Raw genomic sequence first — 57671 nt, 5'->3', positions numbered from 1 at the left:
TTTCAACTTATTAAAGATACAGCAATCCTGCCAGCTACTCGACACTACTGATATGAAAATTAATCAGATATGCTATAAAATAGGTATAGAAGATACCTATTATTTCTCCCGGTTATTCAGCAAAATCATGGGGATGTCTCCACGTGAGTATCGTAAATCGAAAAAAGGATAACAAAGATTGAAAAAATAGCACACAACTATATAAATAAAAAGAGACTATGTTTTCTACAACATTGTCTCTTTTATTATTTTTCTAAATTTTAAATTAACCTCCTTATCTTTGTTCCATAAAGAAATAGACAAAGCAAAATTCTTATTTCAAAACGCCATAAATCACCAATAATCAATTTATATGAAATCCCAGTTCCGGACGTTCCTTTAAATATGTTATTAAATCCCGCCCCACCGAAAGCTTAATCGGACGGGAAATCAAATCAATTGACATGTGGCTTACATCGGCATCATCCGTCACTTTAAAATACAATTCCGTATTTCCCGGATGTTCCTTAGTCAGAGTGGCAAGTTCAGTAACCAAAGCCGAGTTCAAGACCGACAGAGGAATGATAATCGTGATCTTCTGCACCAGTTCTTCTTTCACATCGGGAAGAAGCTCCATAGAGGTGATTTTCACTTCCAATTCATCCTGCCGCCATTGTTTGGCTTGACAGCGAGCCTTGATATACAAGAACGTTCCTTCATTGAGATATCCCTGATAAGTCACCCAGTCGTTTCCCCAGAATGGAATCTCGGTAGAACCGGAATAGTCCTCAATCTTGGCAATACCATACGGATTTCCGTTCTTGCTAACTCCACGACGAACACTGGTCACAATTCCTCCCATCGTTATTTCACGACCAACAAGTGCAGCTTTATCTTCCAAATCCGCCATCCGTGTATTGCAGACATGTTCCAATACGATAGAAAATTCATCCAACGGATGAGCAGAAAGATAGATACCGACCAAATCACGCTCACGATTCAGACGATCAAGATCACTCCAACGTTCTACACCTTGAGGAATTTCAGGAGTTGCAACATCAATAACGTTTTCACCACCGAACAAAGAATTGACAGCAGCTGCCTTATCTGCCTGATAGCGGTTACCATAACGCATCAATGTCTCCAGGAACACTTCCCCTTTAGAGTTTACAGCAAAATATTGTTCCCGTTTCAGTTCCGGGAAACTATCAAATCCTCCGGCCAATGCCAGACATTCCATATTCTTCTTGTTGCAGGCATTCAGGTTGACACGTTGCACAAAGTCGAATATACCGAGGAAAGGACCATTTTTACGCCGTTCCTCCATTATGCTTTGTACAGCAGCTTCACCTACACCTTTGACAGCACCAAGTCCGAAACGAATATCACCGTCATGGTTTACGGTAAACTTCAGGTTACTTTCATTCACATCCGGTCCCAGCGTCTGAATACCCATTGCTTTACATTCGTCCATCAGTTTCGTGATATCGGTAATGTTCGACAAACTTCGGCTCATGACAGCTGCCATATATTCAGGAGGGTAATTGGCTTTCAGATAGGCTGTTTGGTAAGCTACCCACGAATAACAAGTAGCATGTGATTTATTGAAAGCGTATGACGCAAACTTTTCCCAGTCGGTCCAAATCTTTTCAAGCACTCTCGGGTCGTGTCCGTTCTTACGCCCACCTTCAATAAATTTAGGTTTCATGTGATCCAACTTGTCACGCAACTTCTTACCCATGGCCTTACGGAGTGCATCAGACTCACCACGAGTAAAGTCTGCCAATAAACGTGACAGAAGCATCACCTGTTCCTGATAGACCGTAATCCCATACGTATCCTTCAAGTACTTTTCCATTACAGGAATATCATACTCAATCGGCTTGCGTCCATGTTTACGATCAATAAAATCAGGGATATAATCCATCGGTCCCGGACGATAAAGGGCATTCATGGCAATCAAATCTTCGAATGTAGAAGGCTGCAATTCGCGCAGGTACTTCTGCATACCGGCAGATTCAAACTGGAATGTACCAATCGTACGTCCGTCACTATATAATTTATAAGTAGCCGGATCAGAAATATCTATCGCATCGACATCCACTTCAACATTACGACTTAAACGGATATTTTCAACAGCTTCTTTGATAATAGACAAAGTTTTCAGACCGAGGAAGTCCATCTTAATCAACCCAGTATCTTCAATCACCGAGCCTTCATACTGGGTAACAAGCATCTTTTCGCCCGTTTCCTTATCATCAGCAGTGCTGACAGGTACCCAGTCAGTAATATCATCACGGCAGATAATCGTACCGCAAGCATGTACACCTGTACCACGCACGTTGCCTTCAAGCATTTTGGCATACTTGATCGTATCCCGCAACAGTGGATCAGATGACGCTTCCGCTGCTTGCAATTCGGGAACATAAGCAATAGCATTCGGCAAATTAAGTTTCTTGTCAGGAATCTTGTCAGGAACCAGTTTACACAAACGATCGGATTCTGACAAAGGTAGCTTTTGTACACGCGCGACATCCTTGATAGCCATCTTTGTCGCCATAGTACCATACGTAATAATATGAGCAACTTTTTCCTGACCATATTTATTTGTCACCCAACGAAGTACCTCACCACGACCGTCATCATCAAAGTCCACATCAATATCGGGCAAGGAAATACGGTCTGGATTCAAGAAACGTTCAAACAGCAAATCATATTGGATAGGGTCTATCTTCGTAATACCCAAACAATAAGCCACTGCTGAACCTGCTGCCGAACCACGTCCCGGGCCTACCGACACACCCAGCTCCTTACGTGCCGCATTGATAAAATCCTGTACAATCAAGAAGTATCCGGGGAAACCCATCGTTTTCATGATGTACAATTCGAAGTTCATTCGTTCTTTGACTTCTTCCGTTAGAGGTTCACCATAAATTTTTTTAGCTCCGTCAAAAGCCAGTTTTGCCAGATAATCTCCTTCAAGTTTAATACGATAAAGTTTATCATAACCACCCAAGCGTTTAATTTTTGCTTTCGCATCCTCTTCACTTAATACCACATTACCATGTTCATCTTGAGTAAACTCGTCGAACAAGTCTTTTTCTGTAAACTTCTCCCGATACCCCTCCTCTGTTCCGAAATCTTCGGGAATGGCGAAAGTCGGCATAATAGGCGCATGGTCGATGGAGTAGTATTCTACCTTATCAAGAATCTCCAGTGTATTGCTCAATGCTTCGGGCACGTCGGCAAAGAGTTCGTTCATCTCTTCGCGTGTCTTCATCCATTCTTGTTTGGTGTAAAGCATACGGGTAGGATCATCCAAATCCTTACCGGTACTCAAACAGATCAAACGGTCGTGCGCTTCCGCATTCTCTTCATCTACAAAGTGAACATCATTCGTACAAATCAGTTTGACATTGAATTTCTTAGCATATTCTATCAAATGTTTGTTCACATTCACCTGTAACGGGTAGCATTCGTGATTGGCACGGGGAACAGTCGCTTTATGGCGTTGCAACTCCAGATAGTAGTCATCGCCAAACAAGTTCTTATACCATTGTATTGCTTCCTCCGCTTCGGCAAATTGCCCGGCAGTAATCCGTTTCGGCACCTCACCACCGAGACAGGCTGAACAAATAATAAGTCCTTCGTGATATTTTTCCAGTTCGCTACGGTCAGTACGCGGACGCATATAATAACCGCGCGTCCACGCGTGCGATACTAATTTAATAAGGTTGTGATAACCTGTTTCATTCTTAGCCAATACGATCAGGTGATAACCACTCTGGTCGGGCTTGCCTTCTTTCAGGTCCATAGTACGGCGTGCCACATACATTTCACAACCGATGATCGGTTTGAATAGTTTGTTTTCCGCTTCCACGATCTTAGCTTTGCAAGCAGCAATCTCCGCCTCTTTATCCTCGCACTCTATCGTGCCGGCCTCAATTCCTGCAATTCGCTTCTTCAGGTCCTTGACTTCACCTTTCGGACCGCTGTTCTTCTTATTGACGTAGTTCGTAAATTCCTTGATACCGAACATATTTCCATGATCGGTCACGGCAATACCCTTCATCCCATTCTTCATGGCTTTATCGACCAGACGAGCTACGCTAGCCTGACCATCCAACAAAGAATATTGCGTATGGACATGTAAATGAACGAAATCCTGCATAATGATAAGTAGTTAATTTGAAGGCATAAAATTACGACCTCCTGGGTTATAAACAAAAATAATCCTCAAAAAGTTATCAACATTCGCATTTCTATGCTCATTTACTTGCTGAATTTTTAAATTAAGTATATTTTTGCAGACAATATCATTAAACAGCATTCATGGGCCGACTAAAGAAATTGAAGAAAATACGTATTCACCGCGAAGGAACACATATATTATGGGCTAGCTTCTTGCTATTGCTATTAATTAATGCGGCTCTTTATTGGGGGATCGATTGCAAAATACCATTTTATGTGGTAGCGGTAGCGAGTATAGCAGTCTATCTGCTGATGGTGAATTTCTTTCGATGTCCGATCCGTCTCTTCGGACAAGACACCGAAAAGATTGTCGTAGCACCCGCCGATGGAAAAATCGTCGTTATCGAAGAAGTCGATGAAAACGAATATTTCCATGACCGCCGGTTAATGATATCCATCTTCATGAGCATTGTGAATGTACATGCCAACTGGTATCCGGTAGATGGTACTATTAAAAAGGTAGCGCATCATAATGGCAATTTTATGAAAGCATGGCTGCCGAAAGCCAGCACAGAAAACGAACGTTCTACGGTAGTGATCGAAACTCCGGAAGGAGTGGAAATACTCACCCGGCAAATCGCCGGAGCAGTGGCACGCCGTATTGTCACCTACGCTGAAGTAGGAGAAGAATGTTATATTGACGAACACATGGGATTTATCAAATTCGGTTCCCGCGTGGATGTGTATTTACCCATTGGCACGGAGATTTGTGTCAAAATGGGACAATTAACGACCGGTAACCAAACGGTTATCGCCAAACTTAAATAATTCTGTCACAATGACAAACGTTATTAAAAATAGTATTCCGAATACCGTAACCTGCCTGAACCTTTTCTCCGGTTGTATTGCTTGCGTCATGGCTTTTGAAGCAAAATATGAACTGGCCCTACTTTTCATCGCTTTAAGTTCTATTTTTGATTTCTTTGACGGATTGTTGGCTCGTGCACTCAATGCACATTCCATTATCGGAAAAGACCTGGATTCATTGGCAGATGATGTCAGCTTCGGAGTTGCTCCCTCACTGATCGTATTCTCCTTGTTCAAAGAAATGTACTATCCGGCAAATATGGAGTTCATCGCTCCTTATCTACCCTATTTGGCATTCTTGATTTCTGTTTTTTCTGCCTTGCGCCTGGCTAAATTCAACAATGACACACGGCAGACCAGCTCTTTTGTCGGACTCCCAGTACCAGCCAATGCTCTGTTTTGGGGTTCATTAGTGGCAGGGGCACATGACTTCCTGATATCAGACAACTGCCATCCTGTCTACCTTCTTATACTTGTCTGTCTGTTTTCCGGACTACTGGTATCAGAAATACCGATGTTTTCTTTGAAATTTAAAAACCTGTCATGGAATGACAACAAAATCAGTTTTATATTCCTGATTATCTGCATTCCTCTTCTTCTATTTCTTGGAATTAGCAGTTTTGCCGCCATTATTGTATGGTATATTTTACTTTCACTTTTTACAAGAAAAAGTAAATAAACAATCTCTTGGCACGTTTGTTGTACTATGAGTTTTATCAAAGTAACAACATAAAAATCATAGTCCGATGCATATACTTTTATTCATACTCATTTTTATCATTGCCATTTTCGTATTTGGCCTTTCTATTGTCGGCTTCATACTAAGAACGATTTTCGGATTAGGACGTAGTTCTTCTTCATCCCGCCCGAAACAGACGGAATCAGGACGTACAAGCCAACAAAGCTATAACCAAACGAATCGCCGTTCAAATGATGATGAAGAAGAAATATATTCCGAGAATGTTCCGGAGAAAAGACATAAAAAAATATTCACCCAGGATGATGGCGAATATGTAGATTTTGAGGAAATCAAATAGCCATTACACTGCTTTCATTTCCGTTTCGCTGCAAAGAACTCTTTCATTAGTGCAGCGCATTCGTCAGCCATTATCCCTTTTACAACCACTGTTTTAGGATGTAGAGCCGAACCGGCATATTTCTGATAGCCGCGTTTTTCATCTTCGGCACCAAACACAAGCTTGCCTGTTTGTGCCCAAGCAATAGCCCCTACGCACATCACGCAAGGCTCAACGGTGACATACAGGGTACATTCGTTCAAATACTTACCACCAAGCACGTTGGCAGCAGCTGTAATAGCCTGCATCTCGGCATGAGCCGTTACATCATTCAATGTTTCTGTGAGATTATGGGCACGCGCAATAATCCGCTCTTTACAAACCACGACAGCTCCAACGGGAACTTCTCCCCGCTCGGCAGCCTTACCTGCCTCTATCAAGGCTTGTTTCATGAAGTAAATATCGTCCAGCATTCCCCTCTTTAATTTTTAATTTTCAACTATCGCCTCATATCATGTTCACCAAAAAGGGTGGGATAATCTTCTTCCATATTCTTATGGATAAACATGAGAATTGTTTCACGAAGCCAACGTGACTTGTTCGTTATCTTATATTTCTCAAGATAACGATCTACAATCTGCTGCTCTTCGTCGCTCAATAAAATGCTCATCCGTCGTTCCCTTTTGGTACACTCGACATGCATTTTCAGGCACTTCTTACTCCTTTTTCTCATATCTTCTGCAAAATTACTTTTACTTCTGTAAAAACAAAGAATAAAAGCAGTAAATTTGCAAAAAAAGATGGCTGAACATAATGATTTAGGAAAATCCGGAGAAAATGCCGCCGTAGCTTATCTTGAGCAGAAAGGTTATCTTATTCGTGACCGGAATTGGAGAAGAGGACATTTCGAACTGGACATTGTAGCTGCAAAAGACAATGAACTGATTGTAGTAGAAGTGAAGACGCGCAGTGACACTCTGTTTGCAGCCCCGGAAGATGCTGTAGATTTACCCAAAATAAAACGTACAGTACGTGCAGCAGATGCCTATATCAGATTGTTTCAAATTGACACTCCTGTACGCTTCGATATCATCACTGTAGTAGGCAACGACGGGAATTTCAAAGTTGAACACATAGAGGAAGCGTTTTATCCTCCTTTATATTAAAGAATGCTGTGGCTTTACATATTCATCATTATAAAAGCCGTGAAATTCGTGCAATCTGCGCTTTAATTTATGATATAACCAATTATGAAAACATACTATAATTATTAATTCATTATGAATGTAGAAACTGTCAGAGAATACTGCTTGAACAAGAAAGGAGTCACCGAATCTTTTCCTTTCGATGATGTATCACTGGTTGTAAAGGTAATGAACAAGATGTTTGCTCTCATTGACCTGGAAGAAGCTAATCACATCGCACTAAAATGTGATCCGGAAAAAGCAATCGAATTGCGTGAACATTATTCGGGAATTGAAGGGGCTTATCATTTTAATAAAAAGTACTGGAATAGTGTCCGCTTTGACAGTGACGTAGATGATAAATTGATAAAAGAGCTTATTGACCACTCTTATGATGAGGTAATCAAAAAATTTACTAAAAAGTTACGCGCAGAATATGATGCCCTCCCCTGATACATTCCCGGTTCCATTGATTCATATCAACGAGACGAACTCGACCAACAATTATCTGCAATCTCTCTGTTCTGAACAGAAAGTGGAGGAACTAACTGTCGTTGTCGCCGATTTTCAAACTTCCGGTCGGGGACAGCGTGGAAATTCGTGGGAATCAGATCCTGGCAAGAATCTTCTTTTCAGCACCGTTATCTTCCCCGAGTTTTTGGAAGCACGACGTCAGTTTCTTATTTCACAGATTATATCTTTAGCTATTAAAGAAGAATTGGATACTTATACCTCCGATATTTCGATCAAATGGCCGAATGATATTTATTGGAAAGAAAAGAAAATATGTGGGATGTTGATAGAAAACGATCTGATGGGGCGAAACATCAGTCAGAGCATTGTAGGAATCGGAATCAATATTAACCAGGAAGCATTTCACGGCGCAGCTCCCAATCCTGTTTCGATTTATCAAATCACAGGAAAGCAATATGATATTTTTGAGATACTGAAAAATATCATGCTACGCATCCAGTCTTATTATTGCCAGCTTAAACAGGATGATACAACATCAATCGTTACCCGATATACAGAATCGCTTTTCAGAAAGGACGGAATGCATCGATACAAAGATGCTGACGGAGAGTTCCTTGCACAGATTGTATGTGTAGAGCCCGAAGGAAGATTAATTTTGGAAGATGAGATACAGACAAAAAGAGGCTATATGTTTAAAGAAGTGGAATATTTATTGAAATAAGTAATCTACAAACTGATTAAAACATTATCTTTGAAGCCGATGTTCTATATAAAAACTCTCTCATTTATGAAAACTAGATTAATATTCCTGTTTCCATTACTATGGATGCTAATAGGTTGTAGTGATTCAAATTCTGATTCAGCAACTCTAGAAATTTCCCAATCTACATTTGATAATATTAATTCGGAAGGAAGTATTATAAAAGTATCTGTTACATGCAATTCTACTTGGAGGACGATCAGTAATCAAAGTTGGTGTATTCCAAACCTGCAAAATGGTAGTAATGACGGAGAACTTGTTTTGACCATACATGCCAATACCACTTCCGAAGAAAGAAGTGCGACTGTTACCATTATAGCAAAAAAAACAAATAAAACTATTAAAATAACCCAATCTCCTTCTACAAGTACAACTGGCGAACATCATTACAGACTACCCGTTATATTCCACGTCCTTTATGAAGACCCTGATAATAGAAAGCAATACGTAGATGAAGGTCGCCTTGCTCAAATCATTAACGCTTGTAATTTGCGATATAAAAATAAAATGTATCAAAACGCAAGCCATAATATTAGTCAGGATATGAATCTTGAATTTGTTATGGCAACAGAAAAGCCGGATGGAACTACTTTAGAGGAAGCTGGTGTTGAACGAATAAAATGGGAAACAACCCTTCCTATGTCTTGCGAACAATTTATGGATGGAGAAGATAAAAGTCAAGCTAAGAAATATGCGAAAATGCTATGGAATCCTAAAGTATATATCAATATCTTTGTATACCCATTTAGCGAAAAAAATATTTTAGGAATTGCACATTTACCTTATTATTTATCATCATATCCGTTAGACGGCTTAAACAAAGGAGATTATTTCTTAAGCCATGAGGTGGAATATCCTCACTGCGTCTCTATTAATAGTAATTATATTTATGTAAACAGTAATAATGAATACTACTACACGACCGATGTTTACAATACTCTCGCACATGAATTAGGACATTATCTTGGACTACATCATGCTTTCTCTGAGGATGGAGATAATACAGATTTGTGTGAAGATACTGATTATTGTACAGATACTCCGACTTACAACATTACTAAATATACAAAGTGGATTAATGGCATAGATAATCCAGATAAGTATTCCTTTGATGAGTTATGTACAAGAACAAACTGTGAAGGCAGTACCTTTATTTCTCACAATATCATGGACTATGCTTTTTGTTATTCAGACCAATTTACATTCCAGCAACGCAAGCGTATCCGCCACGTATTATCTTACAGTCCTCTTATTCCCGGAGTAAAAAAATACACATCAACAGATACCCGCTCATTAAGCTGTGATGAACAACCACCTATACAATTTAGATATTAGTATTTGAATAAGCTAAAAGAGGTGAACCGCTTAGCGATTCACCTCTTTTTCTATCCTCAATATCTTATCCAATGTCTTTTGAGCTTCTGTTGATGGGAAACGCAGAATCACTTTCTGCAAAGAGTTACGCGCTTTCTCATACCGGGTAGTAAATAACTTCGATAATCCATCTCGGTAGCGGGCATACTGCATTTTAGTGGGAGAAGAAAGTTTTTTATAATCCGTCTCTAACTTTTTTTTCTCCTGTTCTGCTGTCAAATAATAATAGTTTCCTAAAAAGATATTAGCCGCCAGATTATCCGCCTCAAGTTGCAATATTTTTTCGTACATACGCAAAGCATCTTTCTCCTGCCCGCGACATACCTGCATTTCTGCGCAAGCTTCCAAACAATCTACATTATTAGGAGTCTTTTGCAGTAATTCCTTGTAAAATAAATAGGCTTTGTCGTAATTCCGATTCTTTTTATAGGCAAGCGCTAATTCTGTAGCCAGTTTGGAGCTAATTTCACTGTTCTTGTCTACATTCGTCCAATAATACATTTCCGTACGGTCTATATTCAGAGCGATTGTCTGCCGGAAATAGCTCACAGCCTGCCCATTCTGCCCTGCCTCAATGGCAGCAGACACTTTTTGTAACATCTCATCAACCGACTGCGCATTCAGCACCAGCGGCAATGAAAATAAAGAGATAAGAAAAATAGTTAAGGTCCTCATAATCCATCTGATTGCTATTTAGTTCGTGACACACAAAGATACAATAAAAAAATAAAAAATGTACCTTTGTTCGCGAAAAGAACAATCAAATTGATAAAAGTGTTTTTATACAATGACAGATATAAAAAAATCCTCCGTAAACAGACGAATATTACAGATAGCCATCCCATCGATTATATCGAATATTACCGTTCCGCTACTGGGACTTATCGATGTCACTATCGTAGGTCACCTCGGTTCTCCGGCTTATATCGGAGCCATTGCCGTAGGGGGAATGTTGTTCAATATTATCTACTGGATTTTTGGATTCCTGCGCATGGGAACAAGCGGAATGACTTCACAAGCGTACGGTCAGCATGATTTAAACGAAATCACCCGATTACTACTACGTTCTGTTGGAGTAGGATTATTTATAGCACTTTGCCTGTTGATACTCCAATACCCTATCCTGAAACTGGCATTTACACTAATACAAACCACACCGGAGGTCAAGCAACTGGCAACAACCTATTTCTACATCTGCATTTGGGGAGCTCCTGCCACATTAGGGCTTTATGGATTCGCCGGTTGGTTTATCGGGATGCAGAATTCACGCTTTCCCATGTATATCGCTATCACTCAAAATATTGTCAACATTGTAGCCAGTCTATGTTTTGTCTACTTATTGGACATGAAAGTAGCAGGAGTGGCAACAGGGACTTTAATTGCCCAATATGCAGGTTTCTTCATGGCAATTTTGTTATATATGCATTACTATAGTGCGCTTAAAAAACGAATCGTATGGAAAGAAATCATACAGAAACAAGCCATGTACCGTTTCTTTCAAGTCAACCGGGATATATTCTTCCGTACCCTCTGCCTTGTTATAGTCACTATGTTTTTTACCTCTGCAGGGGCCGCCCAAGGAGAAATCGTATTAGCCGTGAACACCTTGCTCATGCAATTATTTACCTTGTTTTCGTACATTATGGACGGATTTGCTTATGCCGGTGAAGCATTGGCCGGCCGTTACATTGGTGCCAAAAACCAAACAGGCTTACGTAACACAGTACATCACCTTTTCTATTGGGGATTCGGTCTTTCACTGGTATTCACGATTCTCTATGCAGCTGGCGGAAAAGAATTCCTGGGATTACTAACCAATGACACTTCAGTAATCAGCGCTTCAGACACTTATTTTTACTGGGCACTGATTATTCCGTTAGCCGGTTTCTCCGCTTTCTTATGGGATGGCATTTTCATCGGTGCCACTGCTACCCGGCAGATGCTTTACTCCATGTTAGTTGCCTCTACCAGCTTCTTTGGAATCTATTACGTTTTCCATCCCCTTTTAGGAAATCATGCCCTGTGGCTGGCTTTTCTCGTTTATCTTTCATTGCGGGGAATTGTACAAACCCTTTTGGGAAGACAAATAATAAAAAAAGTAATCGTATCCCGGTGAGGCTATCCGATAAATTATCTCTATATTTGCGGCAAACAATAAAAAGCAAAAGGTATGGCAAAGTATAAAAGAATCTTACTAAAGCTTAGTGGAGAGAGCTTAATGGGCGAAAAGCAATATGGCATTGATGAAAAAAGACTAGCAGAATATGCTGAACAAATCAAAGAAATCCACCAGCAAGGAGTACAGATTGGTATCGTTATCGGAGGAGGCAATATATTTCGCGGACTAAGCGGAGCCAATAAAGGTTTTGATCGTGTGAAAGGAGACCAAATGGGAATGTTGGCTACTGTAATCAACAGTCTCGCTCTAAGTTCTGCTCTTGTGGCTACCGGTATAAAGGCACGTGTGTTGACAGCAGTCCGGATGGAACCTATCGGTGAATTCTATAGTAAATGGAAAGCTATCGAATGTATGGAGAACGGCGAAGTAGTCATTATGTCCGCTGGAACGGGAAATCCTTTCTTTACTACTGACACCGGTTCTTCACTTAGAGGTATAGAAATCGAAGCAGACGTTATGCTGAAAGGTACTCGTGTAGATGGCATTTACACAGCTGATCCCGAAAAAGATCCTACCGCTACCAAATTCGACGATATTACATATGATGAGGTACTGAAACGCGGTCTGAAAGTCATGGATTTGACAGCGACTTGTATGTGTAAAGAAAACAATCTGCCAATCGTCGTATTTGATATGGACACAGTAGGCAACTTAAAGAAGGTTATCAGTGGAGAAGAGATAGGTACGTTAGTACATAACTAATATTTCACTACCGATATTCATTTGTCTATCAGATGATACTCTACTCTGATAAGACATTGATTATTCATTTAGAAATAAGAAGTGCGAATTTTGCAGTATAGCTTTAACCAAAACTAATCCTGTAAAATTCGCACTTTGTTTTTCCTCTCAAATATTATATAGAAACAAACACCTATTTATCAAAATACTGAATCAAATCATACGCATTAAAATTCAATTCGCGGGCAAAGAAAGATAAATAAGGAAAGAGTTGATAAGAATTATCATAAAGACCTTTATTAGCAGGTTTCGACGAATTATCCGTACCATCATCATCCTGGTATTTGAACCAATGCCATCCGATACAATTCTTAGCTTCAAGCAATCCTAATGTAAAATGCTGATAAGCATAAGCTCTCTCGTTTTGTGTAGGGACAGAATATCCGGCTCCCGACTGGTTATTCAGATCAGAGTCCTCCACCCCTTTCGTATAAAACTCACTTACAAGAAACGGTTTGTCCGCCCAATTAGCCCAATCAGCAATCGCTGTTGTCAGTTCAGGACTCCAACGACTATAATAATTGATAGAAATAACATCACAATATTTTCCGGCAGCTCTCACTACTCCTTCCATGTATTTAGGAGTTCCATGTAATCTAGTTCCCAGATAAAGCAACTTATCATCTACTTTCTTCACTGCCTCTTTCACTGCTTTATAATATTTCTCTGCTACAATCCCGGCAAACTCATTATTCAAGTCATCCGTCACACTTTGCGTACCTTTAGAATCCATAAAAGCTTTCGCCGCAACATAAGCCGGATCACTTGAGTTACTGATAGCCAGAAAACGATCCAAAATCCGGGAACTGTTTGAAGAGAAGTTTATCTCATTATCTGAAAAGAAACCTAACACATTAGGATCCCGCAAATAATCTGCGAAAGCACTACCTGCCAAATATGATTCACACCATTCAGCCCATCCATTATAAAACACAAGACCTGCCGCGTTATCATCGCTTCCTCCGGGATAATTATAAGACTTCGCACTCTTGAACTGGCTTAAAAAAGCAAATGAAGGCGCCAAAGTTAACGGACTGCTCGGATTGGAAGCATTATGAGTCTGAATCAGTGAATAAGTTCCTGTGCAGAAAGCACCTGTACCGTGAAAGCCGATCTCACTCAATTCACGTTGAGTAGTAGATAACCATTTCTCATCAGCTCCAAACCTGCTATTCCAGGCCGTTTTATTACGACTAGAAGTTCCCTTACGCAAAGAAGTCGCACTACGCTCCAGATGCAGACAACCTTCCGGATCAACCAACCACCAACGTCCGTCTATTTTCTTCGTATAAAATCTTCCCGTAGCCGCCTGTTTCGGAAGCGTAGTCGAACTTCCGTATTTATTAACCGACTCCTGATACGCTTTCAACGTTTTAATAGCCGGTTTATACCCGTCCATATACGCAATAATACGTGTATTCTCTGTTTTCCAACTGGATATAGGCGGATAAGCACTGGAATACTTAACACTGATAGGGCGATACATATTGGCATTTAATGACGGAGTATACATCACAGAAGCTCCGGGAGCAGGCAAATCTTCCGGATATTCCGACTCTACATCTCCCCCTCCCATCACTATGTCAGGAGGCATAAAATTAGGATCTTTATCATCATCATCCGTACAAGACACCATAGGAATAGAACTTATAAACAGAAAAGTTCCCAATATAAATAGTTTTTTCATGGTATGTATTTTATTTATTATTAGTTGATTGTTGGTCGAACCAGTCAGCCAAACGATAAGCGTTGATATTCAATTCTTTCATAGCATCAGCCAACGGTTTATAAAGATTGTATTCATTATCTACCAGTCCCTTGTTAGAGTCCAGATTCGAAGGATCTACCCCTTTTGCCGTCGGATCATTATCCTGATAACGGAACCAATGCCATCCGACACAATTCCCACTTTCCAATAATCCTAAAACAAAATGCTGATAGGCATATCCACGTTCCTGCTGGGTTTGAACGGTGAAACCTGCCCCTGTTGTGTTTGCCAACCCTGAATCCATTCCTTTCGTATAAAATTCCGTGATGATGAAAGGTTTTTGAGCCCATTCGCCCCAATGCTTCATGGTCTTCTCATTCGGTGTCCATGCACCATAGTAGTTAATAGCAACGACATCACAATACCTGCCTGCCGCTTCCACAATCTGGCGGACAAACTTAGGTTTTCCATGTAGACGACTACCTAAATAAAGGTGATTGGGATCATACTTCCGAATCGCTTCCGACACCACTTTGTAGTATCGTTCCGCTACTACCCCCGCAAACTCTTCCCGATGTTCGTCCGTAATTTGCTGCAAAGTAATACCCTGCTGTTTCAACCAGGATTCTGCATACAATCTTCCCGGATCATTGGGATTCTTCAAAGTCAGATACCCCTCCAGATTCTTCGGCCCGAACGGCAGTTCATTATCCGAAAAATAGCCGATGATATTTTTATCCGTTTTATTTGCGACCAGTTTTTGTGCCATCTCATCGCAATAGGTTTCGAACTCCGGGTCAAAAACGAAAATACACTGATTAGGATATCCCGTATTACCAGGTAACTGATAAGTTCCTCCTCGTTTCTTCCCATATCCACTCATCAGGTTCAGAATGATTGAGCGAGTCAGTACCTCCTTATGAGAGGCATTGTAAGAGGCAATAGCTTCTTCATTACTCCAGGAGCCGGCCCCGGAAAAGCCCAGCGAATGAATCATCCGTGCCGTTCCTTCGATCCATTTTTCCTCCGTACCGAATTTGTCCAGCATTGCTTGTTTATTGCGTTCGGAAGTACCTAAACGTACTCCTACCACCACTTTCTGCAAATGCCGATACCCATCGGGATCAATCATCCACCATCGATCTCCGATACGTTCCACCCTGAAAAATCCTGTAGCCCGATGCCTGGAAGCATCCAAATCACTTCCATACTTATTCACACGTACTTTACCAGTAGGTTTGAACCCATCCAATTGAGCAATAGTACGGGTATCATACTCTTTCCAGGGAAGATTTTTCTGTCCTTTCACCCACGGACGGGCAGTGACCTTAAATGTATGCCCCTGGGCATAACCAAACTGGGATAACAGCAGTAAAAACAATATAACTATACTATTTTTCATCATCTAATATTCTTTTACGATTCGTATTGCATTTAAAATGGGCACAGACTCCACCGCTCCAAAACGAACAACAAGCCCCTTTCCTTGTGAAACCGGAACAATATATTTCTTAATAACCGCACGTTCGGAACCGTATTCTTCTGCAATATTAAGTTGCTTGGCAACAGATACTCCATTTATATCCACAGAAAATACCCGGTTAATATAGTCCTCCCTCACCACATCATTTCCCAAATTATACACCAAAGCCTCTCTTTTATTTTCAGAAGTAAGTTCTGTCCAATATAAATATACAGCATAAACACCATCCGGTACATCTGCCTTAAAAGCTTCAATACCTACTCGCTGTGTCTGGAAGACAGGATCCTGATCCGTCCCCAGTATATCTGTATCGCTGGCCGGCAAAGAACCGTAACGAGTTTTGTTCGGAGCCACTTCCCCACCAATATATCCCCATGAACCTTCTGCATAAGCCTGTTCGGGTATCCAGCACATCTCTGCTATCCGGTCCTCAAAATAGCGTCGAGCACCCAGTAGTACATTGATTTCCGTAAAGCCATTCTTCACATTGACACATTTAAAATCACAAACATACTGGTCACGATATTCACGTCCCTCCTTTTCAATCACAGCATCCACCACATTCTTTCCGTTTACAAAAGGAATGTCCACGGAAACCACCTTATCTGCTACCGGATATACTCCCAAACTTTTTCCATTCAAAAAGACCTCCACCTTATCCGCGTTAGTATAAACTTTCAGCGGTTGCGTACAACTCTTTCCATCCCGACTGGCTCCTGCCCTATTCTTCCAAGATTTAGAAGCAATATGCAGGACAGGTGACTCTTTCAGATAAGCCTGATAAAGATAATATCCGTCCTTACGTTCTCTATCCGTACTTACCAACCCTTTATTGTTCACATGAGGCATGGCATTTCTTCTGGCTTCGGAATAAAAATCATTCAAATTCCAGACCATAGCCCCCACTATATAATTCCTTTTTAGAATTTCAGGCAAATAATGTTCATGATAGACAGAGCCGAACTCACAACTAAAATCAAACCGCACCGGCGAAAAAGAGTGAATACGAGTATCTACATCCGCCCCATATTCGGTAATAAGCAACGGTTTATGAGGAAACTCCTTGTGAAGTTCTTCCAGTTTCTCTTCAAATCCGCCCAAATTACCACCATACCATCCATTATAAAGATTAAATCCCAATAACATCGGCAATTCAGTGATCCCTGCTTCCTGATAGATTTGGGAAGCAGAATGACAAGGCAACATGGTATAGCGTTCCGAGTCCAGACTTCTGATCTGCGCCTCAACAGCCGAAGCTATTTGATGAAGAGACTTCATATATTCCGCCCGTTCTTTCTTGTTGTCTGGATTAAAGGGAGGACGCAAAAGCACTTCATTCATGTAAGCCCAAATGATGACAGACGGATAATTATAGTTCTGATAAACCATTTCCGTAGCCTGCTCCACACAGTTATCCATAAACGCCTTACTTTGAGTAATAGCATTTACAATCGGAATTTCAACCGAAGTCAACAGCCCCAATTTATCACACATCTGCATCACAACCGGATCTTGCGGATAATGAGCCACTCGCAGGAAATTACTTCCCATATCCTTACTCAACTGTATATCCCGGATATGCATTTCATCCCGCAAGGCATTCCCCATTCCTTTGTAATCCTGATGCCGGCTGGTACCAATCAATTTCCGATATTTCCCGTTCAGGAAAAAACCTTTCTCCGCATCAAAATGATATTCACGGATTCCCAGCGGATTAACAACGCAATCGAGAACTTCTCCCTTTTTATTCTTCAAACGGCTATACACCTTATATAAATAAGGAGAATCAACATCCCACCGTTTGGGTTGCGCAATAGTCATCAACGCTTCAAAGGCTACATTCTTCTCTCCTGCCTTCACATTCACTTTCTTTGCGGAAAGTGCCACTCTATTACCGTCTGCATCCAAAATCTCCGTTTCAAGAATCAATGCCTGATTACTTTTCAAAGCATTAGATAAGAATGTTTTTGCACACACTTCCGCTTGAGCATCTGTTATCCCAACAGTTTTGAGATATACTCCACTGGAAGCATAATGGGTGGTAGACAGTTGCACGGGCGAAGTATACACCAGATAAACATCCCGATAAAGTCCGCCGAAGAAAGTGAAGTCTGCCGAAAGAGGAGCAATATCCGGATTATAAGAGTTGTCAACACTCACTGCCACCAAATTGCGTCCGATATGAACATAGTCAGTCACATCAAACGTAAAAGCAGAATAACCACCTTTATGATTCCCTACCAACTTTCCATTCACAAATACATTAGTCTCCTGATTGGCTCCTTCAAAACAAAGATAAACTCTTTGACCTGCAATCAGTTCCTCCACTGTCACGGCTTTCCTGTACCAGCCTTTTCCCCGGAAATAACCGGGGATTTCATCTTCTGCATCTTTTGCATTCCAAGTATGAGGAATGGAAACGTCAGTCCAACCGGACACATCAAAGTCAACAATGGACGCGTCTCCCTCAAAGAGGGAGAACTTCCAACCATCGTTGATCGTTTGCGTCACACGCTGACCGCAGACCGTGCCGGCAACAATCAATAACAAGCAGGCTAAGATTATTTTTCTATATACCTTATACATACCTAATACCATTATTTCGAGATTGAACGGACTGCACGAATATATCTTGCCCCAGTCTTTTTCCCATTTGCTTTATCCCAAGCAAGCGGTTTTCCAAAACGTACATAAAATGCATTTGTACCACTTGACGTTTCACGACTAGCCCAATAAGAATCTCCGGTAGAAGAAGCCGCTGCCGTATTCATAGCAGTTCCTCCTACATTAGTAACTATCAGATCCCATGCCGCACGATTTGCTTTCTCAAAATCAGTAATCGCATTCGGATTATCCTCCGTCGCATCTGCTACTTTAGTCCCATTATAGGTTTCAAACATCTGTTCCAGATCCGATCTTGTAGGCCAATACCATCCGGAACCTTTATCCATACAATATTTAAGAGCAGGCATTTCCGCTGCATTCGGCAATGCTGCCAAGGCAGTAGTATTTGCCAAACCGTTATCATTAGATAAAGTCACTCCGGTAGAAGCCGGAGAGTCTGCTGTAGACCATGCCAAATTCTCTCTGTCCAACGACATAATCTTAGCCTTACCACGATTAGTTCCATCTACCCAGAAAACAATGCCACCTTTCAACGATCCATTATCTGTAATTACCTGTCCCACCGCAAACTCGGAACTTAAAAGTCCTCTCTGTGTAATCGTAACCTCTTGTTTAGGCGCATTCGCTCCGCTTCCGGCTGTTACCGTAGCAGTCGTTACCCGGCTAGAACTATTCAGATTGGGAGATAAAGTCCAAAAATAAAGAGTTTTACTTGTTACATCAACATACGCTTTCACCCAAGATTCATCAGTGATATTTATTGCAAATTCTGTCTCATCAGAAATCATTGTAATTACCTCTGATTTTGCTACCGCATCAGGAGTAATAGTCACCGCATTGGTACTCAATTCGAGGGAAGCGTCTCCCTCGGCAGCTACATTTTGATTCACCGTTACCTCCACTGCTTTTGCGGCTGCGCCAGTACCGGCTGTTATTGTAGCAATTGTCGTACGAATATTACCAGTGGTATTTTTTGATTTTGCCTTGAACGTAACTGTAGTACCTGAAATAGTATATGAAAGCCAGGAATCATCTGCCAACACTACGCTGAATACACTCTTATTGGATGTCAACGTAACATTTGCTTCCGCTTCGTTAGCACCTTCCAATGTCACAGGATTGGGAGCAACCGTCAGAGTTGCCGGCTCTTCAGGATAAGTATAATCACCAACTGTGCGCATACATCTCACAAAACGGTTGGTAGCTGTTTTATTTCCTGCATCAGCACCAGACTTTCCGAAACGTACCCAATAAGCCTTATCCCCTGCTGCATTTTCCGTACTCGACCAATAGCTTTCCCCATTGCCCGAACCGGCAGCCTCGTTTATCACATCACCCTGCAAATCAGTCAACATCTTATCAAATGCCGCACGTGCCGCTTTTTCAACTTCCGTCAACTTATCAGGTACAACCGAAGCAAAATCCGGATCAGCATGTCCAATACCGTTGTAAACATCAAACAACTCCCATAACTCATCACGTGCAGGCAGATACCATCCCTCACCCAACGACTGACAGTATGCCACTGCATCATTTGCAGCAGGAGCAGTAAACAAAGCCGTATTGGCATATCCATTCACTGTAGAAAGCGCATTATGAGACATCACAGAGGACTCAAAAGGATTTCCTCCCTGACGTTTTACAGATACAGCTTTTCCTACCATCTTGTCCGAAGGATCCACCCAGAAAATCATACCAATACCATCATCTACACTTTGTCCTACCTTCAAAGAAAGATCCGGTTCTTTGGAATCCTGTGTAACCGTTACTTCCACTGTATATGAACCGCAAGTCAGTTTCACGACAGTACTCCTTGCATCCTCACCGTCATTCTGCGTCAAGGCAGTGTATATTACACTTTTAGCGTTTACATCTACAGAAAGCCACTCCGCTTGATATTGAGCAACAACTTGACCGACATTAGTATATAATAGCGATGTGACGGAAGAACCCGCCGCTTTTGCCAGGTTTACTTTTGTATCTTTACAATTAAATTCAGGCATCACACGTACCGACGCATCATCGACACAGGAAAGCAGCCCCAGATTTAAAATCAATAACAGATATATTATTCTTTTCATACTCATTCATGTTTTTCAGATAATCAATCGCTTAATACCAATTCTCATTCTGTGGAAAATTCTCTTTCCCCATCAAGTCAATCTGCTCCTGTGGAATAGGCCAACATTCGTGCTTTCCAACTACAAAACTGGTACGACATTCCGCATAATCTTTATCTAAATAAGGATTTTCAGCTTTTGTCTCGCCATAATGCGCTTTCACCCTTTCACCCAAAAGACCCAAACGTTTTAGTAAAGGCCAACGGACTCCCTCGAAGTTCAGTTCACGGGCATATTCATCCAAAAGAATATCTTGCGTCAGAGGTCCCGCAAATTTGTCATTCCCGGCACGTTCCCATGTTTTATTGTAGCAGCGCAGAGCATCCGTGCTCATTCCTCCGTCACGGCGCATATACGCTTCTGCCGCCATTAAGTAAGTTTCAGCCAGTCGATAGACAATCAAATCCTTGAATCCCGTTGTCCGGTCCGGATTATCGGCCATAGTCCACTGGTCAAAGTATTTTTTCGACATGAAATGCAACGTCTCACAATAACTGGAACTTTTCGCAAGGGGAATCAATTCGCCATATTTAGGAGAAGTAGGATCATTGTATTTGAAACGGTGTACAAACAATTCATTGTATCGTGTATCTTTAGCCTGATCATACAAACTCAATAAATAGGTATTCGGATAAATACGTCCCCAACCATATCCACCCTGATCGGCCGTATTGATACAACCTGCAATTTTATTGATTCGGGTAGTGGTCTGAATAGAGATACGATGTCCGGCAACCGGAGTTCCGGAACCTCCTCCACCCAAGTTTTGTGAATATTGGAAACTCCACAACACTTCCGGGGATTTCAAATCTGCGCTATTAAATACATTCTCGGCCTTCTTTTCCATTGAGTAAATGCCCTCCTGTTTAAAGATGTCTTCACATTCCTCAATGGCTGTATCCCAATCCGATTCCCACATGGCAACCTGTGCACGGACATGTTTGGCAGTCGCTTTCGTTACCCGTCCATACAATACATTTCCGTTATTTTGAGGAAGTGACCAGTCCAGACCTTTCATCGCATCATCCAAGTCAGTTGTCATCAGTGTCATCAGTTCTTCATGAGAAGCCGGTTTATACTCCCGTTTCAGATTATCGACAGTGGTTGGAGTGATGTTCAGATAAAGGCGGTCAAAGCGTTTCCAAAGTTCAAAATAGCTCCGTCCTCTGAAGAATTTCGCTTCACTCCATGCGTGCAATACATCGCTGTCATCCAGTCCCAAGGCTTCTGCCGCTACAATAATTTCATTTGCTTTTCCGATAATCCCATAGTGATGTTTCCAGAACTTATTGACATCTCCAGTACTTGGAGTAAAACTTGTATTCAAACGTCCGATTGAGGTAGAAACACCTGCTCTAAGTATGGCAATATCCGTATTAAAGTCACACATGGTAACGATGTACAAATTAGATTCGTTATTATCCGCTCCACCCGGCAATTCACGTGCCAGGGAATACAATCCTGTAACGGCAGTATTCAACCCTTCGGGAGTAGTGAACAGATAATTATTCGTCACGTCTGTTTTTGATTCCAGATTTAATAAATCCGAGCAGGAAGCGGTCAACATTCCGCAAATGACAAAGGCTGTATATATTAACTTTTTCATAAGGATTCTTTATTTTAGAATGAAACATTGACACCAAACACATATTGTCTGGACTCCGGATAAGACCCTGGAGTCAGTTCGGGACTATAAGATTTAAACTCCGTAAATGTCAGCAAGTTAGTAGCAGTTGCATACAATCGTAATTTATGAATCGGAGTATTCTTCAATAGTCGGGTGGGGAAAGTATATCCCAGTTGTAAGGTGCGTAAACGGATATAAGAAGCATCCTGAATGGCAATGGCACTCAAATATGCAGGGTCCGCACTATAAGAAGGACGTGGGAATTTGTTCGAAGGATTGAACGGAGTCCAATAATCCACCTTCACCCCATTCAATTTTCCACGTAAAGAACCACCGGAATTATACTCGTACAAATAACCGTTCTTAATCTTTCTGCCGGAAACTCCATACCAGTCCATGAACAGGTCAAATCCTTTCCAGTTCCATGTAGAAGAAAGGGAGAGTGTAAACTTCGGATCTTTACGGATAGGTACCCTGTCATCAGCTGTAATCTTTCCATCCCCGTTGTTATCACTCACCTTGACCATTCCCGGTTCAATAGCGCCACCGTAATTAATCGGACTGTCGGCCACACCGTCATTATCACTGTCATAAGTATTTTTCGGTGTATAGACCAGATTTCCCGTACCATCACGAGTGATATCAAAATCATCATACTGAAAAATTCCATCTATCAGATAATCATAGTATACATTGATCGGTTCTCCGATAATCCATCCCTGGGCTACCTGACTTGCCGGTTTCCCGTTCTCATCGAGAGTATCGTCAATACGGACAATTTCATTCTTATACATGCTGAAATTAGTTCCGAGTGTCCAGGTAAATTCTTTCATACGTACCACATCACCATTTAAAGAAAGATCGATACCGCTGGATTTTGTCTTTCCCAGATTATCTAGCATGGTAGTATATCCGAGTGACGCATTCAGGGAACGTTTTACCAACAAATCCTTCGTATGAGTATTATAATACTCGACCGTACCATTCAGACGCCCATTGAAGAAACTAAAATCAAGACCAAAGTTAGCTGTTGCAGACTGTTCCCATTTCAAGTTTGGATTAGAAAGTTCCTTGCCCGGCAAATATCCCATTTGAAAAACATCTCCAAACTCATATCCTTTATTATCAGCCAGTCCCAAAGTAGTATAATTACCGATACCATTCTGATTACCTACAATACCATAACTCACACGCAGTTTCAGGTTATCAATCCACGACACATCTCTTAGGAAACTCTCCTGATTGACACGCCAGGCAAAAGCTGCCGACGGGAAAGTTCCCCATTTATTTTCTTTTCCGAAACGGCTGGAACCGTCACGGCGGACAGCCACGTTCAACAAATAACGATCTAAAAGTGAATATTGCGCCCGGGCCATGAACGACACCAGGTTATTTTCATTAAACTGACGACGGGGCTTGCCTGTAAACTCACCTTGAGAAATGAAGTTCCAGTCTTTATCCACCGGAAGATTCTCAACCGAGTACCCGATAGACTTCGAACCATTATGGTCGACAGACTGAACGCCGGTCAATGTCAACTGGTGTTTCTTGTTCCGGATAGGCACTTTATAGGTCACAATATTCTCAACCAGCCAGTTCTGTGTACGCGATTCGTCAAGAACGGCCGTTCCTCCGCCTCCCGGATATTGGGAATCTTTATAAGAACCGTCTTCAGACGTCTGATTATAAACAGAAGTATTCAGACGATAATTGAATCCCTTGAAAGGTTTCACATCCATAAAAAAGTTCAGGCGGTAATTATCACGAGTTACTTCACGTCCATAATGTTCGGCACGGTACAAAGGATTATAATTTCCTTCCGAGTTGATATATTTTGTATACTTGCCATCCGCATCATATATCTCCGCCAATGGAGAACTGGTAATAAAATCATTAAAGTTACCATCCTCACGGTCTTGTTTTGTCATCGCATAAGAAGAATTGATACCGAAACTAATCCATTTGGCTATTTCAAAGTCCAGATTCAGTCTTAAAGAAAACTTCTGATACCCCGATCCGGTAACCACCATTCCTTGTTGGTCAAAGTAGTTGGCACCTGCCGATACTTTGATTTTTTCTGTTCCTCCACGTACACTGACGTCGTGATTATGATAGATTGCATTTCTAAACATTTCTTTTTCCCAGTCGATAAACTTTCCGCTGGCCCATACCCGTTGCATCACCTCGTCTTCCAACGCTTCGGCTATAGAAATCTCACGCGCATCAATTATTCCTTTATCATGCGCCTTTGCTTCACGACGAAGCTGCATATATTCTTCGGGAGAGTAGAAATCAAAATTTCTCCAGAGAGATTGAATACCCAGATAGCCATTATAGTTGACTTCCACTTTTCCGGCTTTACCACGTTTGGTAGTCACCAGTACCACACCGTCACTGGCGCGTGCACCATAAATAGCCTGTGACGCAGCATCTTTCAGGATTTCAACCGATTCAATATCATCCGCACTCAACGTACTGAACTCTGTTGCACTGGAAGGAGAACCATCTATAATATATAAAGGTGCATTGTCCGCACTGATAGAACGGGAACCACGAATGGTAATCGAAGGAGTCGATCCCGGCCGTCCGGAACTACTCGTTACATTCACACCTGCGGCACGTCCACGTAACATATCAGCCACATTGCCGGCGGGAAATGTTTTCATTTCATCCGCTTTGACCGAAGCTACCGAAGTGGCTACATCACTCTTACGCTGAACTCCATAACCGACAACCACCAATTCATCGAGCATTTTCGACTCTTCCACCATATTCACATTCAGCACCGTTTTCGTACCGACACGTATTTTTTGTTCCTTATATCCTATACAAGAAAAAACAAGGGTAGATTTAGCCGATACACTGATTGAATATTTTCCATTTACATCCGTCACTGTACCGTTAGTAGTCCCCTCCTCCATGATATTAGCTCCGGGGATCGGTCCAAGTGCGTCTGTCACCACTCCAGAAACTCTGACGTTTTGAGCACTAACCTCTAAAGAGATAAGAAAGGCTGTCAGGAACACAGCCCATTTAATTACGATGTTTTTCATACTATGTAATAATTTGAATGATTACAGTGCAAAAATCCCAATTATTAATGATTTCGAATAATAGAATCGTCCGTATAAAAGTTCAAATAGTACAAATCTCGTCAGGCAGAAAGTATATAAAACACTATAAATTAAGAGTTTGTATATTTCCGTCTATAAGCAGCCGGAGTAATTTCATAAGCATTTTTAAAGCACCGGATAAAATAACTTGGATTAGAAAAACCGTAATCAAATGCTATATCAGCAATCAGGGCATTGGGGTCATTCCGCAATTTTTCTGTTGCTTTTTTCAGTCTCAAAGATAAAATAAAGTCATTCGGGGTCTGTCCGGTCAATGCTTTCAATTTAGTGAAAAGCAACGTTCTGCTCATACACATTTCTCGTGCAAAAGTAGCTACGTCAAAGTCTGGGTTATCAATATAAGATTCCACAATCGCCGTAGCATCCATCAACATCTTTTTATCGATCGGATTGAACGGAAGGTCTTCCACTTTAGGTTCGTCGTTTCGAACAAACCGCTGTTGAAGTAGTTTACGAGTCTGGATGATATTGTTACACCGGGCTACCAATATCTTGATATTAAAAGGTTTGGAGATATAATCATCCGCACCTGTCTGCAAGCCTTCCAAGGTGTGTTCTTCCCGGTTACGGGCTGTCAGCAAGACAACAGGTATATGGCTGGTCTGCAAATTACTTTTCAACTTCTCGCACATTTCCAGTCCGGACATGACAGGCATCATGATGTCACTTACAATCATCTGCGGTTGGAGCGAAGAAGCCCGTTCCAATCCTTCCTGCCCGTCAGCAGCCGTATATACCTCATATATCTGTTCAAAAATCTGCGTCAATACCTTACGCATTTCCGGGTTATCTTCTACAATCAGTATTTTCACCGTTTTATCCGGCTTCACCATTTCCGAGATTTCTTGAGGCTCTATTATATAATGTTCGGCAACGTGCTCGTCTGCGGAGGAAGAGACTTCCATATTCATATTCGCATCCCGGTGGAGAGTAACGGTAAAAGAGGTAACTCCATTCAGTTCGCTTTCCACTCCGATGGTTCCCTGATGCAACTCTACAATTCCTTTCGCCATCGCCAATCCAATGCCCGATCCTTTGACAGTTCGTGTGGTTGTTGCCGAATCATCCTGCCAAAACCGTTCAAATACATGTTTGATCTTGGATTTATCAATGCCTACCCCCAGGTTGTTGACTGAAATCACAATGTCATTATCTCCTTCCGCTGACAGCTCAACAGAAATCCAGTCACCAGGCTTCGTATACTTAAAAGCGTTGGACAATAAATTATAGAAAACTTTCTCTATCTGTGTTTTGTCAATATACAAATCAGCTTCTTTCAGAGTGGAAGAAAAGCGGAGATCTATCTTATTCAGTTGAGCATAACTATAGAAAGAGCCACAAATTTCCTCTATCACCGCCACAATATTCTCTTTAGAAATCTTTAGTTTCAAGTATCCCTGCTCCTGCTTGCGGATATCAATGACTTCATCCACGAGGTTATTCATCCGGCGGGAATTTTTATAAATATCCAGAATCTTATTATATACTTCAGGAATAATGTCCTTATGCATCAGGAGCATTTCGAGCTGGCTGGATATAAGTGTTAACGGAGTACGGAATTCATGCGATACATTGGTAAAGAAACGCAGTTTGGACTGGTTCACACTTTCGATATACTCTTTTTCCCGTTTCTCGGCCAATAAAGAGTGCCGCAAGGTTTTTCGTATCCAGAACATACGGATAATATAGCCGGCAATGAGGATAGCTGCCAGCACCATCAGCAAAATAAACCATGCCCGCTGATAAACCGGAGCCTCCACTATCAGCTCAAAACTAACGGAAGGTGCTTCCTGACCGTGAACGCCCACCTGGTCGCCACGGACATGGAAAGTATAATGCCCCGGATGAAGATTGGTATAGGTAATCATCGTATTATCGCCCGCCTTCATATATTCGTTGTCAAAGCCTTCAAGTTTATATTCCAGGCCGATATTAGAAATATTATTCAGGGTGTTACTTGCTATCTCAAAAGTGACGGAAGAATATCTGGGCGGCAATACTAACCGATGTTCATACAGTACGGTTTCTTTGATAAGCCCCAACGAATCAAGCGGTTGTATTTCCGTATTATCCACAAGCACCCGTTTTACAAACACATCATAGTCAACAGACTGTTTGTTCAACTTTTCCTGGGCGATAGAGACAATACCCGCCAGACCACACACGTAAATATCGTGGTCGGACGCAATATAAAGCCCTCCATCATTTACATTATTCAAGGGAAAATCACTCTGTCTGTTATAGTTCTCGAATGTAGTCATTGCCAGGTTGAATTTAGAGAAACCACCATTGGTTGCCACATAGATAGAACCATCCAAAGGGCTCTCCACCAATCCGGTTATAAATCCATTTTCTAATCCCTGTTTCGCTCCGTATCCCACAAAAGAATTTGTCTTCTTATCAAATAGATAAATTCCCGAGCCTGTCGATCCCAGCCATATACGTCCTTTCTTATCACATAAAATGTGGTTGATGTGATGCTGCGCTGTGCTCTGCGCTATTTGGGAGAAAGGATAACTATGGGCAGTGCCCGCTTTGAGGTTGACTCGTATCAGATCAAAAGAGGTAGTCAGCCATAAATCCCCGTCTTTGTCAAACGTCATATCCCAAACCTGCGACAGATGTTTGGCAGCCAACGAAGGGTGTTCGAAATGATGAAGTCGAAGGTGTTTCTTATCCAACACAAGCAATCCTCCCTTGGCAGCTATCAATAAAGAATCGTGGCCGGCAAACTCTATCATTTTCACCAGATTATAGGCTCTGTCAACAACTGTTTTTCCTTCCGGAGTATAGATGTTTTCCGAGATAGATTCTATATGCCCGGTCGACAGATTAATCCGGTTGATTCCCTGATAAAGAGAAGCTACCCAAAGATAATCCGGCTCTTTCTCATAATAAAGAGACTTCACTATCTTAAAAGAAAGCTCTTGAGAATAGACCTTTTTTAAAGGGAAAAAGCGTTTGGTATGTTTATCATAATAGTTCAACCCGCTTCCTTCACTTGCAAACCAGATCCGTCCGGAACGGTCTTCGGCAATGGAACTGATAATATAAGAATTCAAATGACCGCCAACAGCCGTAGACGAGCGGTAAAAATGGAAAGCATCATTCGCTACATTATAATATTGGATTCCCTGATAAAAAGTCCCCAACCATAAAGTCCCCGAAGTGTCGTAATGCATCGAAATAATAGAACGTATATCGGCCGCCTCCACATTCAAGTCATATTCATAATCTGTAAACTCTCCGGTAAACAGGTTTAAAGTCTGCAAACCGGCATAGGTTCCGATATACAGGAGACTATCATTAGCTTGCGTCACATGACGCACATTATTATGGTTAATCGTATTTTCAGCTACCTTATTATGTTTGAAATGAGTAAGTTTTCCATCTTCATCCAACCGTATGAGCCCTCTGTTTCTGGTAGCTATCCAGATACTTCCGTTTCTATCTTCTGTTATTGAATTGACAGCTCCCACATCCATACGTCGGGTGATGTGTGCAGACTGGTCCATACAATATATCCCTTTGGAGGAAGTACCCACCACCACTGTCTGATTCTGACGAACCATGAGACTGTTCATCAATACATCCTCCTCATCCGAAGGAAATGAAAAGAATAACTCGGGCGCCTGGTCGAGGTTGCGATAACGGTAGATTTCCTTTCCGGTAGCTATCCATAATGCATCGTGCGCATAACAGATTCCCGCAACTTCTCCTTCACGCAACACCCTAAAACGATTCAAACGCATATCATAAAGAGTCACGCTCTGCAAACTGCGGATAAAGAGCAATCCAGCTTTATTTCCGCAAACCTGCCTGATATTATTGATATTGATGGAATAGGGATTGGCATTATCCGGTTTGAATACTTCAAACTTACGTCCGTCAAATCGATTCAGCCCGTCTTGAGTGCCAATCCATAAAAAACCGAATTCATCCTGATAGAAACAATTGACCGTTTGATGAGAAAGCCCCTGCCTTACGTCCTTAAAGCGCATATTGATATCCTTCGTCACATTTGCCATGCAACAAAGTCCCGATATGAACAGGCAATAAACAACAAGAAATTTAGCTTTGGCCATCTGTGTTTTTCGATAATTTAGATGCAATATTCGGGAAAATCCAAGATATATGCAAGCGTTTATTCAAAAACCTGATTGCCTATTGCCTACAGACTATTACTCGGAAGGCGTATGACTAATCTCCCTATCGAATAAAATTAATCGTCTGACAGTTGATTCTTTTTCGTCTGACAGTAGTCAGACGAAAGTTCAACAGTAGTCAGACGCAAGTTTGACAACTGTCAGACGATTAATTTTATGCATAAACAAGATTAGTTATCTCTTTACCAAGAAATAGTTTTTAGCATACGAAAGATTAAATTATACTATCAACCGCCTAAACACTTGTTTATCATTGGCGAACTGCGTACTTTTGCACGCCATTAAAAAAAGCAAAACAATGACCAACAAAACCAAAGGTTTTATCTATGGAGCGATTGCCGCTGCGAGCTACGGTATGAATCCTCTTTTTGCACTTCCGCTCTATGCAGCCGGAATGAGTGTCGATACCGTTTTATTCTACCGGTACTTCTTTGCGGCAATCGTATTGGGTATTCTGATGAAAGTGCAGCATCAGTCTTTTGCACTTCATAAGGCAGACGTTTTGCCCTTAGTCATTATGGGATTGTTATTCTCTTTTTCATCACTGCTTTTGTTTATGAGCTATAATTATATGGATGCCGGAATTGCTTCAACGATTCTGTTTGTTTATCCGGTGATGGTAGCTGTCATCATGGGAATATTCTTCAAGGAAAAGATTTCCGCCATTACCGTTTTCTCCATCCTGCTGGCACTTTCAGGCATTGCCTTGCTTTATCAGGGAGACGGCAACAAACCACTATCGACTTTGGGAATTATCTTTGTTCTGTTGTCTTCACTCTCTTATGCTATATATATAGTAGGTGTAAACCGTTCGACATTGAAAAACCTGCCGACCACGAAACTTACCTTCTATGCCATTTTGTTCGGACTATCGGTTTATATCGTCCGTTTAAATTTCTGTACGGAACTGCAAGTAATACCGTCTGCCTGGCTCTGGGCCGATGTATTATCACTCGCCATCCTGCCAACTGCCGTATCACTGGTCTGTACCGCACTGGCCATCCATTATATAGGCTCTACACCAACGGCAATATTGGGTGCTTTGGAACCGGTGACAGCTTTATTCTTCGGTGTTCTCCTGTTTCACGAAAAACTGACTCCCCGCTTAATGATGGGTATTTTAATGATTATCACCGCCGTTACCCTGATTATCATTGGCAAGTCACTCATAAAAAAGATGGGTATGCTGTTGCAGATGAACAAAAAATAATATACTTTTGCTACTTAATCAATCAAAATGCAATTTTAAATCTCAAAAAATATGGTAGACGTAAAGACTTGCCTTGACAATGCACAAGAAAAGATGGATATGGCCATCATGTATCTGGAAGAAGCACTGGCACATATCCGCGCCGGAAAAGCGAGTGCACGCTTATTAGATGGTATCCGCGTAGATTCTTACGGAAGTATGGTACCTATCAGCAATGTAGCAGCAATTACTACTCCGGACGCCCGCAGTATCGTAATCAAGCCTTGGGATAAAAGCATGTTCCGTGTCATCGAAAAAGCAATCATCGACTCTGACCTCGGTATCATGCCCGAAAACAATGGAGAAATGATCCGTATCGGCATCCCTCCCCTGACGGAAGAACGCCGTAAACAACTGGCAAAACAGTGTAAAGGAGAAGGCGAAACGGCTAAAGTAAGCGTACGCAACGCGCGTCGTGACGGCATCGACGCACTGAAAAAGGCCGTAAAAGACGGATTGGCAGAAGACGAGCAGAAGAATGCGGAAGCCAAACTGCAAAAAATTCATGATAAGTATATCAAACAAATCGATGATATGCTGGCTGAAAAGGATAAAGAAATTATGACCGTCTAAAAAATAATGAAGAATTAAGAATGAAGAATGAGGAATTATAATGCTGTATTATTCAGTTGAAACACAGCCTGAATTCTTCATTCTTCATTTTTAATTTATAATTTATATGAAAGGATTAGTAATCAAAAACACGGGTAGTTGGTATCAGGTGAAAACCGATGACGGACAATCTATTGAATGTAAAATCAAAGGGAATTTCCGGTTGAAGGGGATTCGCAGTACTAATCCTGTTGCAGTGGGTGATCGTGTCCGGATTATACTTAATCAGGAAGGCATTGCTTTTATCAGTGAAATAGAAGATAGAAAGAACTACATCATCCGCCGCTCGTCCAATCTTTCCAAACAATCTCATATCCTTGCTGCCAATCTCGACCAGTGTATGCTGGTGGTAACCATCAATTATCCGGAAACTTCCACTATTTTTATTGATCGCTTTCTTGCATCCGCAGAGGCCTATCGCGTCCCTGTCAAACTGGTATTTAATAAGGTAGATGCTTACGACGAAGATGAACTCCGCTATCTGGACGCCCTTATCAACTTATACACACAAATCGGCTACCCTTGCTTCAAAGTTTCCGCAAAGAACGGCACTGGAGTGGCTGAAATCAAAAAAGCACTGGAAGGCAAGATTACTTTATTTTCCGGACATTCGGGAGTCGGCAAATCGACTCTTATCAATTCCATACTGCCGGGCATAGCAGCCAAGACCGGCGAAATTTCTTCTTACCACAACAAAGGAATGCATACTACTACTTTCTCCGAAATGTTCCCTGTGGAAGGAGATGGCTATATCATCGATACTCCGGGTATCAAGGGCTTCGGCACATTCGATATGGAAGAAGAAGAGATCGGACATTATTTTCCCGAAATATTCAAAACCTCCGCCGACTGCAAATATGGCAACTGTACACATCGTCATGAACCGGGATGTGCCGTACGCAAAGCAGTGGAAGAGCACCTCATCAGCGAATCCCGTTATACCTCTTATCTCAATATGTTGGAAGATAAAGAGGAAGGAAAATATCGGGCTGCTTATTAGAAAAAATGCGAGCAGCGTGCTTATAAAACCAATGCTGTTCACACTTATAGTTATAATAGTACACACAAAAAAACAATATGAAAAAAATCTTAGTTTTATTATGTTTCATTTTATACATAATTTCCGCACATGCACAATATTGCAGTATTAAAAAAGGAAGAACTGCTTACTATGTAACAACCGAAGTAAAGGAAGGAAAAACACTGAAAGATACTATGTGCATCGCAGACGTGGTTGATAAAGGTGATCGCTTAATCATAAGAGAAGATGCTTTCGGAGAGCACTATGATTCTCTAAGTATAAAAAGTGGTATCAACAGGTTATTCTATATTTATCATAAGAGTCAAGATATGACCGAAGTTATCCTTTTGGATGGTAAATCAGAATATGAATATCAGAAATATTCTAAGAACATATATGCAGAAGGACGAATTAGCATACCTTTAAAGGATCATGTTCAGAATGGAGATGATATACCACAGTGTAATTTCTTGCAAAAATCAGGACCAATGACTATGAAAGCTTCTCTAAAAGGAAAATATAAAGGACGTGAAACCATACATACTCCTGCGGGAGATTTTGATTGCATTAAAATCTACACGGAACAAAAAGGAAAAGTCATGTTCATTTCAGAAACCGAATATTCAATAGACTGGTATGCCAAAAATATTGGGCTGGTAAAATCAGAAACTATCACTAAAAAAGGGAAAGTCTTGTCAACCACCCTTCTATATGCCATAAAAGAATAGTTCCCTTAAGTGTATGAGCTTATTAAACTGAAAAAGATGCATTAACTTTTTTTCTATCATTTACAGATTAAACCTTTCCAGTCAGGGAAAGTCTAATCTTCAAAGATTATATTATAATTGCCATATACAATACTAAACCATGAATAAGAAGACTAAATGGGGCATCATTATTCTTGTTGGTGCCGGGATTATCGGTGGAGGAATCTACTCACAATTACCGAAAAAAAACGACGAACTAGCAGCCGCCGACAAAGTGATGGGCGGTAATAAAAAAAGAGGAAAACAAGTTTTAAATGTGAACGCCAAGGTCATAAAACCGCAATCTCTGACAGATGAATTCACCACTACCGGTGTACTTCTGCCCGATGAAGAAGTGGATTTGTCTTTCGAAACGTCGGGAAAGATTGTAGAAATCAACTTTGAAGAAGGAACAGCCGTAAAGAAAGGCCAATTACTAGCCAAAGTGAATGACAGACAGTTGCAGGCACAATTGCAAAGGTTGATTTCGCAATTGAAACTGGCAGAAGACCGTGTATTCCGCCAGGATGCTTTATTGAAACGGGATGCTGTCAGTAAAGAAGCCTACGAACAGGTGAAAACGGATTTAGCAACTCTGAATGCCGATATAGAAATTATCAAAGCTAATATTGAACTGACAGAGCTACGTGCTCCGTTTGACGGAGTGATCGGACTTCGCCAAGTCAGTATCGGTACGTATGCGTCTCCGACCACAGTCGTTGCCAAGCTGACAAAAATCGCTCCACTGAAGGTTGAATTTTCCGTTCCGGAACGTTATGCCAAGCAAATCAAAAAGGGTACCAATCTCAATTTCAGCGTTGAAGGAACATTGGATGCTTTTGGCGCACAGGTATACGCTGTAGAATCTGCCATCGATCCGAATCTGCATCAATTTACCGCCCGTGCATTATACCCGAATGTCAATCGCACCCTACTTCCCGGCCGTTATGCCAGTGTACTGTTGAAAAAGGATGAAATACCTAATGCAATAGCCATCCCAACGGAAGCAATTGTGCCGGAAATGGGTAAAGATAAAATCTATCTGTATAAATCAGGAAAGGCCGAACCGGTGGATATCATTACTGGTATCCGCACCGCATCTGAAGTGCAAGTGATTAGAGGATTGCACGTAGGAGACACAATCATCACTTCAGGAACATTGCAACTCCGTACCGGACTCGCCGTAACACTTGACAATATTGAAGAATGAGAATTTATGATTTATGAATTCTGATTTATGATTTATAAGCCAAATAATTTATGATTTATAAGTCAGCAAAATACAGCAAACATTCAGAAATCAGAAATCATAATTCAAAAATCAGAAATCAGAAATCTTCAATCCATAACTCAGAAATCATAATTCAGAAATCAGAAATCATAAATCAATGAACATCTCCGAATTAAGTATACGTCGCCCGGTATTAGCCACAGTATTAACGATTATTATCCTCCTTTTCGGATTCATCGGATACAACTATTTGGGTGTCCGCGAATATCCGTCGGTAGATAATCCGATTATTTCTGTCAGCTGCTCTTATCCGGGAGCTAATGCCGACGTTATCGAAAACCAGATAACTGAACCGTTGGAACAGAATATCAACGGTATTCCCGGTATCCGTTCTTTGTCCAGTGTGAGCCAGCAGGGGCAAAGCCGTATTACAGTAGAATTTGAATTGTCCGTCGATCTGGAAACAGCGGCCAACGACGTACGTGACAAGGTTTCACGTGCCCAACGTTATCTGCCTCGCGACTGTGACCCACCGACAGTTTCAAAAGCAGATGCCGATGCCATGCCTATCTTGATGGTTGCTCTTCAGAGTGACAAACGTTCTCTGTTGGAATTAAGTGAAATAGCGGATCTGACTGTGAAAGAACAATTACAGACTATTTCTGATGTAAGTAGTGTATCTATCTGGGGAGAGAAGCGTTACTCCATGCGCCTTTGGCTCGACCCGGTAAAGATGGCAGGTTACGGTATCACTCCCGTCGATGTTAAAAACGCTGTAGATAACGAAAATGTGGAACTTCCTTCAGGTAGTATCGAAGGAAATACCACCGAGTTGACGATCCGTACACTAGGATTGATGCATACCGCAGATGAATTCAATGACTTGATTGTCAAAGAAGAGAATAACCGTATTGTACGATTCAGTGATATCGGACGTGCTGAACTGGGGCCGGCTGATATTAAGAGTTATATGAAGATGAACGGCGTTCCTATGGTGGGTGTCGTAGTCATTCCACAGCCGGGAGCCAACCATATTGAGATTGCGGATGCTGTATACCAACGTATGGAGCAAATGAAAAAAGACTTGCCGGAAGATGTACACTATAATTATGGTTTTGATAATACCAAGTTTATCCGTGCATCTATCAATGAGGTTAAGTCCACTGTATATGAAGCTTTTGTACTCGTAATCATCATTATCTTCCTCTTCCTGCGTGACTGGCGCGTCACGTTGGTGCCTTGTATCGTAATCCCTGTTTCCCTTATCGGCGCTTTCTTCGTTATGTATCTGGCAGGATTCTCCATCAATGTGCTTTCCATGCTCGCCATCGTACTATCGGTGGGACTGGTGGTAGATGACGCCATCGTTATGACAGAAAATATCTACATCCGTATAGAGAAAGGAATGACCCCGAAAGAAGCGGGAATAGAAGGAGCCAAAGAAATTTTCTTTGCCGTTATTTCCACCACTATTACGCTGGTAGCGGTATTCTTCCCTATCGTCTTTATGGATGGAATGACGGGACGATTATTCCGTGAGTTCAGTATCGTTATTTCGGGTTCGGTGATTATATCCTCATTTGCCGCATTGACTTTCACTCCGATGTTGGCAACGAAGTTACTCATTAAACGGGAAAAACAAAGTTGGTTCTATGCAAAAACAGAACCGTTCTTTGAAGGAATGAACCGGCTATACAGCCGTTCGCTTGCCGCTTTTCTTAGTAAACGCTGGATCGCTCTTCCATTTACTTTCATCACCATTTGCCTGATTGGTATTCTGTGGAATGCAGTTCCTGCGGAAATGGCCCCACTTGAAGACCGTTCGCAAATCAGTATCAATACACGAGGAGCGGAAGGCGTCACCTATGAATATATCAGGGATTACACAGAAGACATCAATCAACTGGTAGACTCTATTCTGCCTGATGCAGAGGCTGTAACTGCCCGTGTATCCAGCGGTAGCGGAAACGTGCGCATCACGCTGAAGGATATGAATGAACGTAATTATACCCAGATGGATGTGGCAGAGAAAATATCAAAAGCGGTACAGAAGAAAACAATGGCGCGTTCATTCGTACAGCAGCAGTCTTCTTTCGGCGGACGTCGTGGAAGCATGCCTGTACAATATGTACTTCAGGCTACCAATTTGGAAAAGCTGGAAGAAGTGTTGCCCAAGTTTATGGCTAAAGTATATGAGAATCCTGTTTTCCAGATGGCGGACGTTGATTTGAAGTTCAGTAAACCGGAAGCTCGTATTCAGATCAACCGCGACAAGGCCAGTATTATGGGGGTAAGTACCAAAAACATTGCTCAAACGCTGCAATATGGATTAAGCGGCCAACGTATGGGATATTTCTATATGAACGGTAAACAATACGAAATTCTTGGTGAAATCAACCGCCAGCAACGAAACAAGCCGGCCGACCTGAAAGCGATTTACGTCCGCAGCAGTAGTGGGGATATGATTCAGCTGGACAACTTGATTGAATTGGAAAGTGGTATTGCACCTCCAAAGTTGTATCGTTATAATCGTTTTGTGTCAGCTACCATCTCTGCGGGATTGGCAGACGGCAAAACAATCGGGCAAGGCTTGGATGAAATGGATAAGATTGCCAAAGAAACATTGGATGACACTTTCCGCACTGCCCTGTCGGGAGACTCGAAAGAATATCGTGAAAGTTCCTCCAGTCTGATGTTCGCCTTTATCCTGGCTATCCTTTTGATTTACCTGATTCTGGCAGCCCAGTTTGAAAGTTTCAAAGATCCGTTGATTATCATGTTGACAGTGCCGCTGGCTATTGCCGGAGCTTTGGTCTTCATGTATTTCGGAGATATTACGATGAATATTTTCAGTCAGATCGGTATTATCATGCTGATCGGTCTGGTGGCGAAGAACGGTATTCTTATTGTAGAATTTGCCAATCAGAAACAGGAAGCCGGAGAGGATAAAATGAGCGCCATCAAAGATGCTGCCCTTCAACGCCTCCGTCCGATCCTGATGACAAGTGCCTCTACGGTTTTGGGACTTATCCCGCTGGCATTTGCCACCGGAGAAGGTTGTAACCAGCGTATTGCCATGGGTACGGCAGTGGTGGGTGGTATGGTCGTATCCACTCTGCTTACGATGTACATTGTACCGGCTATTTACAGTTACATTTCGACTAACCGAATCAAAAAACTACAAGAATGAAACAGAAAGGAATCTGCATGAAACGCATCATTTATATCACCATTGCATGTGCCTTCTTATCAGTCTCTTTTGCAAAGGCACAAGTTCTCACTCTCAAGGAGTGTCTGGAAGAAGGATTGCAAAACAATTACTCTTTACGTATCATCCATAACGAAGAGCAGATCAGCAAAAACAACGCAACATTAGGAAATGCGGGTTACCTGCCTACACTGGACTTCTCTGCCAGATATACCGGAAACCTGGACAATATTGAGACCAAGGCGCGTGCTACCGGAGAAATAACAAAGAACAACGGAGTCTACGATCAGACGGTTAATGTCGGTCTTAACCTCAACTGGACTATTTTCGACGGATTCAATATCAGTACCACCTACAAACAGTTGAAAGAGCTGGAACGTCAGGGGGAAACCAACACGCGTATTGCCATTGAAGATTTTATTGCTGCCCTGACTTCCGAATACTATAATTTTATCCAGCAGAAGATCCGTCTGAAAAACTTTCATTATGCAATGTCACTTTCCAAAGAGCGCTTGCGCATAGCCGAGGCTAGTCACCTGGTCGGTAAGTTTTCAGGGCTGGATTATCAGCAGGCAAAAGTGGATTTCAACGCAGACAGTGCCCAATACATCAAACAACAGGAATTGCTACATTCTTCACGTATCCAGTTGAATGAACTGATGGCTAACAACAATGTCAATCAAAACATTATTATCAAAGATTCCACCATCGACGTACACAGCGACTTGCAATTTGATGATTTGTGGAATTCTACGTTAGCAACCAATGCTTCTTTGCTCAAGGCCGATCAAAACACGGTACTTGCCCAATTGGACTACAAGAAAATAAACTCACGCAACTATCCATATCTCAAATTAAATACCGGATATGGATATACGTTCAACAAGTATGACATCAACGCAAACAGCAGAAGAGGTGAACTGGGCTTTAATGCCGGAATAACTGTCGGTTTTAATATCTTCGACGGTAATCGTCGCCGCGAAAAGAGAAATGCAAGTCTGGCTTTCAAGAATCGTCGCCTGGAACGACAGGATCTGGAATTAGCACTTCGCTCTGATCTCAGTAACCTATGGCAAGCCTATCGCAACAATCTCCAACTGCTGAATCTGGAACGTCAAAACCTGATAACCGCCAAAGACAATCACGATATTGCCATGGACCGTTATATACAGGGGGACCTCTCCGGTTTTGAAGTACGTGAAGCACAAAAAAGTTTGTTAGATGCAGAGGAACGCATCCTTTCTGCTGAATATAATACGAAACTTTGCGAAATATCCCTGTTGCAAATCAGCGGAAAGATTACGAAATATCTGGAATAAGGAAGTAGTTTCCATTTATTTTTTGATTGGGTTAATCTTCTTATCGGGAGGGTTAACCCAATTTTTACTGTATAAAAAACAGTTATTACATATCGATGTTTTTCTTTCTTCCTACATTTGCATACTATAAAAACATTAAATAATACAAGCCATGAGAAAACTAAGTCTTTTCTTACTGCTACTTTTTATCCTGACAAACGCCTCAGCCCAAAAAGCAACAGATTACAGAAAACAACAGAACTACAAAGAATGGGTACACATCGCCCCTAAATTTGACGATGATTTCTTCAAGACGGAAGAAGCCCAACGCATCGGTGACAACGTGTTACTCTATCAACAAACGACTGGAGGCTGGCCCAAGAATATCTATATGCCGGCAGAACTGACGGAACAAGAATATAATGCGGCACTAAAAGCTAAAGAAGATACCAACCAAAGTACCATTGACAACAATGCCACCACGACAGAAATAGAATATTTGTCACGGCTTTATCTGGCTACGCAAAAGGAGAAATATAAAGAAGGAGTGCTGAACGGTATTCAATATCTGCTCAAATCGCAGTATGAAAACGGTGGATGGCCTCAATTTTATCCGCGTCCCAAAGGTTATTATGTACAAATCACCTACAATGACAATGCAATGGTGAGAGTCATGAATCAACTTCGGAGCATATACGAAAAGAAAGCTCCGTACACTTTCCTTCCTGACAAGATCTGTGAACAAGCACGTAATGCATTTAATAAAGGGATAGAGTGTATACTCAAAACGCAGGTGCGCCAAAATGGAGAGTTAACAGTGTGGTGCGCCCAACATGACCGTGTCACTTTGGAACCCTGCAAAGCACGTGCCTATGAACTCCCGTCACTAAGCGGACAAGAGTCTGACAACATTGTATTACTGTTAATGTCACTTCCCCATCCATCTGCAGACGTTGTAAAATCCATAGAAGGTGCTATCAAATGGTTCCAAAAGTCTGAAATAAAAGGAATACAGAAGGAATATTTCACTAACAGTGATGGCAAAAAAGACTATCGCATGGTTCCCTGTGAAGACTGTCCTACTCTTTGGGCACGTTTTTATGATCTGGAAACAAACCGGCCTTTTTTCTGCGACCGTGATGGCATTAAAAAATATGATATATCGGAAATCGGACACGAACGCCGAAATGGTTATAGTTGGTATAACAAAGATGGAAGCAAGGTGTTGAAGAGATATGAAAAATGGAAAAAAGAACAGAATAAGTAATCATAACTGATGAAAGTTTGATGTTTACATTGCAAAAGTAAATATCCGAAAAATCGTTAAGTCCTTAAAATAAGAAGAGGGGCTGTCTAACAATAAAATAGTCAGACAGCCCCTTTATTAATTCAAGGCATTTACAGCCTCTTCTTATAGTTTTATCCCAACAGGTATCAACCGATTATTTTTTGCAATTCCACGGTTTCAACTGTTTGAAGAAGTCGTTACCCTTATCATCTACCAAAATAAATGCAGGGAAGTTTTCTACTTCAATCTTCCAGATAGCTTCCATACCCAATTCCGGATATTCCACACATTCGATGCTCTTGATGTTGTTCTGTGCAAGGATAGCTGCCGGACCTCCGATAGAACCAAGATAGAAACCACCATATTTCTGACAAGCATCTGTCACCTGCTGGCTACGGTTACCTTTTGCCAACATCACCATGCTGCCGCCATGACTTTGGAACAGTTCTACATAAGAATCCATACGTCCTGCCGTAGTAGGACCCATAGAGCCACACGCCATGCCTTCCGGAGTTTTTGCCGGACCTGCATAATAAATAGGATGATCCTTAATATATTGTGGCAAGTCTTCACCGCGGTCCAAACGTTCTTTTAGTTTAGCATGAGCGATGTCACGACCTACGATAATCGTTCCGTTCAATGACAGACGGGTAGCAACCGGATATTTAGTCAGTTCTTTCAGGATTTCAGGCATCGGACGGTTCAGGTCGATCTTCACAACATCACCTTCACCTGCCTGACGCAGTTCAGCCGGAATCAGTTCACCCGGATTTGAATCCAGTTTCTCAATCCAGATACCTTCCTTATTTATTTTACATTTGATGTTACGGTCGGCAGAGCAAGATACGCCCAAACCTACCGGACAAGATGCACCATGACGAGGCAGACGGATGATGCGTACATCATGAGCAAGATATTTACCTCCGAATTGTGCCCCCAACCCAATCTTGTGAGCTTCTGCCAATACTTCTTTTTCCAGTTCGACATCGCGGAATGCACGACCATATTCGTTTCCGGTAGTCGGCAGGTTATCATAGAAATGAGTAGAAGCTAATTTCACTGTCAACAGGTTCTTTTCAGCAGAAGTACCACCTATCACGAAAGCGATATGATAAGGAGGACAAGCGGCTGTTCCCAATGTTTTCATCTTTTCAACCAGGAACGGAACCAATGTACCGGGATTCAGGATCGCTTTTGTTTCCTGATACAAATATGTCTTGTTGGCAGAACCACCACCTTTTGTTACACAAAGGAATTCATATTCCATACCTTCGGTAGCTTCGATGTCAATCTGTGCAGGGAGGTTACATTTTGTATTTACCTCATCATACATATTCAGAGGCGCATTCTGTGAATAACGCAGGTTTTCTTCAGTGTATGTTTTATATACGCCCAGTGAAAGCGCTTCTTCATCAGAATATCCAGTCCATACCTGCTGTCCCTTTTCACCATGGATAATAGCAGTACCGGTGTCCTGGCAGAATGGAAGTACACCTTTTGAAGCAACTTCTGCGTTACGCAGGAAAGTCAATGCCACATACTTATCGTTTTCACTTGCTTCCGGATCACTCAGAATCTTAGCAACTTGTTCGTTGTGCGAACGACGAAGCATGAATGATACATCACGAAAAGCTGCATTAGCCATCGCAGTCAAACCTTCTTTTTCAATTTTCAGGATGGGATTTCCTTCAAACTCGCTTACTGATACATAGTCTTTTGTAAGCAGATAATACTCAGTTGTATCTTTTCCCTTTTCAAACATGGGCTGATACTTAAACGGAGGTGTTGCCATAAGTTTCTTATTTTATTACGTAATGTTAGTTAGTGTGGCAAAGGTAGTAATTAAGAATGAAGAATGGCGAATGATGAATGAAGAATTAAGAATGAATAACGGAGAAAAGCAGGAACAGCAAAAGACAATCATAAACTATAAACAACGAGCGGTAAACAAGCTATGCCATTCGTTGACATCTGCCGTTCACCGCTCACTATTTTATTTACAGTTTGCTATTTATCATATCCTGTTTATCATCCACAGTTCGCCATCTGCCACTCCTATTATGATTCGATTGCTTCAATCCGTTTGATTAACTCGTTTCCAAGAGCTGTTTTATCTTCAATATGTTTCAATACTGCTGTCACAAAGGTATTGCTTTCGAAATCACCGCGTACCTGCTCAAAATCCAGCTTCATTTCATCGTGAGAACCATCAGCACCGAATCCAGTCATGGAAGACAATGAAAATTCTTTCTTGGCATCCTCATATACCATCTTATCCAATCCGACAACAGCTTGCTGCCACGCTTTCACGATACCGATGATATCTTGTGCCGTAATCGTTTCCGGATCTAAGCCATAAAATTCCTGAATCTTATGATAAGCCCATGTCCATTCATAGGTATAATAATTCTCGTGCATTTCCGCGAAACTTGCATTGATGGATTTCAAACGATTGACTGTTCCATTCTCAATACCATCCAACAATCGGTCGATTTCACTCTTGGGAGCAATCAGTCCGGAAACATCCACCCATTCGCCAAGTCCGATTTCCGTGTCAGGTTTCAGTCGCTGACGGATTTCTTCATTGGTCTGGAAATTAATACCCTCCAATCGTTTTATGATGGAGTTTCCCAAGAACTTGTGAATGGCGATTTCATAAAAACGAATTCCGTTATTCAGAGAAGAGTTCTTGATTTTAGCACTCTGGTAGGAGTAGATCTCTGAAGTTTCACCGGATACACGTTTCAATTCTTTCAAAATGGAACGTCCTTTAAACATCTTCTGAATGGTATAAGGACTCAGCAGGTTATAATTGATATAATCCAGCCGGTTCGGATCTTTTCGCTTATCACGCTTTGGCCATTTCTGTGCGTCACGGATAGTACCTACACTTCTCAAATTAACTCCCGGAACAAGATAAGTGGTATTCCGCTGCTCTATCAGGTAAGAGAAAGGAAGATTGGAAGTATCGGCATGATTAACATGACGTCCCATTACCAAAGAGAAAGCCCCGACACGTGCCGGCCACAGGATATATGAATCGGAAGTGGTCTTCGCTCCTCTCTCCATCGTTCCCTGATGGATAGGACCTAACTTATACATGTGATTACTCTGATTGGACCCCGAACCCGCATTCATAAACGAGAACATACCGGCAATCAATAAAGTAGATTTATGGTGTGTCACAGTGAAAGGACCTGCAAAAATAGCACATGCCTCACCGTTCTCTCCCTGACAATTACTGAAGAATAAAGAATCGGAAGCGGAATAATTGTGTCCCAGTTTACAGGATTGTCCGACGAAACAACGAGTCAACATCGTGCCGTCATCCACTTTAGAGCCGGAAGAGATGATAAAGTCATCACAGATTACACCATGTCCGATATGTACAGGTGCCGTCACATTACTATTGACGCTGCCATTGGATAAGCGGCAGGTCCCACAGATATGGCAGTAATCACCAATCCGGACATTCTTGATCGAGCCCGTATTGAGAATCATCACATGATTGCCAATACTGCCGACAGCAGAAGCATGTTTATTGGAATAATAATCCGCAATAGATTTCATACGGTTTATCAGCTCGGGACGATGGCGGTACAGTGCAAGAATATATGCCTGGTGCGCAGACAATTTATCGTTCATCAACACCTCACGGCCTCCTGTTTCATTCAAGACAGCCACTTCTACCCCATTACCAAAAGTGCTTAACCTATCCACTAAAATAATATCTACATTCTCAATGAAGGTGTCACTGCCAATCTCATAATTAGCAATATAGTTCTGTATATTCTCAATACAGCAGTTATCGCCCACCGACACATTGTGCAACGTCACATGACGTAATCCCGAATGTTTCTTGATTCCCCCCGGCAATGTAAATTCAGCTTCGAATACCCCCAGTTTTACTTCACCCGAGAAACGGGTATGATGGACGTACTCACAATTAAAACCCTCTGCCACTGATACATTTCCCCAATCATCGGCCAGACATGACTGGCTCTTCAACTGAAGTATCTCATCTTCAGTCAATCTACGATAGTCTTTCATCTTAATAATGTGTTAATGTGCCCATATGCCAATGTGCCAATTCTGATACAGTACGCGCAATCAATTGGCACATCAGCATATTAGCATATTGATTATTCTTCCTCTTCTTCTTCGTAGGTCTGATAAAGAAAATCGTTATAGGGATATTTCTGAACGTGTAATTCTTTCACTCGCTGATAAACTACATTTTTCAGTTCGTCTATATTGATTCGTTCGCGGGCGGAAATAAAGAGGCAGTTATCCTCCATTTTTGCCATCCACGTCTTCATCAGTTCTTCGAGTGTTAAGTTTTCCTTTGTTCGGGGGGTAAGGTCGTCCGGCGCTTTCTCCACGTAGGTGTAAGCGTCTATTTTATTAAATACAAGTATCATAGGTTTGCCACTGCCTCCAATCTCTGCCAGGGTCTTGTTCACCACCTCAATCTGTTCCTCAAATCCGGGGTGGGAAATATCGACTACGTGCACAAGCAAATCTGCTTCACGTACCTCATCCAGGGTAGATTTAAAAGATTCTACCAAGTCGGTAGGTAACTTGCGAATAAACCCTACTGTATCTGACAACAGGAACGGTAGATTATCGATAATCACTTTGCGCACAGTAGTGTCTAAAGTAGCGAACAGTTTGTTTTCCGCAAACACTTCACTCTTGGAGAGAAGATTCATCATGGTTGATTTTCCCACATTGGTATAACCAACCAGTGCAACACGTATCATGCGTCCGCGATTCTTGCGTTGGGTAGCTTTCTGCTTGTCAATCTCCGCTAGACGTTCTTTCAGCAATGACATACGGTTCAGGATGATACGGCGGTCCATCTCAAGCTGTGTTTCACCCGGACCACGAAGTCCCACGGAACCTTTGCCACCACCGGCACCGGAACCACCTCCCTGGCGTTCCAAGTGAGTCCAAAGCCGCTGCAAACGCGGCAACATATATTTATACTGTGCCAGTTCTACCTGTGTCTTCGCATTGGCTGTCTGCGCACGCATGGCAAATATATCAAGAATCAGTGAAGTACGGTCCAGTATCTTCACTTTCAGTTCAGCTTCAATATTACGAATCTGTTTCGCAGAAAGCTCATCATCAAAGATGACCATTCCTACTTCACGTTCTGCTTCCTCTTCGTCATGGATATATTGTCTGATTTCTTCCAACTTTCCTTTTCCAACATAAGTTACAGAGTTAGCCGTCGGCAACTTCTGTGTAAATCGTTTCACAACTTCCGCCCCAGCCGTCTCGGCAAGGAAAGCCAGTTCATCCAGATACTCGTTTGTTTTACGCTCATCCTGCGTCTGTGTGATGAGTCCTACAAGCACTGCTGTTTCTACTTTGGCTTCGGATATTACAAATTCTTTCATTCTTTACTTCTATTATATATAATAATGTGGGCGCAAATATAACAAAAAAAAAGAGGACAATGTTTTATTGTCCTCTTTTTCGTATCATTTATGGTAATTCAATTATAAATCAAACCATAGTTTTTCCCAGATTTTCGGAGATTCTTTCGGTGCATTAATATTAGCTGTCATTTCTTCAGGACTATATTCCCATCTTCTGATCAATTCTTTTGAAGTTGCATCTTCCGGGACTTGCAATGTCGGAACCTCGTTTCCGGCAGTACCAGATCGCCTCCATTGTACAAACTCCTCAAACGGACGATCCATCAAATCAATCCATTGCTGCATATGAATCTCATACAGAGCTTTTTCCTGGGTCATCGTTGTCAATTCCGGTAAACCTGTAACATATGTATCAATATCGGATTCCGCAACTCCATAAAAAGCACATGCTTCACGAATTCCTTTCAGGTACAGTTCATTAGCTTTCGACAGATTTTGAGCAACTCCTAATCCGCGCGCATAAGCTTCTGCTTCCAAAAGTAGCTGTTCTTGACAAGAATAAATCAATTCCGGAGCGTCTCTTCTGAAAAGGTAGTTGCTTACAACAGATGACAGTAGATTTTCTTCATCATCCGTCTTTGCAGCCTCTCTATTACCCAACCCCCGGTATACACCATCCGCACCCGGTTCAAAATAACAGGGAATACGGGGATCATCACGTTCTTGCATCGGTTTCAACATATAATTGCTAGCAAAGAACAATATTTGTGTCCCCCCAACCAATTCTATAAGTTCATATTTAGGGTTCTGGTTACCCGGATCTGTAGAGTAAGGAAATACCAAATTGTCCGCTGCTGATGCAACCATTCCTCCAGCCTGCAGCAACGTACCAATAGCAGCAGCCTTAGAAGGGTCTTTATCTACCATAACCATCAATGTTCTAAACTTTAAAGACTTTGCCAAAGTCATCCATTTGTTCATATCACCTTTGTAATAGATATCGTACTCATCAATTGCATTAGCATCATTCAGATCTATAAGCTGTAATGCCTCATCAAGTAATGACAAAACACCATTCAATACACTTTCCTGAGAATCAAATTTCGGATATTTAATTGTTCCGTTCCAGGATTCTGTGAAAGGAATATCTCCCCACAACATCGTTGCCTCATACATATGCTCAGCCAAAAGAATCTTACACTGCGCAATAGCATTGTGATTCACCGGTTCTGACTCTTCTGCATTTTTAATAGCTAACATCAAATTATTGCCACCTACAGAATAATAATGTTTCCAGACATTCCCTGTACTATAAGGAGAAATAGTATATACAGATTCATCCCAGCCACCGTAATCAAGTCCACCATCAACTTGACACTGCGAACTCATAGATAAAGGAATATAAAAGTCACCACCAGTGCGTGTTCCAGCCCAGTTTACAGCTACATAGTTAAACAAATACCCGGGATCAACTTTCTCGGCAGTATTGGGATCATGGTTAATATCGAGCCAATCGCTACATGAAGTTAAACATGCCAAAGCGCTCAATGCGTATGTTAATATTTTCTTTTTCATTATCATATTCGTTTAAATCTTACAATGTTAATCTGACATTAAATCCAAAACTTCTGGTAGAAGGTATGCTGTTAAACTCTACACCACCCCCAATCTGAGAAGGACCGAAGAAGTTAGCTTCCGGATCAATATGTGGCACATGATCTTTAATAATCCATAAGTTACGTGCCTCAAAACCTAAATCCAATGATTTAACAAAAAAGCTCTTGAACCATTTGCGCGGGAAGCTATAAGACAACTGTACCTCTCTGAGTTTTACAAATGATGCATTATAGATATTCCCTTCATTATTACTAGAATTGGATATATGCTGCCAATAATCCTGCATACTTTTCACAGGAACATCATTAGGTCTATATGTTCCATCATCCTGAAGGATTACACCCGGCTCAATAAAGGAAGCATCTTCACGGTGAGCTATTGTTTCAGCAGCCAAACCGCTACTTCTTAAATTAGCTACAGTCTCTGAATACAAAGAACCTCCATGACGGATATCAATCAAGAAACTCAAGGTAACTCCCTTATAAGTAAATGTATTGTTGATTCCCATCGTAAAATCAGGATATACATCTCCTAAACGCACGTTATTAACAGTTTCTCTCAAACCTGTTTTAGAATTAATCACATAATTTCCTTGGTCATCACGTTTCCAACCCGTGCCATACAAGCCAAACGAATCTCCTTTAGCAGCCTTAATTTGTAAACCGCTCAGTCCACTCGTTAACGTATATTCATCAAGTCCTTCAGCTAACTCCTCCACTGTCTGCTTATTTGAAGCAAATGTTGCATCCAGGTCCCATTTAAAATCACGTGTTTCCACAGGAGTCAACCCCAAAGTTACTTCAACACCTTTATTGGCAATCTTCCCGGCATTAATATTATTGGCAAAGTAGCCTGTTGACAATGGGACATCAATACTTACAATCTGATTCTTTGTAATATTGCTATAATAAGTCATATCTAACCTAATTTTTCCACCGAAGAAACGCAAATCAGCTCCAACTTCAAAAGAACTTTGATTTTGCGGCTTCAAATTCTCATTTGGTAAGACACGAGGTCCCGTAAAGCCAACTAATCCCATATGGGGGAAAGTGTTAACATCACCCAGATATTGCAAAAAGTAAGTACTAGCGGGAGTATATTTAAATGCCAAATTGTACGGATCTTCATCACTACCCACATTAGCATAACTCAAACGAACCTTACCAAAATTCAGAATATCTTTGTTTTCCATCAACTCCGTAAAAATAAAACTACCACTTATGGAAGGATAGAAATAGGAACGATTATTGATCGGTAGAGTAGACGACCAGTCATTACGTCCTGTTACATTTACGAAAAGCATATCTTTGTATCCCAAACTAATATCTCCATATAAACCAACAAGACGTTTCTTTTCATAATAATTTACCGGAGTAGTAGACTTCGCATTAGTATATGTGTATAGCCCATCAACAACCAGATTCTGCGCCTGCACATTTTCATTTTTCCATTCCTCCTGATAGAGATTATGCCCCATCATTACCTTAAAATGATAGTCATTTGCAAAAGTCTTCTCGTAAGAAACCATTAAGTCATTATTTATAATTCTTTTATACAAATTCCAAGTCTGGAACTTTCCGTTCAAGGCTCCTACAGTCCCCTTTGCATACACCTTACGCCTTCCTTCTGTGTAAAAATCTGTTCCGGCATTATTGGTGATAGTCAATCCTTCAATCGGTTTATAAGTCAATGTAATATTACCAATCATACGATCTAAATTATTGGTAAACTTATTCTTATTAATAATCCAATATGGATTATTACTTTTACCTTCCGGATCTAATGTTATCTGCTTTCCATTCTCATCAATCCAATTCTTTTGAATATCATGTATATCAATAGTTCTAGGCAATCCGTTGATCAATGGAATCAGTAGGTTGCTATCATTTGCACCTTGTGCCGGACGACCTTCAGAATCGGAACGTATATATTGAGCAGAAATACGACCAGTGAAGTTCTTAGTAAAATTCATACCCGCATTGACAGAAAAAGCGTATTTATTGTAGTCAGACCCAGGTACAACACCAGTCTGATTAGTAGAAGTAAAGCTCAAGCGGAAGTCGGCCTTTTCACCACCACCCGCAACTGATACATTATTAATATAACTCATTCCAGTTTCATAGAAATCCTTTACATTATCAGGATTTGCTTTCAAAGTCACTTTGTCACCTTTGTAATCTGTAAACTGTTGATCTTGTACCGATGAAATCTTCGGTCCCCAACCATTCAACATTTTCACATTATATACGCCATAACTACCTTGTGCATATTCATTTTGAAAATCAGGTAACTTCAGTACATTTTCAAATCGTGTAGAAGAGTTTACTGTTACAAATACCGGAGAGTTCTTTTTTCCCTTCTTTGTAGTAATAACAATAGCACCATCCTTTGCACGCGCTCCATACAATGCAGTTGCAGCTGCTCCTTTCAATACATTGATAGATTCAATATCGTCTGAATTGATATCCCCTGCACGGTTACCAACATCGACTATACCATTAGTTCTGTCAGGATTATAAGAACCATTGTCAATTGGAAGCCCGTCAATAATAAATAAAGGAGAAGAAACGGAACCAATAGAAGAGGCACCACGAATCTGTATACTTGAACTACCACCTACCGTACCAGATGATTGGGCTATTTGCAGTCCCGCAATCTTACCAGACAATGAGTTAAGTACATTACTTTCACGTGCTTTAGTTATTTCATCTCCCTTCACACTAGATACGGCATAACCTAGGGATTTTTCCGATCGCTTAATCCCCATAGCTGTCACTACAACCTCATCTAGATTTTGGGAATCAGACTTTAGCACAACTTTTAAAGTTGGTTTGATCACCACTTCTTGTGTCTGCATACCAATATACGAAATCTGCAAAGTCTTTGCAGAACTTGGTACATTCGACAAATTAAAATTACCATCTACATCTGTGATTGTACCCAGAGTGGTACCTTTTACCAACACAGAAGCGCCAACAACTGGCTGCCCGTCTTCTTCAGAAATCACAACGCCTGTGACCTTTTGAGTCTGGGCAGTTACTAGGCCTATGCCCACAAAAAGGCATGCCAATAACAGCATTAATTTTCTTTTCATAAATTCTCTCTTAAAGTTTAACTTTACATTATTTGTATCTTTACTCTAACAATTTGCAAATATATTAATAAAACTGAAACTAGCAATTATATTAATAAAAAAAGGTTGCAAATATAACATTTTGTTATTTTACAAGCTGTATTTATGCCGATAAGCATATTTTTTTCAACCAAAAGCTTTGATTGCTAAAACAGCAATTGACACTTTGCATAAGCAAAATGCCTCTTTTAATATTTCTTTTACTCGTTTTTAGTCATAAAACACCTTTAAAAGCCATTCTTTTTGCTTTTTTCGTGAAAAAGCGAATAAAAAAGTGGCATTTAATTTAAAGTTTTGTGAATACCAAGTGATTTGAAGATTTATTTTTTAGAGATATTAATGCTTATTCGCCTCTGATATAGCACAGAATTACGTCTAATTTGTTCTATTATTAATTAAAAAATGAAAGTATGGAAAAGATCAGTTACAACCTTGTGTTTAACAGAAAGAAGAGATTGAATAAAAGAGGAATGGCATTAGTTCAGGTAGAAGCCTATCTGAACAGGAAAAAGATGTATTTCTCCACCAAAATATATCTCAAACCGGAACAGTGGGATGCCAAACGAAAAATGGTGAAGAATCATCCTAATGCGAATGTTTTGAATCGTATGTTATATGAAAATATAGCAGCTATTGAGCAAACAGAACTTGGACTATGGCAACAGGGAAAGTCCATATCGTTAGATTTATTAAAAAATTCTATTGATAAACCTCTAAGCAATGGAAGGTCGTTTTTGACTTTTTTTAAAGAGGAGATAGCCAATTCTTCTTTGAAAGAAAGTACCCGTCAAAATCACCTTTCCACGCTTGAATTACTTCAGGAGTTCAAGAAAGAGGTATTATTTACCGATTTGACATTTGAGTTTGTGTCTTCATTTGATAATTATCTGCAATCTAAAGGTTATCACCTTAATACTATTGCCAAGCACATGAAGCATCTGAAACGATATATTAATGTTGCAATAAATAAGGAGTATATGGATATACAGAAGTATGCCTTTAGAAAATATAAAATTAAAAGTATAGAAGGAAGCCATACACACTTAGCTCCGGAAGAGTTACACAAATTTGAGAATTTGCAGCTGACTGGAAGATATACGAGACTGCAAAAAACAAAAGATGCTTTTTTATTTTGCTGTTATGCTGGATTACGATATTCTGATTTCACTAATCTGACCTCTGCAAATATTGTTGAGTTCCATCAGGAGACTTGGATAATATACAAATCTGTCAAAACAGGTATGGAGGTACGCCTTCCTTTATATTTATTATTTGAGGGTAAAGGAATCCAGATATTGCAACGCTATAAAGATGACCTCAATAGTTTTTTCAAGTTGAAAGACAATTCTAATATTAATAAGGAATTAAACATATTGGCAGGCTTGGCTAAAATTGATAAACGTGTATCGTTTCACACCGCCCGTCATACAAATGCTACCTTATTATTATATAATGGTGCCAATATAACTACTGTACAAAAACTGTTAGGACATAAAAGTGTAAAGACCACGCAGGTATATGCGAATATAATGGATATTACAGTGGTGCGTGATCTTGAGAAAACTGCCTCATCAAAAAAATAATAATAAGCACAAAAACTAAACGAAAGTGTTCTGTTTTTAAGATTTGGTTATAGAAATGGAAGGTATAATTCTCTCTAATAGAAGAACAGTGTGTATAATTAAATGAAAGAATATGCAATATAAGTTCCGAAAACGCATATATATAATCTAAAGATACATCATAATTACGAATATTATCACTCGTCCCATTTAAAGGAATAAAACGTTCCTTTAAAAGGAACGAGTCATTGGTCGTAGAGAAGCCCTTGCTTTCTTTAAAAGGAAAGGATTAAAAGCTAATTTATAAACTTGACAGCCTCTAATAGCTATTAAAATCTGGCATTTGGGGTTCTTTCATTTTAGCATCAGATAAATGATAAATACCTCTTTTTGCATAATTAGATGTAATTACACAATCTCTTTGATACAGAAAAAGCATATAACCATCCAATATAAATATTCATCAATCATATTCTCTGCGATTTTGGAGGATATTTGAATCCACCCCTGCATATTTTAAAATATACAGTAATAAAATATGCATTTTTTCATCTGGAGTTTTTCTTTTTCTTAGATTACCGTTTGCTAATGAATATATTATTATAGTCAATAATTATTGGATATAATTTAGAACAAGAAAACCATCTTCAACAGTTAAGATGGAAATAAGTTTTAGCTTATATCATATAAGATAAGAACTTAAATAATTAATTAATAGATGGTTATGCCCTATTTTTGATAGAAATCTGGTATCATAAATCAGTAAATTAATATGTTTGGTAGGTGCTTAATATATTGATAATCTGCATAATAACTACAACAAAAATTTATTTCCGAAGGAAAGCAAACATCATATATATTGTTAGTAATCAACATATTATAGTTGTATTTAGTTCTGCAAAGACTTTGCAGATTTCGTACATCGGTATGCAGACGCAGGAAGTGGCGATAAAGCTCAATTTGCGAGTGGTTCTCAAATCTGATGCACAGCTAATAGATGAGGTTGTGGTAACCGGATATGGGGTAACTAAAAAAGCGGCATTTACGGGATCTGCCCAAACGGTGGATAATAAGGACTTGATGAAAAAAACAGATGCAAACTTTATGAAGTCTTTGGAAGGATCAGTAGCTGGTTTACAAGTAAATAGCTTGACTGGACAACCTGGTGCATATGCTTCTACTACTATTCGTGGGGTTGGTTCAATGAACTCTGGAACTGAACCTTTATACGTAATTGATGGTATTGCCATTTACACAGACAAAATGGGGGCTTATAACAAAGCCGGGACAGGGGATATGGCGGCAAGTCCGATGGCTAATATCAATCCTAACGACATTGAGTCCATCACAGTTTTGAAAGATGCTACAGCTACAGCTATTTATGGAGCTCGTGCAGCGAATGGAGTAATTGTAGTTACTACTAAAAAAGGTAGTCTGGGAAAAGCGCGTTTTAATGTGAATGCAAAAGTCGGAACTAGTTTTGTAGGTAAGATAGATCATAATTATCGTACGACAAATCTGGATAAATACAAAGAGATCTGGACCGAAGGACTAACAAATGCAGGATATGACGGTGAGGATGGCATGACTTCTGCTGAATGGCTGAATGCCTATGTTATGGATTGGTATAATGTGGACTTGACGCAAAATATCAAGAGTGTGGATTGGCTGAAGGAGATTCTGCAAAATGGTTTTTCACAAGAATATGATATCAGTGCTCAAGGTGGGAATGAAAATTTGCGCTATTATATTAGTGGAGGATATTTTCAGAACACAGGTATCGTCATCGGAACTGGAATGAAACGCTATAGCGGACGTATTAGTTTAGATGGAAAAAGCGGGCGGATAGGATATGGACTTTCTGTGAATGGAGCACTCTCCGATATAAACAACACTATGACTGAAAGCCAATATACTAATCCTATTGTAGCAGTATATGACATCCGTCCGTTTGAACAGGTGCGCAATGAAGACGGAACATATAATACAAATGTTAATTATAATCCTGTAGCTATTAACGATAAAGAAAAAGGTGATAAACGCAATCAAAAGCAGATTACATTGGTTGTGAATCCATATTTTACTTATAATATTATTGATGGCTTAACATGGAAGACAAATGCAGGATTGAGCTTGATTGACTTGGACGAGTTCTTTTACAGTTCAATTTATAATCCTCAATATTCCGGTAGTGGTATGCTTGGTCAAAGAAACCAGGAAAGAGCAACAACCTTGACCATTACCAATACCGTAAACTTCAACCGCACTTTCAAAGACATGCATCATTTGAATGTGTTGTTGGGACAAGAAGCACAGAAAATATCTTATAGAACAATTTATGCAGCTGCCAGTGGATATCCTAGTGATGCTGTTTTTGAATTGGACAATGCTTCCAAGCCAACAGGGGCGGGATCTTCAACCAAAGCAAGCACTCTTTCTTCATTCTTTATGAATGCAGAATATAACTTGAATGATAAATATTATCTGTCAGGCAGTTTCCGTTATGACGGCTCGTCAAGATTTGGTGTAAACAACAAATGGGCTCCTTTTTGGTCTATAGGAGCAAAATACCGAATCTCTAACGAAAGCTTTATGGAAAATACCAAAAATTGGTTGACAGATTTGACTATCAGAGGTAGTTATGGAACTGTAGGTAACCAGGATATTGGTTATTATGCAGCAATGGGATTGTATAATTATGGATATTCTTATAATGGCAAACCTGGAGCTATTCCTTACCAAATAGCCAATCCGGATCTTAAATGGGAGACTGTTGCGAAAGCCGATATCGGTATCCATGCTGTTTTCTTCGAAAGACTGACACTCGAAGTAGACTATTATAACCAACGGACAAAAGATATGATATTTGATGTACCACTTTCTTACACAACTGGATTCGGATCTATCCTGAAAAATGTAGGTGAGATGGAAAACAAAGGTATAGAATTCTTAATTAACGCTAACGTACTTAGAAATAAAGATTTCAGTTGGGATGTTCGTTTCACTGGTACGGCAAATAAAAATAAAATCATAAAACTTGCTACAGAAAAACCAATTGAGAATACTCTAACTATCAGAAAAGTTGGTGAAGCGTATAATACGTTCTATATGCCGGAATATGCAGGAGTGGATCCTGAAACAGGAGAAGCAATGTGGTATAAAGGACAAGAAGGGGATGAGAAAACAAAAAATGTAAATGAGGCCGGTCAGCGAATTGTAGGTTCTGCCGATCCTAAATTTTATGGTGGCTTTGGAATGAATTTCAAATACAAAGGTTTTGACTTCTCTTTTGATACCAGTTTCACCTTGGGAAATAAAGTATATAACTCCGGATTTGCATTTGATATGCAGGTTGGACATTATTTCTTAGGCCCGGTATCTAACTACGTTTATGACAACCGCTGGCAAAAGCCGGGAGATATAACCGACGTACCCAAATTTGTAGCTGGAGACAACTCGGGAGCAGAAACTAATTCCAGCCGTTTCTTAATGAATGGTTCTTATTTAAGAATGAAATCCATGGTTTTAGGATATACTCTTCCGAAGAACCTTATGAATAAGGTGGCTATTGACAATTTAAGAGTTTATATCTCTGCTGACAATTTGTTCACTATCACTGCTAAAGATTTTATAGGATTTGATCCACAAACCAGATCTACCGGTATGCAGTCTTGGGCATATCCTGTACCTAGAAATATCATGTTCGGTCTTAATCTTAGCTTCTAAAAAAATAACTTTAGAAATTTATGACAATGAAGAAAATATTATTTGCTTTATTAACCGGTTGGATGGCAATTTCATTCACCGCATGCGATGACTTCTTGACAGAAACGCCATCAACTTCTGTTCCGACAGAAGAAGCCTTGGTTACTACCCAAGATTTTCAGAACGCTCTAAATGGTGTATATTACACATTAGGTTCATATCGTTTTCTGGGACGTGATGTATTAGCAATTGGAGATGCGCCAACGGATATCACTTCACATTCCGTTGCAACGTCTCATTTCTATGACATCTTCCGCTATCAGATACTGGATACTAATTCATACATAGAAGAAATATGGGCATACGGATATTGGGCTATCGACCGTTGTGCACGTATCATTAAAGAAGGTGCTTCATTTAAAGAAGTAACAAAGGGGGATCTGGCAGAAGTGGAAGGATGCATCGCTCAAGCCTATGCAATTAAAGCCCTCTGCTCTTTCTATTTGACTAACATGTTTGGTTTGCCATATTCGGAAGCCAACAAAACGACATTAGGTATCGTAAACGTTACTGAACCCGTCCCTGCCTATTCACAGGTGTCAAGAGTCAGTGTAGAACAAAATTATAGCCTGATTCTTGATGATATAACGAAAGCTAAAGAATATTATGCTAAAGAAGGTGTTGAAAATGTAGGTAAACAGTATATGAATACGGCTGCAGTTGCTGCACTTGAAGCTCGCGTAAAACTCTATATGAAAAATTACGAAGGGGCTATTACAGCGGCTCAAGAGGCAATAACCCTAAGTGGTGGTACAGTTGTATCAACCAAAGAAGACTATAAGAATATGTATACGACATTGGCTGTTTCGACAGAAGACATTTTCTTTATAGCAAAAGCCGAAGATGATTATTTGTCCGCTAATGCTCTGAATACTTTATGGAATAAATACGGTTTGTCTATTAACAGCGCAACAGTAGCAGAATATTCACCTAATGATATTCGGCTGGCGCTTCTTGGCGGTACGTGGACTGGTGGAAAAATGCGTGGTATCACAACCAATAATCAGATTTCTAATTTGCCAGTTTTCAGACTGCCTGAAATGTATTTAATACAGGCAGAAGCATATGCAAAACAGTCAACTCCTAATTATGGAAAAGCTAAAGAAAAGCTATTGGAAGTAGCTTCCAAAAGAAATCCGGATTTGGATGACAATGAAATAGCAGAGGATCAAACGGTTATTGATGCCATTGATAAAGAAAGAAAATTAGAACTGGTTCAAGAAGGACATCGCTTCTTTGATGCAAGAAGATTAGGTAAAATTATTAGTGTAGCAGATGGATCGTACACTAATTTCAACATCGCAAAATTTGTGTACCCAATACCTTCTTTTGAAGTCAATTCAGGTTTTGGAGTTATACAAACAGAGGGATGGAGTAATAATTTACCTCGATAAAACATTTTTTAATATTGCCTCCATATAAGGATAAGTTTTAAATAAATAGATGAGACCTGCAATTTCGATTAATTCTAAAATTGCAGGTCTTATTATTTATAAATATATACATAAGTAGTTTTACGTAAGAAACAATAATTCGCTTGCAAAATTTCAATGAATGTCATATTTACCTTGACTAATAATCAACATTTGAATATTAGTCAGAATTAGTTTGTTGCAATTTTCTTCATATAGTATTCTCTTACTAAATAAATATCACGCTTATTATCAGATAATTAAGTCCATTTTGGGTAGAGATTAAGTATTACATATATAGACTGGCAATAATAACGAATTTATTTAATTAGCTAATAATTAAGCATATATGTATCATTAATTAAGAAAAGAAAAAGCTCTCCACGCCTAAATATTAGATATTACATCATTGATAATCAATAATATACAAAATATTTAGTTCTGCAAAGACTTTGCAGATTTCGTATATCGGAATGCAAACACAAGAAGTAGTTATTAAGCCAAATTTGAGAGT

The 57671-nt window shown here is 40.5% G+C and carries 38 protein-coding genes (1 of these 38 running past the window's edge); 22 read left to right on the top strand and 16 right to left on the bottom strand.

The window, feature by feature from the left end; translation table 11 throughout:
* Positions 1–172: the final stretch of an AraC family transcriptional regulator gene (locus AB5217_RS12415; protein ID WP_004306566.1), read on the top strand. It extends 722 nt beyond the left edge of the window; only the last 172 of its 894 coding nucleotides appear in the window; the start codon falls outside the window, past its left edge; the stop codon is at positions 170–172.
* Between the two features lie 171 nt (positions 173–343).
* Here AB5217_RS12415 and dnaE read toward each other — a convergent pair whose 3' ends face one another.
* A complete protein-coding gene (gene dnaE, locus AB5217_RS12410; RefSeq protein WP_032845237.1) occupies positions 344–4150 on the bottom strand; it encodes a DNA polymerase III subunit alpha in 3807 nt (1268 codons plus the stop codon).
* A gap of 161 nt (positions 4151–4311) precedes the next feature.
* On the opposite strand from dnaE, the gene AB5217_RS12405 reads away from it, so the two are divergent.
* The 3 genes from AB5217_RS12405 to AB5217_RS12395 all read left to right on the top strand — a co-directional run bounded on the left by AB5217_RS12405 (position 4312) and on the right by AB5217_RS12395 (position 6074).
* On the top strand, positions 4312–4998 hold the full coding sequence (locus tag AB5217_RS12405) for a phosphatidylserine decarboxylase family protein (RefSeq protein ID WP_032845236.1): 687 nt from the start codon (positions 4312–4314) through the stop codon (positions 4996–4998).
* A gap of 10 nt (positions 4999–5008) precedes the next feature.
* A complete protein-coding gene (pssA, locus tag AB5217_RS12400; protein ID WP_004316300.1) occupies positions 5009–5716 on the top strand; it encodes a CDP-diacylglycerol--serine O-phosphatidyltransferase in 708 nt (235 codons plus the stop codon).
* Positions 5717–5783: 67 nt separating this feature from the next.
* Positions 5784–6074: a DUF4834 family protein gene (locus AB5217_RS12395; protein WP_004316302.1), complete on the top strand. Its 291-nt coding sequence runs from the start codon at positions 5784–5786 to the stop codon at positions 6072–6074.
* Positions 6075–6088: 14 nt separating this feature from the next.
* On the opposite strand, the gene AB5217_RS12390 is transcribed toward AB5217_RS12395, so the two are convergent.
* Together AB5217_RS12390 and AB5217_RS12385 are read right to left on the bottom strand one after the other, a co-directional pair.
* The gene (locus tag AB5217_RS12390) at positions 6089–6526 is read right to left on the bottom strand and encodes a nucleoside deaminase (protein ID WP_032845235.1); all 438 of its coding nucleotides are present in this window, start codon (positions 6524–6526) and stop codon (positions 6089–6091) included.
* 26 nt (positions 6527–6552) lie between these two features.
* A complete protein-coding gene (locus AB5217_RS12385) occupies positions 6553–6786 on the bottom strand; it encodes a hypothetical protein (RefSeq protein ID WP_032845234.1) in 234 nt (77 codons plus the stop codon).
* A 67-nt stretch (positions 6787–6853) separates the two neighbouring features.
* On the opposite strand from AB5217_RS12385, the gene AB5217_RS12380 reads away from it, so the two are divergent.
* The 4 genes from AB5217_RS12380 to AB5217_RS12365 all read left to right on the top strand — a co-directional run bounded on the left by AB5217_RS12380 (position 6854) and on the right by AB5217_RS12365 (position 9806).
* On the top strand, positions 6854–7219 hold the full coding sequence (locus AB5217_RS12380) for a YraN family protein (protein WP_008025070.1): 366 nt from the start codon (positions 6854–6856) through the stop codon (positions 7217–7219).
* A 114-nt stretch (positions 7220–7333) separates the two neighbouring features.
* Positions 7334–7690, top strand: coding sequence for an MmcQ/YjbR family DNA-binding protein (locus tag AB5217_RS12375; protein ID WP_032845233.1), 357 nt, complete (start codon positions 7334–7336; stop codon positions 7688–7690).
* Positions 7674–8432: a biotin--[acetyl-CoA-carboxylase] ligase gene (locus tag AB5217_RS12370; protein WP_032845232.1), complete on the top strand. Its 759-nt coding sequence runs from the start codon at positions 7674–7676 to the stop codon at positions 8430–8432. Before AB5217_RS12375 ends, AB5217_RS12370 begins: the two co-directional genes overlap by 17 nt.
* A gap of 66 nt (positions 8433–8498) precedes the next feature.
* Positions 8499–9806, top strand: a complete 1308-nt coding sequence (locus AB5217_RS12365) for a zinc-dependent metalloproteinase lipoprotein (protein WP_042994442.1) — start codon at positions 8499–8501, stop codon at positions 9804–9806.
* A 30-nt stretch (positions 9807–9836) separates the two neighbouring features.
* Here the strand turns inward: AB5217_RS12365 and AB5217_RS12360 are convergent, their stop codons facing one another.
* Positions 9837–10520, bottom strand: a complete 684-nt coding sequence (locus AB5217_RS12360; RefSeq protein WP_032811122.1) for a tetratricopeptide repeat protein — start codon at positions 10518–10520, stop codon at positions 9837–9839.
* A gap of 112 nt (positions 10521–10632) precedes the next feature.
* Here AB5217_RS12360 and AB5217_RS12355 point away from each other — a divergent pair, with 112 nt between their 5' ends.
* Positions 10633–11961 (top strand): MATE family efflux transporter, encoded by a 1329-nt coding sequence (locus AB5217_RS12355; RefSeq protein ID WP_032844581.1) that lies wholly within the window; start codon positions 10633–10635, stop codon positions 11959–11961.
* A gap of 54 nt (positions 11962–12015) precedes the next feature.
* Positions 12016–12726, top strand: coding sequence for a UMP kinase (gene pyrH, locus AB5217_RS12350; protein WP_032844579.1), 711 nt, complete (start codon positions 12016–12018; stop codon positions 12724–12726).
* Between the two features lie 172 nt (positions 12727–12898).
* On the opposite strand, the gene AB5217_RS12345 is transcribed toward pyrH, so the two are convergent.
* The 7 genes from AB5217_RS12345 to AB5217_RS12315 all read right to left on the bottom strand — a co-directional run bounded on the left by AB5217_RS12345 (position 12899) and on the right by AB5217_RS12315 (position 29547).
* The gene (locus tag AB5217_RS12345) at positions 12899–14452 is read right to left on the bottom strand and encodes a hypothetical protein (RefSeq protein WP_032844577.1); all 1554 of its coding nucleotides are present in this window, start codon (positions 14450–14452) and stop codon (positions 12899–12901) included.
* Between the two features lie 10 nt (positions 14453–14462).
* The gene (locus AB5217_RS12340; protein ID WP_032844586.1) at positions 14463–15875 is read right to left on the bottom strand and encodes a hypothetical protein; all 1413 of its coding nucleotides are present in this window, start codon (positions 15873–15875) and stop codon (positions 14463–14465) included.
* A gap of 3 nt (positions 15876–15878) precedes the next feature.
* A complete protein-coding gene (locus AB5217_RS12335; RefSeq protein ID WP_032844584.1) occupies positions 15879–18542 on the bottom strand; it encodes a glycoside hydrolase family 2 TIM barrel-domain containing protein in 2664 nt (887 codons plus the stop codon).
* Between the two features lie 11 nt (positions 18543–18553).
* Positions 18554–20668, bottom strand: a complete 2115-nt coding sequence (locus tag AB5217_RS12330) for a BACON domain-containing protein (RefSeq protein ID WP_050486434.1) — start codon at positions 20666–20668, stop codon at positions 18554–18556.
* A 25-nt stretch (positions 20669–20693) separates the two neighbouring features.
* On the bottom strand, positions 20694–22307 hold the full coding sequence (locus AB5217_RS12325; RefSeq protein WP_032844575.1) for a RagB/SusD family nutrient uptake outer membrane protein: 1614 nt from the start codon (positions 22305–22307) through the stop codon (positions 20694–20696).
* 14 nt (positions 22308–22321) lie between these two features.
* Positions 22322–25381, bottom strand: a complete 3060-nt coding sequence (locus AB5217_RS12320) for a SusC/RagA family TonB-linked outer membrane protein (RefSeq protein WP_042994444.1) — start codon at positions 25379–25381, stop codon at positions 22322–22324.
* A 131-nt stretch (positions 25382–25512) separates the two neighbouring features.
* On the bottom strand, positions 25513–29547 hold the full coding sequence (locus AB5217_RS12315; protein ID WP_032844571.1) for a response regulator: 4035 nt from the start codon (positions 29545–29547) through the stop codon (positions 25513–25515).
* Positions 29548–29926: 379 nt separating this feature from the next.
* On the opposite strand from AB5217_RS12315, the gene AB5217_RS12310 reads away from it, so the two are divergent.
* From AB5217_RS12310 to pelA, 8 genes are all read left to right on the top strand, one after another.
* Complete coding sequence (locus AB5217_RS12310; protein WP_032844568.1) at positions 29927–30838, top strand: EamA family transporter; 912 nt, start codon at positions 29927–29929, stop codon at positions 30836–30838.
* 51 nt (positions 30839–30889) lie between these two features.
* Positions 30890–31450, top strand: a complete 561-nt coding sequence (frr, locus tag AB5217_RS12305) for a ribosome recycling factor (RefSeq protein WP_004299198.1) — start codon at positions 30890–30892, stop codon at positions 31448–31450.
* 106 nt (positions 31451–31556) lie between these two features.
* Complete coding sequence (rsgA, locus tag AB5217_RS12300) at positions 31557–32489, top strand: ribosome small subunit-dependent GTPase A (protein ID WP_032844567.1); 933 nt, start codon at positions 31557–31559, stop codon at positions 32487–32489.
* 77 nt (positions 32490–32566) lie between these two features.
* Positions 32567–33238 carry a hypothetical protein gene (locus AB5217_RS12295; RefSeq protein ID WP_032854609.1) on the top strand — a complete coding sequence of 224 codons (672 nt, stop codon included), beginning with the start codon at positions 32567–32569 and terminating at the stop codon, positions 33236–33238.
* A gap of 139 nt (positions 33239–33377) precedes the next feature.
* Positions 33378–34466, top strand: a complete 1089-nt coding sequence (locus AB5217_RS12290) for an efflux RND transporter periplasmic adaptor subunit (protein ID WP_032843036.1) — start codon at positions 33378–33380, stop codon at positions 34464–34466.
* Between the two features lie 178 nt (positions 34467–34644).
* Positions 34645–37677: an efflux RND transporter permease subunit gene (locus AB5217_RS12285; protein WP_004316321.1), complete on the top strand. Its 3033-nt coding sequence runs from the start codon at positions 34645–34647 to the stop codon at positions 37675–37677.
* Positions 37674–39014 carry a TolC family protein gene (locus tag AB5217_RS12280; protein ID WP_080706927.1) on the top strand — a complete coding sequence of 447 codons (1341 nt, stop codon included), beginning with the start codon at positions 37674–37676 and terminating at the stop codon, positions 39012–39014. Before AB5217_RS12285 ends, AB5217_RS12280 begins: the two co-directional genes overlap by 4 nt.
* A 151-nt stretch (positions 39015–39165) precedes the next feature.
* Entirely contained in the window at positions 39166–40260 is a 1095-nt protein-coding gene (gene pelA, locus AB5217_RS12275; protein ID WP_032843034.1) for a pectate lyase, read from the top strand.
* A 175-nt stretch (positions 40261–40435) separates the two neighbouring features.
* Here pelA and AB5217_RS12270 read toward each other — a convergent pair whose 3' ends face one another.
* Entirely contained in the window at positions 40436–42073 is a 1638-nt protein-coding gene (locus AB5217_RS12270; RefSeq protein WP_004306525.1) for a fumarate hydratase, read from the bottom strand.
* A 34-nt stretch (positions 42074–42107) separates the two neighbouring features.
* On the opposite strand from AB5217_RS12270, the gene AB5217_RS12265 reads away from it, so the two are divergent.
* Complete coding sequence (locus AB5217_RS12265; protein ID WP_229097412.1) at positions 42108–42368, top strand: hypothetical protein; 261 nt, start codon at positions 42108–42110, stop codon at positions 42366–42368.
* On the opposite strand, the gene AB5217_RS12260 is transcribed toward AB5217_RS12265, so the two are convergent.
* The 4 genes from AB5217_RS12260 to AB5217_RS12245 all read right to left on the bottom strand — a co-directional run bounded on the left by AB5217_RS12260 (position 42340) and on the right by AB5217_RS12245 (position 50379).
* On the bottom strand, positions 42340–44331 hold the full coding sequence (locus AB5217_RS12260; protein ID WP_070782719.1) for a DUF4954 family protein: 1992 nt from the start codon (positions 44329–44331) through the stop codon (positions 42340–42342). The two genes, AB5217_RS12265 and AB5217_RS12260, sit on opposite strands and share 29 nt — an antisense overlap.
* 92 nt (positions 44332–44423) lie before the next feature.
* Positions 44424–45686 (bottom strand): GTPase HflX, encoded by a 1263-nt coding sequence (hflX, locus tag AB5217_RS12255; RefSeq protein WP_004326261.1) that lies wholly within the window; start codon positions 45684–45686, stop codon positions 44424–44426.
* A 102-nt stretch (positions 45687–45788) separates the two neighbouring features.
* The gene (locus AB5217_RS12250; protein ID WP_032848933.1) at positions 45789–47249 is read right to left on the bottom strand and encodes a SusD/RagB family nutrient-binding outer membrane lipoprotein; all 1461 of its coding nucleotides are present in this window, start codon (positions 47247–47249) and stop codon (positions 45789–45791) included.
* Between the two features lie 13 nt (positions 47250–47262).
* A complete protein-coding gene (locus AB5217_RS12245; protein ID WP_229093183.1) occupies positions 47263–50379 on the bottom strand; it encodes a SusC/RagA family TonB-linked outer membrane protein in 3117 nt (1038 codons plus the stop codon).
* Positions 50380–50828: 449 nt separating this feature from the next.
* On the opposite strand from AB5217_RS12245, the gene AB5217_RS12240 reads away from it, so the two are divergent.
* The 3 genes from AB5217_RS12240 (at position 50829) to AB5217_RS12230 (ending at position 57139) form a co-directional block, all read left to right on the top strand.
* Complete coding sequence (locus AB5217_RS12240; RefSeq protein WP_004326266.1) at positions 50829–52001, top strand: site-specific integrase; 1173 nt, start codon at positions 50829–50831, stop codon at positions 51999–52001.
* Between the two features lie 906 nt (positions 52002–52907).
* Positions 52908–55706: a SusC/RagA family TonB-linked outer membrane protein gene (locus AB5217_RS12235; RefSeq protein WP_234128299.1), complete on the top strand. Its 2799-nt coding sequence runs from the start codon at positions 52908–52910 to the stop codon at positions 55704–55706.
* Between the two features lie 20 nt (positions 55707–55726).
* Positions 55727–57139 (top strand): RagB/SusD family nutrient uptake outer membrane protein, encoded by a 1413-nt coding sequence (locus AB5217_RS12230; protein WP_032846421.1) that lies wholly within the window; start codon positions 55727–55729, stop codon positions 57137–57139.
* The last annotated feature ends 532 nt before the right edge of the window (positions 57140–57671 follow it).

Source organism: Bacteroides sp. MSSM.1001136sp1_RTP21357st2_D2_RTP21359_211015 (assembly GCF_040913205.1).
GTDB classification, from domain to species: domain Bacteria; phylum Bacteroidota; class Bacteroidia; order Bacteroidales; family Bacteroidaceae; genus Bacteroides; species Bacteroides ovatus.
This window is presented reverse-complemented; position numbering and strand designations above follow the sequence as displayed.

Excerpts from the sequence above, each read along its gene's own strand:
- AB5217_RS12270 (WP_004306525.1), bottom strand. The coding sequence starts at position 42,073 with ATGGCAACACCTCCGTTTAAGTATCAGCCCATGTTTGAAAAGGGAAAA.
- AB5217_RS12370 (WP_032845232.1), top strand. The coding sequence starts at position 7,674 with ATGATGCCCTCCCCTGATACATTCCCGGTTCCATTGATTCATATCAAC.
- frr (WP_004299198.1), top strand. The coding sequence starts at position 30,890 with ATGGTAGACGTAAAGACTTGCCTTGACAATGCACAAGAAAAGATGGAT.
- rsgA (WP_032844567.1), top strand. The coding sequence starts at position 31,557 with ATGAAAGGATTAGTAATCAAAAACACGGGTAGTTGGTATCAGGTGAAA.
- AB5217_RS12390 (WP_032845235.1), bottom strand. The coding sequence starts at position 6,526 with ATGCTGGACGATATTTACTTCATGAAACAAGCCTTGATAGAGGCAGGT.
- AB5217_RS12240 (WP_004326266.1), top strand. The coding sequence starts at position 50,829 with ATGGAAAAGATCAGTTACAACCTTGTGTTTAACAGAAAGAAGAGATTG.
- AB5217_RS12260 (WP_070782719.1), bottom strand. The coding sequence starts at position 44,331 with ATGAAAGACTATCGTAGATTGACTGAAGATGAGATACTTCAGTTGAAG.
- AB5217_RS12230 (WP_032846421.1), top strand. The coding sequence starts at position 55,727 with ATGACAATGAAGAAAATATTATTTGCTTTATTAACCGGTTGGATGGCA.
- AB5217_RS12335 (WP_032844584.1), bottom strand. The coding sequence starts at position 18,542 with ATGTATAAGGTATATAGAAAAATAATCTTAGCCTGCTTGTTATTGATT.
- AB5217_RS12245 (WP_229093183.1), bottom strand. The coding sequence starts at position 50,379 with ATGAAAAGAAAATTAATGCTGTTATTGGCATGCCTTTTTGTGGGCATA.
- AB5217_RS12315 (WP_032844571.1), bottom strand. The coding sequence starts at position 29,547 with ATGGCCAAAGCTAAATTTCTTGTTGTTTATTGCCTGTTCATATCGGGA.
- pssA (WP_004316300.1), top strand. The coding sequence starts at position 5,009 with ATGACAAACGTTATTAAAAATAGTATTCCGAATACCGTAACCTGCCTG.
- AB5217_RS12365 (WP_042994442.1), top strand. The coding sequence starts at position 8,499 with ATGAAAACTAGATTAATATTCCTGTTTCCATTACTATGGATGCTAATA.
- dnaE (WP_032845237.1), bottom strand. The coding sequence starts at position 4,150 with ATGCAGGATTTCGTTCATTTACATGTCCATACGCAATATTCTTTGTTG.
- AB5217_RS12355 (WP_032844581.1), top strand. The coding sequence starts at position 10,633 with ATGACAGATATAAAAAAATCCTCCGTAAACAGACGAATATTACAGATA.
- AB5217_RS12330 (WP_050486434.1), bottom strand. The coding sequence starts at position 20,668 with ATGAGTATGAAAAGAATAATATATCTGTTATTGATTTTAAATCTGGGG.
- AB5217_RS12285 (WP_004316321.1), top strand. The coding sequence starts at position 34,645 with ATGAACATCTCCGAATTAAGTATACGTCGCCCGGTATTAGCCACAGTA.
- AB5217_RS12375 (WP_032845233.1), top strand. The coding sequence starts at position 7,334 with ATGAATGTAGAAACTGTCAGAGAATACTGCTTGAACAAGAAAGGAGTC.
- pyrH (WP_032844579.1), top strand. The coding sequence starts at position 12,016 with ATGGCAAAGTATAAAAGAATCTTACTAAAGCTTAGTGGAGAGAGCTTA.
- AB5217_RS12295 (WP_032854609.1), top strand. The coding sequence starts at position 32,567 with ATGAAAAAAATCTTAGTTTTATTATGTTTCATTTTATACATAATTTCC.
- AB5217_RS12280 (WP_080706927.1), top strand. The coding sequence starts at position 37,674 with ATGAAACAGAAAGGAATCTGCATGAAACGCATCATTTATATCACCATT.
- AB5217_RS12380 (WP_008025070.1), top strand. The coding sequence starts at position 6,854 with ATGGCTGAACATAATGATTTAGGAAAATCCGGAGAAAATGCCGCCGTA.
- AB5217_RS12310 (WP_032844568.1), top strand. The coding sequence starts at position 29,927 with ATGACCAACAAAACCAAAGGTTTTATCTATGGAGCGATTGCCGCTGCG.
- AB5217_RS12405 (WP_032845236.1), top strand. The coding sequence starts at position 4,312 with ATGGGCCGACTAAAGAAATTGAAGAAAATACGTATTCACCGCGAAGGA.
- pelA (WP_032843034.1), top strand. The coding sequence starts at position 39,166 with ATGAGAAAACTAAGTCTTTTCTTACTGCTACTTTTTATCCTGACAAAC.
- AB5217_RS12320 (WP_042994444.1), bottom strand. The coding sequence starts at position 25,381 with ATGAAAAACATCGTAATTAAATGGGCTGTGTTCCTGACAGCCTTTCTT.
- AB5217_RS12360 (WP_032811122.1), bottom strand. The coding sequence starts at position 10,520 with ATGAGGACCTTAACTATTTTTCTTATCTCTTTATTTTCATTGCCGCTG.
- AB5217_RS12395 (WP_004316302.1), top strand. The coding sequence starts at position 5,784 with ATGCATATACTTTTATTCATACTCATTTTTATCATTGCCATTTTCGTA.
- AB5217_RS12250 (WP_032848933.1), bottom strand. The coding sequence starts at position 47,249 with ATGATAATGAAAAAGAAAATATTAACATACGCATTGAGCGCTTTGGCA.
- AB5217_RS12235 (WP_234128299.1), top strand. The coding sequence starts at position 52,908 with ATGCAGACGCAGGAAGTGGCGATAAAGCTCAATTTGCGAGTGGTTCTC.
- AB5217_RS12340 (WP_032844586.1), bottom strand. The coding sequence starts at position 15,875 with ATGAAAAATAGTATAGTTATATTGTTTTTACTGCTGTTATCCCAGTTT.
- AB5217_RS12385 (WP_032845234.1), bottom strand. The coding sequence starts at position 6,786 with ATGAGAAAAAGGAGTAAGAAGTGCCTGAAAATGCATGTCGAGTGTACC.
- AB5217_RS12290 (WP_032843036.1), top strand. The coding sequence starts at position 33,378 with ATGAATAAGAAGACTAAATGGGGCATCATTATTCTTGTTGGTGCCGGG.
- AB5217_RS12325 (WP_032844575.1), bottom strand. The coding sequence starts at position 22,307 with ATGAAAAAGTTAATATATACAGCCTTTGTCATTTGCGGAATGTTGACC.
- AB5217_RS12345 (WP_032844577.1), bottom strand. The coding sequence starts at position 14,452 with ATGAAAAAACTATTTATATTGGGAACTTTTCTGTTTATAAGTTCTATT.
- hflX (WP_004326261.1), bottom strand. The coding sequence starts at position 45,686 with ATGAAAGAATTTGTAATATCCGAAGCCAAAGTAGAAACAGCAGTGCTT.